The following is a 57671-nucleotide window of genomic DNA, read 5'->3' as shown; positions in this document are numbered from 1 at the left end:
TTTTGTGTGTGCTTGCTCTGATCATCGTGCAATTGATCGTGCACGATGCCAAGACAGTGATACCACCAGAGGTTGTGGTCCAGCAGCCTGTGCCAAAAACACCAGCAGCGCGATTTGATGCTGCCAGCCGCGAGTTGAGTCGTGCCGGTAATAACGCGGGCAAGCTGCAAAAAGCGCTGTATGAACTGGTGCAACTATCAGAAAGCGGTTATGCCAAAGCCTCCTATCAATTGGGCTGGTACTATCGCGAAGGCACACAGCCAGGGCCAGACGAAGCGAAGGCACTTAATTGGTATATCAAGGCAGCGGAACAGGGGCATCTGGAAGCGGCTGTCATGGTGGCTGATTATTTTTTTGAAGGGCGTGGCGTCAACAAGGACCTGGACGCAGCCGTACGCTGGTACAGCAAGGCTGCGGCATCGGGGCAAAGCCTGGCGCAGATCAAGCTGGCACATTTGTACGCAGATGGCAAGGGGGTGAAAAAAGACAAACAGCGCGCACTGGAACTGATTTCGGCGGCAGCAGAAAAAGGCCAGCCCCTGGCACAAAGCGAACTGGGCATGATACGCATGAATGGCTTGTACGGGACACAGGTTAGCGCTGAAAAGGCTGCCTACTGGTTCATGTTGAGCGCGAGGCAAAATAATGCAGTTGGCCAGCGCATGTTTGGGCTCATCCATGAAAAAGGATTAGGCGGTTACAACAAAGACCTCAATGCTGCCGCAGACTGGTATGGCAGGGCTGCCAGACAGGGCGACGCCGAAGCCCGCAAGAAATTGAAAAGCCTGTGCCAGTCGGGTACCTATCCGGATTGCAGCGATACTTAAATTTGCCCCTGTTTAATTTGCCGCTGGTGATCAAATCTCTGTCGCAGCGATACGGAATAAAACAAGCGCAACCAGTACAACCAGCATAGACCAGTAATTGGCTATACCGACACAATATTTTCATGCGTAATTTACCTCAATTCTTTGTTGAAAATCAGTTAAACGCAGATGCTGAGGAGCGCGATGTCAAACGCGCCTATGCTCGCAAACTGAAGCAAATAGACCAGGAAAATGACCTCCAGGGTTTCCAGGATTTGCGTGATGCCTATGAAGAGGCGCTTACCTGGTTGAAATACCGGGAGCAGTTTCAGTGGCAGTTGCCGCCAAAGGTGATGCCGCAGGAGGAGCATGAGGATGGTATTGCAATCGCAGGCACTGAAACTGAAGCGCCGGTGACAGATGAGATTTCGCTACAGAATGAAGTTAGTCAAGATGACCTTGATGCTGCCCTGCCTTTGCAAACTCAGGCGACCGCTTCTGCAGCGACGCAGCAAGAGCCAGAAAACGTTCAAACAGCAGACGTTGCTATCAATTCGGCGCAGGTTGCCAAGGAAATCTTCAATGAAATGCTGGCAGCAATGCGCCTGCATAGTGACGACGGTGACGATGATTTTGCCGGGAAAAATCTGACAGCATTGCTCGATGACACGCGTCTTTTTCATATGGAAACACGTTTGCTCTTTGAAGGCATGCTGGCAGAATACCTGCTGCAAGGCTGGCAGCCAGGGAATGGTGAATTGTTTGATGTAGCTGTGCAAAATTTTGGCTGGGAAAAGGACCGTTTGCGTCTGCTTCAGCTGGGCAGGCCTGGTCGCGTCATTGATCGCGCTCTGAGTGACGCCGCTGAGTTTTATCGCAAAGATAAAAAAGCACGCGAAAAACTTTGGGTTGTGATCAAAAAAATCAGAAAAGAAAAATCTCCTGGCCAGCGCTATCTGAAAGCGAATCTGGGCTTGCTGCGGCACATGCAGGATACTTATCTGTCCTGGTTGCTATTGGTCACAAGCAAGGAGAATCTTGCGCAGTGGTCAGCAGATGCAGAAGAAATCCAATCCAGCAATCCCATTGGTGATCAGCGGGTAATGCCACACAAAGAAGATAACAATGCCCATCCTGCCTATTGGATAGTCATTGCCTTTGTTGTGCTGGTGGGTATGTTTTCCAACAAGGACAGGTCAACACCAAGCTATGATCCCGGAAAATTCACCTCTGCAGACGGGACTTCGTTTGTTCTGGAGAGACCTGATCGCAGTTTGACACCGCAACAGAGAGTCATTAAGGCAGAGAGATTGCTGTCCATGAACTGGAATCAAAAGGCAAATTTCAAACAGGCAGTCCGTACTCTCGAAAGTGCGGCGGGGGACGATAGCAGTGAGGCCGCCTACCGCCTGGGCTGGCTGTTCCGTGACGGTAAATTCGCACCCGCAGACGAGCAAAGGCAATATGCCTGGTTCCTGAGGGCGGCTGAACTCGGTCATACCCAAGCCAGCATTATTGTTGGTGATCTCTTGATGGACGGCTTGGGCGGCAAGCCCAACTACAAAGAAGCTTTTCAACATTACAAGAAGGCAGCGGACCAGGGGGATGCACAGGGCCAGTTCAAGCTGGCCTATATGATAGACCGTGGCTATGGAATCAAGCCGGACAAAGCAGTTGCTGCGCGTCTCGTCAACGCTTCGGCCGACAAAGGTTTTGCTCACTCCGAGTCGCTGATGGGACAGTTTCACCTGCGCGGAGAATATGGATTCCCACGGGATGAAGTTAAATCAGCCAACTGGTTTTCATTAAGCGCCAAGCACGGCGACCGTGTGGGAGAACGCTATTTTGGCCTGGTCCATGAACAGGGTTTGGGGACTTATAAAATCAATCTGGCTGAAGCTGCGAAGTGGTATGGCAAGGCACGTGACCATGGCGACAAGGATGCAGTGAAAAGTTTGCAGCGCCTTTGCAAGAAGCAGGAATTTTCAGAATGCAAGCCAACGCCCGCAAGCGTCAGTACGATTTCTGTCGTGACTAAGGCAAAGTGACTATCCATGAGTAAGTTGCCAGATTTCTTTGTTCAATATGATTTGCCAGCAGATGCGGATGAGCGCGCCATCAAGCGCGTCTATGCGCGCCAACTGAAACTGATAGACCAGGAAACCGATCTTGAAGGTTTTCAGGCATTGCGTGACACATTTGAAGAAGCAATTGCCTGGTTGCAGTATCGTCAGCAAACCGGGATGCCAGAAACAAGTGCAGAATCAGACGAAGGAGCACATCGAGATAGCAGCATGGAAGCGCCGCAAAACACAGGCGCGTATGCAACACATTCGCAGCATCACACTTTATCCGCTTCTGCCAAAACGCCAGAACTGGCCGATCCGGAAACCACTGCTGAAGATATCATCGTCGCCATGATCAATGACATGCGTGGGCATTACAGTATTCCGTCCTACGCTGGTGAATGCTTCTTGCAGACGATGGAGGATACACGTCTGATCCATATGGAAACCGGCCTGATCTTTGAGAGAATGCTGGCGCACTACTTGTTGCAAGGCTGGCAGCCGGGCAATGGCGAGTTACTTGATGTTGTCGCTGACTATTATGGATGGAAGAAAGATGTCAGGCGCTTGCATAATTGGGGCGAAGGTGGATACGTCTTGAGCCGGGCGCTCACAGAGCAGGCAGAATTCAATAAGAAGAGCGAGGCAATTCGCGAAGGGCAGTGGGCTTTACTATTGAAAGCAAGGTATGAAAATGAACCTGCACAGTATTACCTATCGGTACATTTTCCCATGATGCTACGCATGCTGGAAATGTATCCGACCTGGGTGCTCATGGTGTCAAGCAGGAATAATATTGAGGCATGGCATGCAAGATATGCGGACATGCAACAAGGGGAGGCTGTTGAACCAGCACAGGCCATCCAAACTGCTATAGCCGATCAGGAGAACACGAGCTACAAGACCAGGTTTTTGGTCGGCATACTGATCTGTTTTGCCCTCTTTATTTGGATGGCTGGATTGATGGATAGGGGGCCTGAAACATCGAGAGTTTACACTCCTGTCCCATTGCACGAGCAAACTACCTATCTCAATAATAGTTACTTGAGTATAGTTGAGCGCAAACAGCAAGACTTACTGTTAAGCGGTAAAGAGCTCAAGGAAATAGGCGACCAATATTTTAGCGGACATGGGGGCAAAGTTCGCAATGTGATTGAAGCCGTATATTTTTGGGAAATGGCATCTGAAAAAGGCAATGTTGAGGCAACATATCAGCTGGCCTGGATTTACGACTTGGGCAATGGCGTTGCCAAGGACATGAAACAAGCCCACCAATGGTATGAAAAAGCTGCAAAGCAGGGCGAGCGCAGGTCGCAAGTGATGATGGGAAATTTTTACCTGAGTACGGTCAATCAGGATGTGAACAAAGCAGTATATTTTTATGAGCTGGCAGCTGCGCAAGGCGACATGATTGCCAAGCGCGCATTGGCCGCAATTTATGATGAGGGCATGGCAGGCCAGGCTGTGGATCTCGACAAGGCCAGTATATGGTATGCCCAGGCCGCCATGCATGACGATTTGCAATCAAAAGCAAGATTGAAGTCAATTTGCAGGAAAAAGAAATACTCAGGCTGTACAGGCTAATTGTGTTGCCGATTTATGCTCACGGTCACTTTTTCTGCAACTTAACCAGGCCCACCGCCATTGCCGCGCAAATCAGCAAGCCACCAGCCAGCCTGATCACGTTCTCAGGATTGCCGCCCAGCCAGGCCTGGTAATACAGCGGCAGAGTGAAGATTTGTATGATCATGGGGATGACGATGAACATATTGAAGATGCCCATGTAGACCCCTGTGCGCTCTGCCGGTATGCTGCCTGCCAGCATGATATAGGGGGTGCCCATGATACTGGCCCAGGCCAGGCCCACGCCCAGCATAGGAATGAATAACAGGGCTGGTGTATGTATGGCCGGTATGCTTATCATACACAAGCCCGCCAGAGTCAGGCAGCTAGCATGGCTGATCTTGGGGCCAAAACGGCGGGTAAATGGCACCAGCGCAAAGGCGGCAATGAAGGCGATGAAATTGTAGAAAGCGCCTATCTGCCCATTCAATAATCCCGCTTCGCGGAAACCGGCAGAACTGGGGTCACTGGTGCCAAATATGCTGCGTCCCAGCGACAGCATGATGTACTGCCAGTAGCAAAACATGGCATACCACTGGAACAGTTTAACCAGTGCCAGTTGGCGCATGGTCGGCGGCATTTCTTTTATTGCGAGACCTATTTCAGCCAGGGTGGCACGCCAGCCTGTTGCTTGTTGCCTGATCTGTGCCAACTGTTCAGCCGTCAAAGGGATTTCGGGTGTTGTCTTCAAAGTCCACAAGATCGAGGCGATGGAAAATACTGCGCCTATGATGAAAGCCGCAATGACAATATAGGGGATGTGATGGCTGTTCACGCTATTGCTGTTCATGCCCGCTACTACCAGGATCGATGGCGTCAGATAGGCGAGAGTTTGTCCCAGGCCAGTAAAGGCGCTTTGTGTGAGGAACCCGACAGAATGCTGGTTGGCATCGAGCTTGTCGCTGACAAAGGCACGGTATGGCTCCATCGTCACGTTATTGGCAGCATCAAGTATCCACAATAAACCAGCCGCCATCCACAGTGTGGAACTGAAGGGCATGATCAATAAACCCAGGCTGCACAGGACGGCACCAATCAGGAAGTATGGCGTGCGCCGCCCCCAGCGGCTGATGGTGCGGTCACTCATGGCACCAATCAGCGGTTGTACCAGCAAACCTGTCACCGGCCCGGCCAGCCACAGATAAGGCAGGCTGGTTTCGTCAGCGCCCAGATAGGCGTAGATGGGGCTCATGCTGCTTTGCTGCAAACCAAAACTGAACTGTATGCCAAAAAAACCAAAGTTCATGTTGATAATTTGCCAGAATGACAGACGGGGCTTGCCTGTCAGTGACTGTGCGCTGCTTGCGGCTGGATTCATGGCTTCGCTCCGCTGCTTTCAATGGCTGGCAGGGTTTCAGCATCCCAGCGTTGTTGCCATTGGTCATAAAAGCCAGCATCGCTGGCTACTGCACCCCGTACGCCGCAGATTGCTGCTGCGAATTGATGGGCACGTTGCAGGCTGATGTGTAATGGCCAGCCGCGCTGCATGCCAAGTAAAAAGATGGCGGAGAAGGCATCGCCACCTCCGACGGTATCCACGACTTCAACTTTGATAGGCTCCGATGCACTACTGAGTAAGGCCCCAGCCTCATCCAGATAAGCATAACCGCGTTCACCCAGCGTGGTGATTATGGCTTGCAACTTGAATAGCTTGATCAATGCTGTTGCATGTGCCTGAATATCTGCATCATCCAGTGCGGCTTCGCTTTCTGCCTTTGGCTTGTCCAGGTAAATTTCTGCCAGTATCTGCAATTCTTCTTCATTGACCTTGAGTATGTCGGCAAACTGTAATGATTGCTCTATCGTCGTCAGGCTGTATTGCATGGCGCGCAAATTGAGATCCAGGTATTTGAGCGCCTGTGTTTGTTTCAGCAGGCTATACAAGGCGTCACGTGATACAGGATTTCTTTGTGCCAGTGTGCCAAAGTAAAAGATGCCCTGGCCATGTACAGGGCTGGTTTGTTGCATGACAGCGATAGCAAGCTGGCTATCAATATAGTCATATGCCTGATCAGGCAAGATGTCGAACTTATGCCTGGCCTTGTCTGTAATATCGTCCTGAGTCACCTTGACCCGTCCGGTGGGGTAGTGCCGGTCAGTCTGCAAGCCAACAGCCGACAGCTTGAAACGCTGCATGTCAGCACGTATCAATTCTGCAGTGGCATCATTGCCCACGCGTGAAATCATCAGGGGAGCACAATCAAAATAACCCAGGCTGCGTGCCGCATTAAAAGGCGCACCACCAACGACAGGCTGATCAGGGAAGTCATCGATCAGGGTTTCGCCAAAGATGATGATGGGTTTGCTTTGCAATGACATGGGTTTTTTCCAGTAACGAGCTTGAATTACGAATGGCGAGTATTTGTGCAATATCCAGTTTTTCTCCTTCCTCTTGAAGGGGAGGGAGCTAGTGCTTAAACTATATTTCCATATTTTCTTACCAGCCACAATTGCGAATATGCTTGCAATGTTACGGTGACATCAACATCAAGTTTGCTCAACTGATCTACCCAGCCTTGCCCAGAAATATCATAGTCCACCAGCAGTTCCGCGATATTCAGGCTGATGCTATTCTCCGAGAAATTCCCCAAAAATAGCAATGCTTCATCCGGGTTGCCACGTATAAAAGCCAGCACGGCAGAATCTTTTGCATTGAGCAAATGCCTTGCTGCCTGCGCTGCCAGTTGTGGCAATTGCCGGCGTTGCTGCAACATATAAACAAGCGCATTGAATACAGCACCTGCATCATGCGAACGGGAATGACGTTGCCCATATAATTCTTCATCCCAGACTGGCCTGTGCAGCCACCGGCTATCTGCTGCCTGTGCTGGCACTTGCTGGTAAGCCTCGTCATTCGTCTGTGCCAGTTCATCGCCCATATAAATCAGCGGCATGCCACCGAAACAAAAACTTAATCCATACAAGAGTAGCAGACGTTGCCTGGCCAGATGTTTTTCTGCTGTTGTTTGTGCGCTGGAAAAGCCAGTCAGTGCCGCCGCCATACCGACTGTGCCGTGCACTGCCGCCGGATCATTTGCCTGGAAGCTGGCACCCCGCGCATAACTGCCATCGCCAGCATAAAAGCGGGATACCCTGGCCAGCCTTTGCTGCACGTCTTCTGCTTCCATGCTGGCTTCTGGTCGCAGCACATTCCAGCCTATATCATCATGGCAGCGTACATAAGTCAGCCAGCTACTTTGCTCTGGCAGCATTGGCGTGCCCGCAAATACGTGACGCAACAGGCGGGTGTCTTGTTCTGTCAGGGCCACCCAGGAGGCTGCCATCAGGCTGCTGTGATAGGCGAGGTGACATTCCTGTTTTAAATTTATCTCATCCTTGCTGCCAAGATAGGCTGGCAGTTCTGCCGTTTCAACGATGGCTTCTGCCTTCAGTAAAACACCAGGGGCAGCAATTTCTACCAGACTGCGCAAGGCTTGCAGGATCTGGTGGGCTTCAGGCTGGTTCATGCATTTTGTGCCTGTCCGCTTCCACAAAAAAGCGGTTGAATCCAGCCGGAACGCTTCTACGCCACGGTTCGCAAGGCGCAGCAGTGCTGCTGCCATGTCGGCAAAGACATTCGGATTGCTGTAATTCAGATCCCATTGATAAGGGTAGAAGGTAGTCCACACCCATTCTTGCAGTTCAGGCACAAAGCTGAAATTGCCAGGAGCAACTTGCGGGAAGATCTGACCAAGATGCTTTTCAAAGTTGTCTGGAATTGTGCAATCAGGGTAGTGATAAAAATAATCGCGATAACGTGGATCACCTAGTTTTGCAGCGATGGCCCAGGGGTGATCGTCCGCCACATGGTTGAGGATAAAATCAGAACACAGGCTAATACCTGCAGCACGCAGGGCGGTACTGAGTTCTTCCAGGTCTGCCATGTTGCCGAGACGCGGTTCTATCGCATCAAAATCGGCTACGGCAAAGCCACCGTCATTTTCGCCAGCGCGGGCTTTTAAAAAAGGCAACAGGTGCAGGTAAGTCACACCCAGTTCTTGCAGGTGAGGGATACGTTGTTGTACACCGCGCAGGTCACCTGCAAAGCGGTCTACATAACAGCAGTAGCCGAGCATGTTTTCTTTGGCGAACCAGCTCTTGTCTGTGCTTCTGGCGGTGTCGAGTTCCTGTAATGGCTGGGGGCGTACAGCGATAATTTCGCCTGTGACTTGCAAGAGTTCTGCCAGCCATGTGGCAAATGCTTGCTCGTTGCTGAATTGATCGCCGTACAACGCCTGCAGTGTTTGGTATAAATCGGGAAGGTGCTTTGTCAGCCTGGCATTAATGCTTGCTTGCATGCCCGGCGCGATGTTGGCGAGCAAGGTGTGGGTGAATGGTGCTGTGTTCGATGCGACAGACATGGTGCAGGCAGTGCCTTAGAAAAAACGGGTCAGTAAAAATGGCTCCCCCACATGTTGGGGGTGTAGGGGAGCCTAAAGTGCTACCAGGGACTGGTTCCTACTCGTGGCCTTGCCTAAGCTACTGCGCGGCGCGATTTTGGGCCTGTTGTTTTTGCAAGCTCGTCGTCGTACTTAAGTACGACTGTGCTTCTTAGTTCAAACTAGCGTCGCTCGCTACGCTTATGCAAGGCCACTTTACATATAGCGAAGTTCTAGAAGCTATATTTCAATGACGCTTTAATACTGCGTCCATTGATGGATCTTGCTGCGTGTCCGTCGCCTTCTACTTCGGTGTAGCCTATGTTGTTCGTCAGGTTGTTGACGCTCAGTGAGACCTGCACTTTGTCGTTGATGTTGTAGTTGACGAAGGCGTTCAGGACATGGAAGGCGGGCAGGGTCAAGGTGTTGGCGTCGTCACCGTAAGATTTGCTGGTGCCTATCAGGCTGGCACCGAAGACGGCATCGCCCATGGTGTAAGTTGGAGCAATTTGATAGGTGTAGCTGGCCTGACGGCGTGGGGTCTTGCCGACCACAGACTTGTCGTTTGCTGCAGTGATGCTGGCATTGGTGTAGGTCAGGCCACCAGTGACGCGGAAGGCGTTGTAGCGATAGCTGGTTTCAATTTCCACACCCTTGGCATCATAGTTATTGGCGGTGAATTTCTGTGTGGTTGCTTCAAAATTCGATTCTTCTGTCTTGGCCTGGAACAGGGTCACAAAGCTGCTGAAGCTGCCTGCTTTCCACTTCACACCTGCCTCGGTCTGCTTGACGATATTGGTGCTGATCGGCGTGCTGCCATCGAGCGGGTTGCCAAACATGATGCGGTCGGCATTGAAGGCGATGCCTTCACTGACACGGGCAAAGACGGCGATATCTTTGTTGAGGCGATAATTCGCCCCGAAAGAGTAAGACGTATGGTTTACGCCATAGTTGATAAATTTGGTATTGGCAGCACGATAGCTTTGATTGACTGCCTGATTGAAGGTGCCGCTGGCATCTTGTTTATCATAGCGCAGGCTGCCATCCAGGTTCCAGTCGCCACTTTCCCAGCCAAGGTTGGCATACATGGCATTGGTCTTGTATTGTGCATCGATATTGCGATTGCAGCAGCCGCCCCAGGTATCCGTACCTTGTGCGACCAGCCCCGGCGTACCAGCGACCGTGCCGTTTGAATTCAGCAGAGCTGGCTTGTCACCGCTGGCTTGCATCAGGTATTGATTGAAGTTCCAGGTCACACCCAGGTTTTGCAAAGAAGAATACCAGCCCAGCGTGGTGGTGAATTTACCACCAGATGTCTCAAATGCCTTGGACAGTTTCATGTCATTGACGGTACTGCCCAGGTCATCAATTGAGGTATTGAACACAGTTGCTGTGAATGCCGCACCTGTATATGCCTTGCCTGCGTTGGGGCCGGTGGCGTAAGTCATGTTCGTTGCTGCCGCCCCGGTCACGCCTGCATCAGCCGGGAAGATGGAAATAAAGCGACCAGTGTTATTCGACTTGCGGAATTTTTCATCCAGAGTCCAGCCGCCACCCAGCTTCAGGGATGCTTCTGCACCAAAGGCATTGTTGACGACATGCAGGCCGTCATTCACATTGGTCGCTATCTTGTTATTGTTTTTATCCAGGACTATGTCGCGTGTCCAGTAGGGGGAATAAAAACTGGCGGTGCGCGGGTCTATACCTGGCAATTCAGAAATATTGCCATTTACGGTTTTGACTGGCACTGGCATATTCATCGGTGTTTTGTCATCCAGATGCTTGAAGCTCAGTCGCAGGTAGCCATTGTCCAGTTCATGCGTGATATTGGCGCGCAGTTGGCCGCCTTCTTCAGCTGTCATGCCAGCTGGGCGGGAACTGTCGCCGCTACGATAATAGCCTGCGATGAAAGCGTGTGTCTTGGCAGAGAGTGCAGCGCCATAATCAAAATCAATGCGGGTTTGACTAAAGTCCACACCCTTGGTGATGCCTATGCTGCCGCCTTTTTCCTTGCCTGTCTTGCTGATGAAGTTGATGATGCCACCGGGTGAATTGGTGGCCATTGTCGATGCCGTACCACCGCGTACTACTTCAAGATGCGAAAGGCTGCCGTCGGCGCGCAAATACATGTCTGGTGTGACAAAGGCTATGTCACCAAATTGCAGTAGTGGCAAACCGTCTTCCTGGAATTGCACATAGCGCGCACCACCGGCAGAAACAGGCACGCCACGCACAGTCAGGTTGGCATTGCCTTCACCACCGGATGATTCTGCCCGTACGCCTGGAATAGAGCGCAAAATTTCTGCAGCGTTGGTCGGGGCTGATTGGGAAATCTGGTCAGCATCAATGGTACTGATGGATACACTGGCCTTCATCTTGGAGGTACCTGTGGGGGTGCCCGTCACGATGACTGAATTCAAGTTCAGGGAATTCTTATCCTTGTCCGATACTGCAGTATTGTCTTGCGCCCATGCACCATTCATGTGCAGTAAGGCCAGGGAAATGACGCTGGCCATGCGCGTCATTTTGATGTGTGATGATTTCATTGCTGTCTCCGCTGTCATCATTTTATAAAGCTGCACAGAACAAGTCTGCGCACGCATGTCTAGTACCTTGTTGCCTTAGCTCAGGCACCATGCTCATAGCGGTGATGCTGTGCCAGTCACAAAAGACCTCCAACAATTTTCGCCGCGCTCTTTGGACGTTCAGGCTGGTTCAATTCGAAATCAGCCGTCGTACTCTATGGCGCTTTTTTGCGATCCCTGGTTTGCCAAGGCAAACGCTGTTGAAGATCTTTTGTAGTGCAGGTGAAGAGAATTATCGGGTAAAAAGAATTTAATTGCAATCGATTGCAAAGATGCAGTGCAATAAAATGGTGCAACATTTCTCCCTGGTAAATTTCATAATGTGCAGTTAAGGGCTGGAGATGGGGTAGGGCAAAGGATTGCGTACTATGAGGTCTTGCCAGATATCTGTCGCCCTTATTTCAAATAAGGCAGGGTGAAAATACTTATCGATCTATGTGCTTTGTGGACAACAGGTGAATTGGGAAAAGCTGTATATGTTGCGATGCACAATGAAATTCATGGGAAATTCTTGAGGATTTCTGTGCGAACACTTCGACTTCTATAATTTGTTGCAATCGTTTGCAATGCGGGTCCATTTGCTAAATGGACGATGTATGCCGTATTCCGCGGTATGTTTCAAAGCACCACGGAATAGCGGAACCTCAAAAGAAAATTTTGAAGACAAGAAACTTGGTCAGTGAAGGAGCTATCCGGCACCAGTTGCACTACCCGACGGAAACACTACTTGCCCTGACCATCAATTCGGTAGGCAACAACTGTGCTTTGCTATTGCCATCTTCTATCAGGGTCAACAGGGCATCAACCAACGCCAGGCCTGCCTGCGCCATTGGCTGGCGTACCGTAGTCAGTGGCGGGTGGAAGTAGCGTGCCAGTTCTATGTCGTCATAACCAACTACGGCGACATCATCCGGTACGCGGTAATTATTTTCGCGCAGGCTGTTGATGCTGGTCATGGCCAGCAAATCGCTACAGGCAAACAGGGCATCGAAGCTGGTTTTGCGGCTGCACAATTCAGCCACCGCCAGCTTGCCACCTTCTTCTATGAATGAAGCGGGCACCACCAGTTTCTCGTCAAGGGTAATACTGTGCTGCGCCAGTGCCTTGCAATAACCCTCATAGCGTTGCGCTACTTCAGGCAGTTGCGTATCCCCAAAAAAGGCGATGCGCTTGCGCCCGCTTTGAAGCAGGTGCTCTGTGGCTTTTTGTCCGCCAGTGACATTGTCACTACCCACGGTCACATACAATTGCTGCGGTAATTGCGCACCCCAGACCACGATGGGCACATGGCGCGCCGCCAACTGGTTCAACTGATCATGATGACGCCACTGGCCTATCAGGATCACGCCCAGCACCCGGCCGGTATCAAAAATCTGCGCTGCATTATCGAGATGTTCTGCATCGATACGTGACAACAGCATGTCAAAACCACGGTCAGTCAATGCATCGGCAAGGCTACCTAATATTCCCAGAAAGAAAGGGTCGGACAAATGCTGGCGGGTTTCAGAGTCAAAAGGCACGACCACGGCAATCGTGCGCGTTTGCTTCAGGCGCAGATTGCGGGCATCCATATTGATGGAATATTTGAGCGAGCGCGCCAGCTCAGCAATGCGCTGACGAGTCTCGTCATTAACAAGGGTACTGCCACTCAGGGCACGCGACACCGTCGAGGTGGAGACCCCAGCCAGCCGTGCAATATCCGCCATTTGTAAACGGCGCTGTTCTTTGCTGGCGGACTTGTGTACGTCAATTGTGGTGTCCGTCTTGGCTTTCATCTGTTTTTTCTTGGCTTGAATGTGGTACGGCTGAAGTATTTTACATTCATTATAAAACCGAAATCAGCCAGAGCGGAAACTATGCGGTCAAGCAGCTGTTAACGTTCAGCCCTGATCCCCTGTTGCTCACGCCATTCCTTCAACAGCGCCTGGCGCGCCCGTGGATAGGTTTGCTCAGCCACCTGCAAGTGCTGTATGCGGTCAGTGCGAAAATGCCGGAAGTCATTGCGCAATTCACACCAGGCCACGATGACGCGCAGGCTATCAAAGAAAGCCAGTGCGCAGGGCCAGATGGTGCGCTGGCTGGCCTGGCCGGTTTCATCCTGATAGTCGAGCACGAGTTTGTGCTGCTTGCGTATGGCCAGGCGTATCTGGCGTAGCTGTTCATCATTGCCTGCGTTCTTGCTGCTGGGGCCGATCAGGAGGCCGCTGGTTTCCAGCTCCTGTCTGGATTCTGATGGCAAGACCGAGGCGATTTTTGCCAATGCATCACGGGCGGCGAGTGCCAGTTTATGGTCAGCCTGCTGTGCTACCCATTTTGACCCAAGGGCAATCGCAGCAATTTCTTCTTCGCTAAACATCAGCGGTGGCAATGTGAAGCCGGGTTGCAAGACATAGCCTATGCCTGCTTCACCAGCGATTTTTGCGCCCTGGCTTTGCAATGTGGCGATATCGCGGTACAGGCTGCGCAGGCTGATACCCAGTTCTTGTGACAAGGTCGCACCACTGACGGGATAGCGGTGGCGGCGCAGGATTTGCATCAGTTGCAACAGGCGCTCAGTGCGTGACATGCGGATAGTCTGTCGTTGTTCGGGGCATGGTGATTAATCGGTCAGCAGTAATTTGCACAATTTTACCCTGTCGCACCTTGGTATTGTGCCTTGTGGAGTTTGCGCTACATGGCAGCAACCTCGTCAGCATAGTCTTACATCACTTTCATCCTGGTCCGATGTTGTTCCACGAGGCTGGCGACTACTATACAGATCATGGAAGCAAGATAACGTGCTGAAGTTGCGAAGTAAGTAAAAACCAGTCATGGGGATTTGACAATGCCACATGCCACCTGGAGTGCAAAGAGAGCGCCAGTTCAAACATATCAAGGATGGGTTGATTAAAAGTGGCCGTGAGCCAGACTTGGCTACAGAAATTGCTGCACGTACCGTTAACAAAGAGAGAGCGCAGCACGGTGAAAGCAAGGAGGCGAGCAAAACCTCTTTGCAGGATATGCCTGCAGGTAGGCGTGGCGGACTTCATTCGCATAGCGGACCAATGGGACGCACTTATGCACAGTTGTACCAGGAAGCTCGCAAGAAAAATGTCAAGGGCCGCTCAAGCATGAACAAGGCTGAACTGGAACTGGCAGTGGATTACGGCAAGCGTAACAAGTAGAACTCATTTCATAAATAGGATGAGTGCGAACAAGACGATTTGGGATGCAGTGCAAGACGTGACGCGCAGCTAAGGCGTCCGCCTTTGCAAGCGGCACAACGCTGCAATGCGCCCAAATCGTCAGTTCCCGAAGGGTTTGCCTCATAACGCGTGCTGGACTGTGTTGGACTCGTTGTCAATAGGCAAAGCTATTGACTGCCTCGTCCGCCTTGCCAGCCCACGTTATGAGGCAAACGCATCTCACCCTATTTATGAAATGAGTTCTAGTAAAGCAAGAGTTTAAAAAAACAAGACAAAAACACATATGACATTTTTTGCATAGGCAAGATCATGATCATCATCGCCATCAATAAAGCGCCTGCGCACCAATGGCTCATGGTTGCATTACGGACCGCGAAGGCAGCGGCAGAAGCGAATGAAGTTGAATGGGAATACGCCCATATCCGGATAGAGTTGCCACAAGGGCGTTCGTATTCCAAGTTGCCAGGACATATGAGTCTGGTCGAAAATTAATCGGGTTTGCCAGAAGGAGAAGATCATGCGTACACCACAAGTCATCTTGTATGGGGTATTGGCGTTGGTCTTGCTGACTTCAGTTTTCATGAAGAGATGATCATGAGCGCCCACGATTTAGCTCTGTTCATTTTCAGCCTCTTTATGTGTGCACAATATGCTTGTGCGCAGGATGTTAAAGCTCCTGCCAGTATGGAGAATGCGGTGCAACAGACAAGTCTATTCAGGACACTACCGGCCGATGCGCGCCTGGCGGACGACAAGACAGCACTGGTTCGTGCAGCAAACCCGGCTGATTTGAATGGCCCGCCAGTGCCATCTGTTTCTGATGCGCAGTTGACAGGCAGGGCAGGCATTACCCAGTCAGCAAATGGACAAGACTTGTATACTCGTGTTACGAAAGAGTATTACAGTCAATCGACTACTCTCGCTGCCAAGAAGGAGAACCCAGACACCTTGTCCCGTTTTGGTCTGCGTTATTCTCCCACAGGTAATGACCGCATCTGGCTGGAATACCGTTTTAGCGAAAAAGGCGCAATACGCTTGCGCGGCGCTGCTCATCGAGGCGTGAGAGTGATGGCAGTTTTTGAGTATTGAATAGCATTGAAGTGACGGCTCCTGCCCGGATTTATCAATCAATTAATCAAGCAACTTGGCAGGCAATTTTTATTTCCTTCATCAGGGTGTACAGGCTGCAAAAACCTTTCTCATTCGCCATTGCCAGACCTGTACACTCGTCCTCGGTCATTCAAAGGTCTTTTCACTTTTGTGCGGGCGCTGTTAATCATGTAATTCAGCCTTGTTTTCCATCATTCTTGCTGCCAGGACAAAGCAAGGAATTGCCAGTAGCCAGGGCGTCATCCCCACCATGACGGCTTTTGTGATGGGTGCGCTGTCACTCGCGGCCCTGAATACGTCAGCCAATCCACCCACCGTCAAATTGCCAAGTGAAGTGCCAAACAAAGTCATGCACAAGATCATGAATGCAGTCATGGTAGAGCGTAGTTGTGCTGGTACCAGATCTTGCAAGCAGGCGAATATGGGACCATAGCCTATGGTGATCATCATGCTGCCGATGAACATGCAGATATAGAATGCCATGCCTGTTGTATCAAGCAAGCGATAAATATAGCCCACGGGAACTCCAAGCAGATAAATCAGCGCCAGAAACCAAAGGCGTCCACCAATGCGACGGGCCTGCAGCAGATCAGCGAGATAACCACCCAGCAACGAGCCCAGCACACCACCTGAGATAAACATGATTCCTGCCAGTTGCTGGGCAGATTTTTGATTCATGTGCCGTTCTTGCACCAGCCATAATTGGTCAAGCACGAACGTACCCTGAGCAAAGATGACCAGTACGCCACCAAGTATGAGCAGGCACAATGCGCGCGAGGCACGCAAGGTCTGCAGGATTTCTTTGTAAATAGCAGTGATAGGGCGCTTGCTGGCGGCCTGCTTTGCTTGCTGTTCTTCACGCGGCTCACGCAAGAAAAGCAGAAAGCCAGTCAATACCACGCCGATTGCCCCTAGAGTGAAAAAGCAATTACGCCAGCCTATTGCTGCCCCAAGCGTGCCAGCAATAATGAAAGCCATGCCTATGCCTATTGGCGCACCCAGATAGTAAAAGCCTGCGGCAAAAGCGCGGTGGTGCGGCTTGAATCTATCCCCTAACAAGCCCAATGCCGCAGGCGTCAAGGTTGCTTCACCCACGCCCGTAAACATGCGTAGCAAGCTCAGTTGCATGAAATTATTGGCAAAGCCGGTGGCAGCAGTCAGCGCGCTCCAGCTAAAGATGCCGATGGCAATCAGGCGTGGTCGGTGGATACGGTCTGCCAGTGCGCCCATGAACAAACCCATCATCGTATAAAACGTAGTGAAGACAAAACCAGTCAATAGGGTAAATTCAAGGTTGCTCAACTGCAGGTCATGGATCATGTCGACGGCGAAGCCCTGCATGAGAAAACGGTCTGCAAAGTTCAGAATATTGAGCAAAGTCAGAAATACCAGCAGCATAATCGTCCGACCACGATTTCCATAGACGCTGCTAATGGACGATGTACCGGGAGTGTCGTCCTTTTCAAGTGCAATTTGAGAATTCATGATGGCTGTGGCTTGCTTCTATGAAATTGATTCGATAATTTATTGGTTGTTTAACCAATAATTGGAATATAGATGACGTCACACTGAAGTGCAAGAGATATTTGGTCGTATAACCAAAATAAAATGCGAGCACAACAAATGAATGGAATGCAAGAGACATATGACGGAGTGGTGCGGTGGACCAGGTCTTATCTGATCACCATCAGCAGGTTCGTCAAATAGGAGCAGTTTGCTTACTGGGGGCGTGAGAAGACAGCTTCACACCAGTGCTTGCGTACCCTGACATTTTCAATGCTTGCAAGACTTGCGCCTAAGGCTGCAATTCCTCAATTAATTCAATGATCTCTTTGCCATAACTTTCCAGCTTTTTGTCACCAACACCCGATATGGCGCGCAAAGCGGGCAGGCTGGCGGGTTGCTGGCGTGCGATTTCGCGCAGGGTGGCGTCAGGGAAGATGACGTAGGCTGGCACATTGTGGGTGCGCGCAGTCTCTACGCGCCACCAGCGCAGCTTGTCGAAGACGCTTTGCGCCTTGCTGTCGAGGTCAGATTCAGCAAAGTCTTTGGCCGACTGGCGCTTGTGTTTGACGGCTTTTTCGGCTTTTTTGTACTGCCGCAGCTGTACCTTGATCTCACCACGCAGCACGGCACGTGATGCTTCAGTCAGTTTCAGCGAGCTATAATTTTCATAATCGACCGCTACCAGGCCCAGGGCAATCAACTGACGCAACAGGGCGCGCCATTCAGCTTCGCTCTTATCTGAACCTATGCCGTAAGTCGAGAGTTTTTCATGCCGCCATTGCTGTACACGTTCAGTATCTATGCCGCGCAAGATGTCAATGACATGGCCCGCCGCAAAACGCTGGTCGACACGATAGACAGTAGACAGGATTTTTTGCGCAGCCACACTGCCATCAAAGGAAATCGGCGGGCTCATGCAGGTATCGCAATTGCCGCAAGGCTCGGCCTGCTGGCCAAAATAATCAAGGATGTGGACGCGGCGGCAATTCAAGGTTTCGCATAGCGTAAGCATGGCGTCTAGCTTGACGCTCTGCACTCGCTTGTAAGTCTCATTCGCTTCTGACTCATCGATCATGCGGCGTTGTTGCACCACATCTTGCAAGCCATAGGCCATCCAGGCATTGGCGCTGGCACCATCACGACCGGCACGGCCAGTCTCCTGGTAATAGCCTTCTATGCTTTTTGGTAAATCCAGGTGAGCGACAAAGCGCACATCGGGTTTGTCTATACCCATGCCAAAGGCAATGGTAGCGCACATGACAATGCCGTCTTCACGCAGGAAACGCGCCTGATTGCGGCTGCGGTCTTGCAAGTCCATACCCGCATGATAGGGCAGAGAAGTGATGCCGTTTTCATTCAGGAATTCAGCAGTTTCTTCTACTTTTTTACGTGACAGGCAATACACGATACCAGCGTCACCGCTGTGCTGGGCAGTGATGAAGTCCAGCAATTGCTTGCGGCCATTGGCTTTTTCGACGATCTGGTAGCGGATGTTGGGGCGGTCAAAAGACGACACGAACTGCATCGCGTTTTCCAGCTGCAACCTGTGTATGATCTCATCGCGGGTTTGCTGGTCGGCGGTGGCTGTCAGGGCAATCCGCGGCACGTTCGGGAAACGTTCGTGCAGGGCCGACAGCTTGATGTATTCAGGCCGGAAATCATGACCCCATTGCGAGACGCAGTGAGCCTCATCAATTGCAAACAGAGCGATGTTGACGACTTGCAGCAGTTCCAGGCAGCGCTGGGTCAGCAGGCGTTCAGGGGCGATATACACAAGGTCTATATCACCTTCGCGCATTTTCTTTTCCACCGCCAGGATTTCATCAAAGCTCTGGGTGGAATTCAAAAAGGAGGCACGTACACCAACTTCGGCCAGTGCATCAACCTGGTCTTGCATGAGGGCAATCAGCGGCGATACGACAATGCCTACGCCATTGCGCAACAGGGCAGGTATTTGATAACACAGCGACTTACCGCCACCTGTCGGCATCAGCACCAGGGCATCGCCGCCATTGACTACATGTTCAACGATTTGCCCTTGCTGGGAACGGAAAGCCGGATAGCCGAAGATGGTCTGCAATAAATGCAGGGCCTGGTCCACGGTGTTGCCGCTGGCATTGCTGTGGGTGCTTGCTGTCACTGCTGTTATCACCCTTATTCTGCCCAGGTAATCGCGCCAGTGTAGGCGGTAATCAGGATCATGATGCCAAAGGCAATACGGTACCAGGCAAACACATTGAAATTATGCGAGCTGATATAACGCAATAACCAGCGCACGCAAAAGAAGGCGGAGATAAAGGCCGCAACTGTACCCAGGCTGAACATGGGCAAATCTGCCATCGACAATTCATCGCGCGCCTTGTACAGCGAATACACGGTGGCACCCAGCAGGGTAGGTATCGCCAGAAAGAACGAGAATTCAGTGGCAGCCTTGCGTGACAGGCCAAACAGCATGCCGCCTATGATCGTGGCGCCAGAACGGCTGGTGCCGGGGATCAGGGCAAAAGATTGGGCCAGACCTATCTTCAAGGCATCCATCAGGTTCATGTCATCGACTGACTGTATGCGTGCGTGGCTGCCGTCATGGGTATCTGTGCCAGCGTGCTTGCGCTCAACAAACAGGATGATGATGCCGCCTATGATAAAGGCCAGGGCCACAGGTACCGGGGCGAACAATACTGCCTTGATGCTTTTGGAAAACACCAGACCCAAAGCGGCAGCGGGTAAAAAGGCGACGATGAGATTCAGGGCAAACTTGCGCGCCTTGGGGTCATTGGTAAGGCCGGCCAGCACGCTGGCAATCTTGGCGCGGTATTCCCAGCACACTGCAAAAATTGCACCCGCCTGTATGACGATCTCAAAGGCTTTCATTTTCTCGCCAGTGAAATTCAGCAAACTGCCTGTCAGTATCAGGTGGCCGGTAGAGGAAATTGGCAGGAACTCCGTCAAACCTTCGACGATACCCATGATGATGATTTTGACAGCCAGTAGTAAATCCATAAAACGCAAGAATAATGAAGTTTTAGTCGGGACGAAGCTTAGCATGTCGCCTGCCAGGCCTGCTCAGAAATTTGCTGCAACGGGCTTAGGGACGCGACTTGCCAGATGGCAGTTATCTGCACTTAAGGTGCTGTATTTTAATACTTTTAAGAATTTCATTGTGGGCAAACTTGTCAATCGCGATACTTCAGGCTCTTAATACATCGTGTAACTGAACCATCCATGCCCAAACTGCCCAAACGATATAGCGCGTATTGCAAGCATGGCCTGGTCCTTGGTCTGGTTGTTGGTTTGTCCATGAACCTGGTCGCCTGCAGTGGCACCATGCCGGTGCAGCCATCGCAGGCTAAGCTCGCTGAGAGCGAAGTGGCTTTGACTGAGTACCGCAGCAATCAGGTTGAAGTCACGGTGGTGCGGCAGCAATATGTCTGGCGCTTGCCGGATGCGAACCAGCATCTCGCGCAGTTTACACATCATATACAGGTCGATGGCAGTGTCCCCTCGCGTTTGCAAGACTTTGTCATCAGCTATCGCAAGCCGCAACATTTGTCGCGCAGTGCCTCGGCAGACAATGCCCTGATGACAGCCAGCATGGTGGATGAAGTGCAGATCAGCAGGAATGGGCAGTTTCTGGTCCGTGAATCCATCGCGCCAGCCTTTACCGGCCAGCAAAGCTATCGTCGCCTGGAAGCTGCCAGACTCAAGGTCGGTGATGACAGCTATGTGCTGACAGTGGCGAATGGATTTCTGCATCGTCCCATGTGGCTGGCCATATTTGCGGCTGATGGCAGCCCGGTTTATCGCATCGGATTGCCGCATGGGCACTGGCAGTTTACTGAGCATGCCGACGGTATCTCCATGGTGGATACCTCGGGATCAGGCAGGCGCTTGTTGATCAGGCCAGCGCTGCAATGAAAGGCAGGCTGCGGCATTGTGCAGTGCTTGCCTGTCTGAGTATGAATTTGAGTGGCTGCCTGGCACCTTTACCCATAGTCGGTGGTGGCATTGCAGGCGCAGGGCGGGACAGCGACGCAGTCAGAGAAGAAGCCTGGAATTACCCTGAATTTAAGGAGAAACATGTGCAAACAGAAATCACCCAAGTAGCATTAACGAAGGCTCGCACCGACCGCAATAATTATTTTGCCGACTTTGCCGACCATGTCCACGTGCGCCGCAATACCCCCACCAGAATGGGTTCCTTCGAGTTCAATTTCGTGCGCTCAGGCATCGACAATGGCGTGCTGATCCAGGTCTATCATGATGGCCTGCGCATTATGCTGGAACGCATACCTTCAGCCTTTTACATGGGCGAGCTGCAAGCCAGCGAAGTGCAGATAGGTGGGCGTGACTACCTCTTGCTGGCTGCCAACTCCCGCACCAGTACCCAGCGCATGTGGTTTGGCATCTTCCGTCCAGACGGCAGCAAGCTGTATGCTGCCAGCCTGGAGCAATCTGTCGTGCGCGTCATTCAAAATGCCGATGGAATCTCTTTGTTCTTTCTGAGCGGCGATTCGATGCGCATCAAGATTTAGAGCGCATCTCCTGCTTGTGGGCGAGTATGTAAGCTCATCGTAACATTTGTAAGAAATTGGGCGTGTTGCCATACCTTTTAGACTAAAAGGCATGGCAACACGCCCTGGTCACATGCTTTGGTATGGGCTGGTTTTTTGTCGAATTGAGTTTATGCTGCGGGTGTTGATGAAATGGAATGACCACCACCTATGCAAACTACCCCACCTCTGCTGTTTTCCATCCCGCTGGATGTATCCAGATCAAACATTGCCCTGATAGTGCTTCATCAGGGTCAGGCTGTGTCTGCCTACCCCGATATCGTCAATATTGCCGGCTTTCTCTCTGATGGACAGGGCGGTTGGATCAGTGTGGCGCGCCATCAAAATGGCAAATGGGGGTATATCAATGCGCAGTGCCAATGGGTAGTTGCGGCAGAACTGGACGAGGCAAGGGCTTTTTCCGAGGATGGTCTGGCCAGGTTTTGCCAACTGGGGAAATGGGGTTATCTGAACTTGCGCGGTGAAGTTGTCATCGTGCCGCAATATGAGGAAGTTTCTGCATTCAGTCATGGCTTGGCTTCTGCCAAATTGGGCAAGCATCGCTGGGCAGTGATTAATACCAGCGGTGAACTGGTTTCAGATAAGACTTTTTTCCATGTTTCAAATTTCAGTGCTTGCGGTCTGGCATCCGCCATCGATATCAAAGACAGGAAGTTGATAGGCTATATCCGACGCGATACTTCATGGGCCATTGAACCGCGTTTTCGCGTAAACCTGGATTTTAGCGATACTGGCGTGGCCCCTGCCACCGAAGACGACCGTCTGTATGGTTTGATTAATACGCAAGGTGAATGGATATTGAAACCTGTCTATTCACGCATCAATGAATTTAATGCAGACGGTCTGGCCTACTTTTCCCGCAAAGATTCATGGGATGACGGCAACGGCTACCTGAATGACAAAGGTGAAGTCGTTGTAGATGGTGGGCGTCATCTGGCCAAGTACATGGCAAGCGGTGTCGTTGCCAATGATTATGACGGCAGCACTTACTTGCGCAAGAATGGTCAAGCCCTGGAAACGCCACCGCTGAGATGGGGCGATCACTTTAACCAGTTTGAATATGCGGTAGTAAGGGCAAGAGCGGGCTGGGGCATCTTGTCTGCAGACGGCAGTTTTGCCAGCGTGCCAGCGCACATACTGGAACCCCTGACGAATAGTAATGGCTGGGTGCTTAGTCCCTTGGTCGATACCCCACTTTCACCCTTCCTCACTGACGATGGAGAGATTGCTTACATTGCTAAAGATGGCAAGATCGCCTACCGTATCAGCTATGGCAAACCAGGACAGGCAGCCGTTAGCCTGCTTGATGCAGGTGGAGAAATCTTATGGGAATTGCATGCTGATAAGCTGCAAGGCCCGGTTTATCCACCAGGATTGTTCTTTACCCAAACGATAGAAGGTACGCTCGATGCGTTGAACTCGCTGGATTCTATTATCCCCTTTGCAGAAGAGATGCTGGCAGAAACCGAAGAGTTGCTGCAAGAATACATCAACATCTCAGTTGTCGAAGATGATGACAATGAAGAGGACGGGGATGAAGATGAAGATGAGGACGATGATGAATATGACGACGATGAAGATGATAGTGAGCAGAGGCAAGAAGAACGCCGGCTCACCACACGCCATCGTTTGTTACGTGTGTACATAAATGAGCACCACAATGGTGTCTATGATTTTATGTGGGAAGACCAGCTCGCCAGGATCGCGGAGGCAGAGCTGCAAATAGAAAAAGCATTGATAGAAAAATTTGGCCCTGTCGATTGCGATCCTGAATTTGCCAATCGCGATTACCGCAATAGCAGTATCACGCGCGCCTGGGCAGTGCCGCTCAAAAAACCTTTCGATGAGCAAGTGTCAGGTAATATTTTGTTGCCAGAGGCCCGCCAACTCTGGCTGGGCATGTATGCAGATTCAGACTCTGGTGATGGTGATGCCTGGAGTAACGTCTATCTGGTTTGCGCTCCCAGTATGGATGCACTGGAAGCAGCCAGGAGCATACGCGCTGCATCATATCAAGAGCCCGATGTGGATGGGGTGACATCTGAAGACGGCGATCAGGCGGAAGCACACAATGAAGACGATGATCAGGATGAAGTTGATGATGAAGATAATCAGCTAGCAGAGCCGCGCACTTATCAGCAATGGCTGGATGCGGTGCTGGAAAGCAAGTATGAGCTGGAGGCTGTGCCCTCAGAGATACTCGACGATGCCATGGTCGATGCCGCCATCGACGCCGATGTAGAGGCGCTGGACTATCTGCCGGCTCAATGGTGTACACCAGAAAGAATGGCAGCTATCGTGCGCAAGAGCGCCAGCGATGCCGCCAGTATCCCGGTGCGCTGCATGACGACAGAGGCGCTGGCGCTGGCCCGCTCTTTGTACGCAGATGACGCAGACTGGCATTGGCGTGATGACAGGAATTCCAGCAAGCCCAGCGAATGGGACAAGAATAGTTTGTATGATGTCTGGGGTTGTTTGTTGGATGAAGAAGATTGCCTGAAGGCGGTGAAAGCTGGCGTGGCCCTGAACAATGTGCCAGATGCCCTGTGGACAGAGCGGGTAGAACGGGCCGCGCTGGAGGCAGATATCTACAATATCAGCTATATCGCCAAACACAAGATCACGCCTGAACTGGCCAGACGTGCCGTCCATCATTCTTATGGCAAGCTGATAGAGTCAATCCCGCGAGAGTTGCTGATGCCTGCCCTGTGCATGGCTTCCGTCAAGTGCAATGGCATGTCGCTGGAATTTGTGCCAGAAGAGATGCGCACAGTTGAAGTCTGCATTGCAGCCTTGCAGGAAGACCGTAGAGTGTTTTTTGCCGTACCAACGGCACTTGAGCTGGAAGTTCTCAGCAAACTGATAGAAATAAAGACGGCAGAGCTGCAAAAAAAGAATGAAGATGAGCTTGCGGGCGAAGCTGTAGATGCTGTGCCTGCCACAGAATGGCATGCCTACCGGGCATGGTCCAAATTGTGGGCGAAAGACTATCAGGGAGCAATCGAAGATGCCAGACTTGCACTGCAAGTTACCCCTTATCCACAGCATGCCCACTATGTCATGGCCGACGCCTTGCGCGCCCAGGGGCGTATGGAAGAAGCTGCGCTGGAAGCTGCCACAGTATTGTCATTGCAAAATCCCTATGAAGCCGAGTTCAACGAAAACACGGACACATCCTGGTTACAGGACATCAGCAAAACACAGTTCGATCAAATGGATGCTGCTGCTCTGCTGCAAGCTATCGGGTCACATCCGCTGACCTTGGCAGATGTGCCAAGGGCACGCATCGACGAGACGCTGGTTGCCACAGCTCTGGCGGCTGACCCTGATGCGATTGCCTTCGTACCCAAGCGCTGGATGAATCCCTCGCGTTACGTCATGGCACTTGAGCAAAATGTCAAGCAGTTGCATCATGTGCCTGCATCCATGTTAAGCGAGGCTGCCTGTATCTCGCATGTCAGCACACACGGCAGGCTGGCCGAAGTTCCTCTGCCATGGCGCACTGCCACGGTCTGCGCACATGCATTGATGCGTGCCAGTTATGTGACCGACCATGTGCCTGATGCCGTGAAAGACGAGACGCAGCAGCTACTTGCGAAATTAAAGCTGGAGGCAGGAGTTGATGAAGAGCTGGAGGCCAATGAAGTGAGTGAGCCCAGCAAAACTTCAGAGCTGATGACCAACGCACTTTTGCAAACCCTGGCAGGGCCGCCTGAAGATGAAACGCGCTTGCAGCGCATCAAACGCAAGGGCTTGTTCTTCACCTGGTTCGCTGGTGTCGCCCTCAGTGCCAAATCGGATGAGGCACCAACTCAGCGGGGCTTGGCCGGCTGGCTGGAGCAACGCGCTTTTCTGGCGATGATGTTAAATGGTATCTTCGGCTTGATCGCCCTGATTTGCCACGGCTTTGTCAGTTATGCCGCCTGGCAGGCGAATGGTATCTGGTATGGAATACCGACCATCGTCCTGTTGGGATATGCCGAAGTGTATTGGCTGTGGCGCTTTTTGTTCGATACACCAGCCAGCTTCGCGCTGGCGGCGACTGCCACAATGGTGCTGGTTCATTATTTTGGCTTTCGCCTGATTTATCTCAAGGCTGCCAAAGCAATCGCTGCAAAACATAAGGACGAGGAGGAAGGTAATTGAAGCCTGATCGCCAACTCTGCTAATGATCAAGGACAGGAAAATTACCAGTGGGATCGAAGCCGGAAATCCAGAATTTATACAATTAAGGATTTCCGGCCTGGGATTAAAACTCTTCCCAATCCTGTTCAGCTGCAATGGTTTTTCTCTGCGGAATCTGACGTGGCTGCACCCTGGCTGGTTTGCTGGTCGTCCTGGTAAGTACCGGCGGGCGTCGATTGCTGACCGGGCGAGTCGCCGACACTACCGGCTTCTGAGCCTGCTCCATGATATTGAATTGCGCAACCAGTTCAGACAACTTACCAGATTGCTCGCGCATGCTTTCTGCTGCCGCTGCAGCTTGTTCCACCAGCGCGGCATTTTGTTGTGTCATCTCATCCATCTGCGTGACAGCCAGATTGACTTGTTCGATACCGGCGCTTTGTTCCTGGCTGGCAGCAGTGATTTCACTCATGATGTCAGCCACATGCTGGACGCTGGAGACAATATCCGTCATGGTCTGGCCAGCAGTATCGACCAGCTTGCTACCATGGTCTACCTTGCCTACCGAGTCATCGATGAGGTGTTTGATTTCCTTGGCAGCAGAGGCACTGCGTTGCGCCAGGTTGCGCACTTCGGTGGCTACTACCGCAAAGCCCCGGCCCTGTTCCCCTGCCCGGGCAGCTTCAACAGCGGCATTCAAGGCCAGGATATTGGTCTGAAATGCGATGCCATCAATGACCGAGATAATATCAACAATCTTGCGTGAGCTTTCCTTGATCGAACCCATGGTTTCTACCACTTGTCCAACCACTTCACCACCCTTGACCGCAACGCCGGATGCAGAAATCACCAGTTGATTCGCATGGCGCGCATTGTCGGCATTCTGTTTAACCGTGGATGTCAGCTCTTCCATCGACGATGCGGTTTCCTGCAAAGAGCTGGCTTGTGATTCTGTGCGTGATGACAGGTCCGCATTGCCAGAGGCAATTTCAGCTGCTGCTACATTGATGGTTTCAGTGCCATGACGCACATCACCAATGACGCTGCTCAGCCCAGTGTTGATGCCATTGATGGCATGCATCATCTTGCCGATTTCATCATTGCGCAAGACATCAATAGTCTCACTCAAGTCACCCTGCGCCATTTTTTCGGCAACAGCAGTCGCCCTGGAGAGTGGCCGGGTAATCGATATGGTCATCAACCAGGCGCAAATTGCTGAAAGCAGGGCAGCAAGCAAGGACAGGGTGATCAACAACAGGCGGCTGGAATGATAGGTTTGCTGGATTCCGGCCGAAGTCTCATCAATTTGCTTGCGCTGCAAGCGCAGCATTTCTTCTATCTTTTTGACATACAGCACTGATGCGGGAATGAACTCCTTATCCAGTGCGGTGTTGGCTTCATCTACCTGGCCGTTCTTTTTAAGATCAACGACTTTATTGCGGGCGCTGATATAAACCTGGCGCTGTTCGCCAATTTCCTTGAAAAGAGCGACTTCTTCCGGACTCTTCATATGCTCCGCAATCTCTTTTTGCAAAATGCCGGAGGTTCTGGTTGACTCTTCCTGGTCTGCTGCAAAAAAACTCGCGAGTGAAGGATCGGTGCTTTTGGCAATGGCAGTCGTGCGGCGCACGCCGGTATGGATATTGCGATACCAGTCGCTGACCATACGTTCAGTGGCGAGCGGGTCTTTCAATAAATCGTCAGCGGCAGCGGCGACAGTATTGAGTTTAAAAATAGCAATGAGGGTGGTAATAAAAAATAACGCAAGTATGAGTGCAAAGCCCAAGCCTAAGCGTTTACCCACCGAAAGGTGTTTAAGTAGAGAGAACATAGATTTTCTTTTTGTTGTCGTAAGACAAATTGAAAATGCAGGCCCGGAGCTTTTTGGAGAACCTGCATGGTGAAGAATGGAAATGAAATTCCCGTGCGGCAATTATACTTGGAAGTCATTACCTAATTGTATGAAGTTTGTATGAATATTATTCATGATTGGTTATGTCAGGCCCGCTTATATTGTTGATAAGTAAGACATGAAATTGTGAATTTGCTCATGAACTGCTGAGGCAAGTCGGCGCGGTCGCTACTTCAAGCTGTGTCAAATAAAACATGGCCTTCTCCTTACTCTCCCCGCACATGTCAAACGATGCCTGCAAGCCAGCGCAAACTGCGGGTCGTTCAGGGTGATTGAAAATTTTACAAGCTAAATTCTCATCAAGCTGTATGCAGGGTACACCTGCGGGTTTGCCATTCGGCATGCCCGGAATGGGGCTGCTGATGGACGGCGCGATGCAACAGGCGGCGCAGTGGGGGCGGCAGGAAAAATAGGTACTCATGTGCGCATTTTAATGGATGTGGGCAGTTTTCTGTCAGCAGAAAGCTACTCCATGAAATTTGCCGACAGGTTGCAGTAAAATGTGATTACCTGCAACCTGTTTGCTATTCAACTATGTCAAATCTCAGCCACTGACATTCATACGCTGCGTATGTGTCCACTGATGATCATAGTCAGACACGGCAGAGCCGTAGGTCCTGTAGGTTTTTCCTTCGCCTGGCCATGGGTTCATGATGTAGACGTAGTTGGTGCCGTTATACACTTCATAACCAGTGCCTACCATGATATGCCCGCCGCCATTGCTCCAGCCATAGCGAATCACAAATGGGCGGTTGGCATTGATGTCGCTGACCACGGTGTTCCATGAAGAAGCATAACTATAGGCCGTGTTTGGCACGCCCCAATTTGCCAGGATTTTTTGTACACTGCCGTTGCTGCCATACATGGCATTGGGCTGGTTGGCATTGCTGTTCCAGTTAAAGTTGGTATTGCCGCAAGCGTAGTTCAGGCCGTACGCCCAATTCACGATCTGGCACTGGCTGGGTGTCTTGTTATAAAAATTCAGCACGGCCTTCGCGCTGCCGGCCCAGCACCACTGGCTGTGTTCTTGCGTTACCAGCGGCACATTCAAAGCGCGCCATTGGGCAAAGGCACTTGGGAAGCTCAGCATGATGCCTAGAGCAAGGATCAGTTTTAACAGATTTTTTTGCATGATATCTCCGTAACTATTGGTGGTATGCGATGTTGGCTTTAGGTTCAGCGGAAGTTCTCGATATTGCGTTTGACACTGACGCGCAATGGGTCAAGGATGTCGCTTTGCTCCAGTAAACCAGTGTTGGTAGACGATGTCCCGGTTTTTTCGCTACGCTGTTGCAACAGCAGGCTTTGACGTGCTGCATGCAAGGGGGCAAAGCGGGCGCGGGCGTCGATGGGCGAAACTACCTCCAGAAAATCCGACATGGCCTGATAGACGCGAATGAAGCGCAGATTGGAACGGGTGCTATTGCCATGCATGGCGATCGCTGCATCCACATCCTTCGCCAGCACGGCACCGCCATAAGAAGTGATGCCCCAGCGGCCATTGTTTTGCCTCAGTGTTGCCAGGCCTATCGGGTTATTGTTCAAGCTGATAACAAAGCGCCATTCGCCAGTGGCCCTGGCGATGCTGCGTAAATCACCGCGACCATTCATGACATCTTGCGGCGGCACGCTATAGACCTGAAAGCCATAGTCTATCCTGGCATCCTTGAGGTCATGCACATCATTCACATCCAGCGGGAATTCTGAGGGCAAAGTACCGCCCCGTCGCTGTATATTGAATTGTACAAACTCAGCAAAATCGCGTTGCGCAGCGGCGTTGACCAGGCGTGCCTGATCGGTCGTGCCTGCCATGTCGGTGGCCTGGTTTTGTGCCATTAGTGCCGGGCTGGCCAATGCGCAACTGATGCTGAATATCAAAGCGGCCAGAGTGGATTTTTTGAATCTGGAAACAGAGTGCAAATGCATGATGGTTTGCTCCTGGTTTGGATTGAGACAATAGCCCACCTGTCCAAGCGGGCTGGGCGGCTTGAAACATGGCATGGTTCACATGCCGGACATCATTACCCGCACACGCGGGAATAAGGAATCAGCTTGAAGCGCTGTACAAATGAGCTATAGGCGCTGGGCTGTATGACGCAATAGCGTCAATGAAGGAAGTGTAGGCGTGGCTGTCGTACGCCTTCATCTTTCAAATGATGGGGATGAATTGCGCAGTTGTTTTTGTCGCCAAGGGTTGCAGATTTTTGCCGCGCGCATGCGTCAGCCGTCGCGGTGGCAATGTCACCGTTAACTATCTTGGATTTCATGGTATATGGACTCCAGACGTCAAAGGGATATCTGCGCGCAAAATACGCAACGGATACCCCCTCTGTCCTGGACCTGAGAGATTTCGCCTGCAACCACGGGTAGCGGTGCAATGCTTGCTCCTTCGGTGTGCCGGGCGACGTAGTCCGGCAGCTCTTCAGAGTTTGAAAGTAATAACGGTCCGTTTGCCTGAGAGTTTCCGGGGTGGTTGCTCCTTCGGCGCTGCCCTTGCTTTAATGGACAGTCTCTCCCGATATCACCTGGCTTGCGCCATTGTGCTCAACCACTTGTGCAGGTTGTAGAAATGAGCATAGTGCAAAGATTAATCATTTGCAAATTATTTTTGAAGAGAAATGACTATTTTATTTCCGTAAATGCATAGGGTGTCCACATGCTTTTGTATGCTTGGACTTTGCCAGAATCACAGATATGATGCTGCACAATATGGAAAATTTACTCCCCATGTCCTCGCACACTTTGCAATCTTCCTCTGGAGCCCTGATGTCAATGTCCAGAAAATTCAGCCTTGCCATGGTATTGGTATCCACCTTCATCGCTGTCGAGGTATATGCGCAAACGCAGCCTGTACAGCAAGTGGTTGCCAAAGAAAAAGTAAAGGAAAGCGCCTGGTTGTCCGATCCTGAGCTGACCAGGTTTGTGCAAAAGATGGTGGAAAGCCGCTACATGCCTTACAAGGTATTGGGGCAAAAAAATAGCAAGGACATGCTGACTTACAAGGCGTATTTCCGCCCATTCCCGGCGGACATGGAGCGGTTTTATTCCTACTGGGGCATGACAGCAGCCTGGTATAACGCTCGCAAAACCAGCATGGCGCAAGAGGGCTATGAAGAAATCTGGCATCAGTCTTATCGCGATGCTGGCAATACTGAATTGCATCAGGCCGTGTGGCAAAAAACATCGACAGAAAATCCTGAGATGCCCAAGCTGGGTAGCAATTATGCCGATGAAGAGCATGAGCAAAACATCCTGGTGGCCATGTTGTGGCGCGGTGAATTCAAGAAACTGGATGTGGCGCTGGAGAGTGGCTTTGCACAAAACCATGCAGGCAGGCTGAAATCCAACACCCTGCACACACGCTTTGCTACCTTGTCGCGTCTCGACAAAGATTTCAAGAAGCAGTTTGATAGCTGGGTGAAATCCAGCCAGCTTGGCTATGCCCATCTGGCGCGCGGCATGTTTTTGCAAGAGCAGGCTTGGGAAGCCCGTGGTGGCAAACTGGCGGCAGAAACCAACAAGGCACAATTTGCCGAGTTCCATAAATTGTCTGCCCAGGCCAGAGTGGACTTGAACAAGGCAAATGAAAAAATCAGGGCTTGTGCCATGTGTGCAGGTGAACTGATCGGCAATAACAAGGCACTCAGCATCCGAGGCGATGATGTCAGTTTGCTCAAAACCGCATTACGACTAGACCCCAGCCTGTACACACCAGCCTATGCCTACCTGAGCAAACTGCTGCCGCAATGGGGCGGTTCATTCGCCGATATGGAGTCCTTCATAGAAAATATGAACAAAGTCACTGGTGACCAGGTGCTGGTTGAACAGTTGAAATCACGTTTATGCTATTACCGTGGTAGTGCTATCTTCAAGGAAGACCCGGAAGGCGCACGTGTCTGGTTTGAAAAAGGCTTGAACAGTCAGCCCTATCAATTGCTCGTCAATGAACTGGCCCTGATGTACGCTAAAAAGAATAGCCACAAGCAAGCCATCGCCTTGCTGGAAAAAAGCATGGCCAACGGCAATGAGTGGAATCTTTATACCCTGGAAGCCCTGGCCCAGTCATACTTTGCCCTGGGCATGCAAGCCAAGGGTGACAAACTGATCGCCAAGCGGGATGAGGCTGTCAGGCGATTCAAAAATGGTGAATAGGGGAGCTTGCGCTTCTGATATCTGCTCAGCGCCAGTGATCAGTTAGAATCTGTGTGCCTCCTAAAAGAATATTTTTTCTCGTGCAATTACAACAGCGTTTCCTGCGTCTCACTATTTTTTCCTTGGCTTTGCTTTGCCTGCTGGCTGCATGCACCCGTAATGAATCGGTGCAAACGCTGGAGCAACGTGACCTCATGCGTCTGGTGTTCAAGGGCTGGGACGTAAGCGCAGACAAGGCCATCGTCAAAACACCGCAGCTAAAAGCGGAATTACCAGTTTCTGTCAAACCGGTAGCCGCACTGGCGCTGCGCATGCATGCCCTGCATGTGCAAAAAATCGATGCAGATACAGCAGTCTTGTTGGTCAAGGGCGAGCCGCTGGAATCTGGTTTGCCTAATCTGATCGCGGCTTACTGGTTCAAGCGCCGTGGCGAAGCCTGGTCGCTGGTCAAGCGTCAGGACGTCGTTGAATGGCTGGCAGCCAATGGTCGTATCAGCAAGGCCAGCATGGTGGAACTATTCCCCGGTGATTTTGCCCTTGCCCTGGAGCACAGTCATGTAGAAAAAAATGAAGTCAATGTCTGGCTGCGCCTGTTGCGTGTTCAGGCGGATAGTATCCATCCCCTGTTTGACAAAGATCTGGAACTGGTCAGGCACTATGAAAGTGGACCGGAATGTGAAAGCATGATGCATCCAGGTAAAGGCAAACATCCACGTTTGCGCTTGCACGAAAACGAACAGGAGCCACCAAACTGCTATGATTATCTGGCCAGTTGGGAGTTGGCTCCCGGCACCACGGCACCGGGGCAATTACTGGTCGAATTTGCTGGTAAAACCTACGGCTACCGTGTCGTCAGCCACATGACGGATGGCAATGGAGAACGCACGACCAGTTACGAGTTTGTCGTGACTGCCCAAAAAGGTAAAAAGAAACTGCTCTTTGATGCCGATAAGCAAAAATATGTGCTTGTCAATGACAAACCAGTGAAGGCCAAATAAGCAGACCTAGTTCAAGGTTTGCCAGCGGCCACCCAGTTGATCAACTCATCCAACGCTGCCTTGGCCTTGACAGCCTCTTCATGATTGATCATGGCCACCACCACCCATTGCTGCTCATTGATATCTCTGACATAACCGGCAATGGCCACCACATCTTTCAGTGTGCCAGTCTTGATGCGCGCCCGCAGTTCTGCCGGCCCTCCCTTCAGACGGCGTCGCATGGTGCCATCCATGGCGGCAACCGGCAGGCTGCTGGCAAATTCTGCATACCAGTTACTGCGCTCACCTGCTTGTAATAAACCGGCCATTTGCAGCGGGCTGATGCGCTCCATACGCGACAGGCCAGAACCGTTTTCCAGCACCAGCCCGGCATCGTTGATGCCCTGTCTGAACATCCATTGCCGGATGCGCGCATCTGCTGCCTGCAAGTTGCTCATGCCTTGTTTGTTGGCTGACTCCGTACCCAGGGTCAGGTAGAGCATGCGTGCCATGACATTGTCAGATTGCTTGTTGATGGGGCGCAGGATGTCTGCCAAGGGCTCGGACACCCGCTCAGTCAATACCGTGGCTGACGCCGGTGTTTTGCCATCACGTACCTCACCCTGCCAGGTGCCACCCATCTCTTGCCACAGGGCGCGTATCAAATGCGCCAGGTACTGGTTGCGGTCCAGGATATTGATGTTATTGGTGATCTTGCAGCGCTTGGGGAAACCGCCATTCAGAGTGATTTCCAGCCCGCCGCGCGTGGTCTGTCGCTCTGTTTTTTTACCGGTTGGTGCATTCGGATTGTTTGTCTCAGGATCATCGGCCACACTGCGCATGGTTTCAATCACAGGCGGCAGCCATTCCGTCTCCCAGGCTGAGCAGGGCAGTTCATTGAAATGCAGGTGATTGGTGATTTTGACTTTATCCAGCGGCGTGTTCAGGCGCGCCTCGATTTTATCCCCTGTCGATTCCAGGGAAATGCTGCTCAGGTTGCTGTTCACCAGTAGTGCATCCGGTATCACATTGTAATAAGCGTCCGGATATTCATCGAATTGCGGCGCGCCTATGTCAGGTCGCTCAGGCTGGAAATAACTGCGATCAAGTATGAGATCGCCACGCAGGCGACGCAAACCCTGGTTACGCAAAATGCGCAACATGCTGCCCAGTTTTTCTATCGTCAGGTTAGGGTCGCCACCACCCCGTAAGTACAGAGTGCCAGTCAGGCTGTCATTGATTTTCTTCGCTGCCTTATCAGCCAGTATCTGCGTCTTCCAGCGAAAGTTGGGCCCCAACTCTTCCAGTCCAACCAGGGTCGTCACCAGCTTCATGGCAGAGGCCGGGTTCATGGGTCTGTCAGCAGCTTGCGTCAGGACTGCCGCGCCACCAGTGGCGGGTATGACGATGGCGCTCAGCGCCTGGACCGGTACATTGGCCTTGTTGAACGCGGCCTCGACTGCTGGAGGCAGGCTGGTTTGGGCGAAAACAAATGCAGGGAGCAGGGGTATAACAAAAAACAGGCTGACAGGAGTGAGGCGCATAGTTTGGGGCAGCGATATGAAGCTGTAATTGCAGACGGGAAAATAATAATCTGCATTGTAGAGCAGGCAAGTAGTGGAAACAGGAAAGCGTTCTTTTTACGCAATGAAAATTTGTTTGTACTGTATATCTTCTGCTTATTTCCTTTTTATCTTCAGGCTTTGACCTACACTGCAAATGGCAAAAACTGCTTGCTAAAGTTAATTGAAACCCAAGAAAGCGGGTTTGCGGCCTTAAATATTGTTCGATTAGCATCGGATTAATGCTCTTCCGTAGCAGCAAACACGACATAAGCCCTTGATTTCCTTTATAATTTCGCCCTTTCCCTGTCACCGGCCATCATCATGAGCTTGCTTGCCAACCAGACCGAACTGTTATCACCTGCCAAAACTGTAGAGATAGGCCGCGAAGCGATCTTGCATGGTGCTGATGCCGTCTATATCGGTGGTCCTTCATTTGGTGCGCGTCACAATGCCAGTAATGAAATCAGCGAGATTGCTGGTCTGGTGGAATTTGCCCACCGCTATCATGCGCGCATCTTCGTGACCATGAATACCATCCTGCATGATTCAGAACTGGAACCGGCGCGCAAGCAGATTCGTCAGTTGTACGACGCAGGTGTCGATGCCCTGATCGTGCAAGACATGGGTATTTTGGAACTGGATATCCCGCCTATCCAACTGCATGCCAGCACACAGTGCGATATCCGTGGTGCGGAAAAAGCCAAGTTCCTTGGCGACGTCGGCTTCTCGCAATTGGTACTGGCGCGTGAACTGACTATCAAACAGATACAGGCCATCAAGGCACAAGTGGCCACCCCACTCGAATATTTCGTTCACGGCGCATTATGCGTGGCTTTTTCTGGCCAATGCTATATCTCGCATGCCGACAATGGCCGCAGCGCCAACCGTGGCGATTGCTCGCAAGCCTGCCGCCTGCCTTATACGTTGAGCGATGGCGAGGGCAGGGTAGTCGCTTATGAAAAGCATCTGCTGTCGATGAAAGACAATGACCAGAGCCGCAATCTTGAAGCCCTGCTCGATGCTGGAGTACAGTCATTGAAGATAGAAGGTCGCTACAAGGATATGGGTTATGTCAAGAACATCACTGCCCATTACCGTTTGCTGCTTGATGAAATCCTTGAACGCAGGCCAGAATTCAGCCGCGCTTCCAGCGGCCATAGCCAGGTGTCATTCAGCCCCAATGTGGACAAGAACTTCCACCGTGGCCACACCGATTATTTTGCCAATGGCCGCCTCGAAGACATAGGCGCATTCGATTCCCCCAAATATGTAGGTTTGCATCTGGGTTATGTCACGCGTTTGGCTGCGAACTTTTTTGAGATAGAAGCCAATGAACCCATGTCCAATGGTGACGGCCTCAACTACATGGTCAAACGCGAAGTCGCAGGCGTACAGGCCAACACAGTAGAACGCGTAGGCGCATCAGAGAACGGTGAAATCTGGCGCGTCTTCCCGAATGAAAAAATGGCCGAGCTGACAGGTCTGAAAGTCGGCACCCTGATCAACCGCAACCGCGACCACCGCTGGGAACATGCGCTGACCAAAAAATCTGCAGAACGCCGCATTCCTGTCTATATGACTTTGACAGAACTGGCAGATGGCTTGCTGCTGAAAATCTCTGATGAAGATGGCGTGACTTCTGAAGTCAGCACACAGTTAGCACTGGAACCGGCACAGAACCGCGACAAGGCAGAAGCAGGCCTGCGCGATAATCTCGCCAAGCTGGGCAACACCATGTTTGAAGCTGCCCAGGTCAACCTCGATTTGCAGCAGCCCTGGTTCGTCCCATCTTCCGTCATCAACGCCCTGCGCCGTGACGCTGTGGCTGCACATGAAGCAGCGCGCCTGGCCGCATGGCAGCGCCCGGAGCGCACACCTGCAGTCGAGCCGCCAGTCGCGTATCCAGAAACAACCCTGAGCTACCTCGCCAATGTGTACAACCACAAGGCCCGCAGCTTCTATGAAAAACACGCCGTACAACTGATTGCCGCCGCCTACGAGTCGCATGAAGAACCGGGCGAAGTTTCGCTAATGATCACCAAGCATTGCCTGCGTTTCTCCTTCAACCTCTGCCCCAAACAGGCCAAAGGCGTGCAAGGCGTACAAGGCCAGGTCAAGGCCGAACCCATGACCCTGGTCACAGGCGAAGAAAAATACACGCTCAAGTTTGACTGCAAGCCCTGCGAAATGCACATCATCGGTGCAATGAAAAAACACATCTTGCAGGCGGCACCGCCGTCATCGGTGCAATACAGTACGGTGACTTTTCATAAGAACAGGCCGCAGACGGCGTAATGTAGAAGTAGATGAAACTTGCAGGCTCAAAAAGTAGGAATGCTTTTTGAGTCTTTCTTGTATTCGGGTGTAGAGTTTGTGTGATTGCTGTGAATAGCGTATTGCATCAATGTGACAATCTGAAATATGTTCTTTTGTCGTCACTTTGTTGACACTTAAGCAGGAGATTCTGTGCTTAGTAAACTCAAATTGAAAAGCTTGGTTTGTGCATGTATGACAGTCAGCATACTCCAGCCAGCATTTTCTGCAGAGACTTGTCCGCGTCGGGAAGCCTCTTCCCTGCTCTCGGTAGAGGTTTTTGACGGTACGCCCGAAGAACTTGCCATTCTAAAACCAGAGGAGACCGGAAGGCGTTCAGGCTACTGGGCATTGGCTTACATCTACGATCAAAATCGGCCTGTTACAGTGCTATGCAAGTACGCTGATGGATACATTGAGCGGGTTGATCTCGCTCAAAGGGTCAGCAAATGCAACTACCAAATCAATAAAAAAAATCAGGTAAGTTTTCAATGCAAGTAAATCCAGACATGACGGGAGACTTTTCATAAGGTCAGGTCAAAGACTGTGTGATATTTTAGTGGATGGAAATTGAAGATATGGCATGACGAATCGATCAAGGCGCAATAGAGGCCGTGGCAAGACATCAGGGCGCTTTATGCCTGTGTCAGTTTTGTCGGTAACAACCGCGTGGTATTCAATATCAATGGCAATCATCATCGCTTGATTGTTGCGCTAGATGACCAGTTAGGTGTTCTCTACATCAAATTCATAGGCGCACAGCAGAATTCTTGCCGCCGTAGGAGCAGCTTCAGCCGCGAATGCCCTACACAAGTGGGAAAGATCTATATGGCGAGCTGTTCGCAGCTAAAGCCACTCCCACGAAATTAAAAAGCGCTGATTAATTCCCTTTAGGCTTTTGCGGAAAATATTTGTAACTATTATCAAATCCGTACAAATTATCCTTGTACATTCCTATCATCTTCTTCACCAGATGTTTTTGCACTGACGCAGGCAGTGAGAAAAAATTCTCTGTTGCAGTTGTCAGGCGTTCACCATCCAGATCACCTGTAATCGCACTTATCACGACTTTCTCGCCCTTGTAAAACAGGATGATCTTGATGCGTCCGGCAAAAGTATCATAGTTGACTTTGCTATCATCGTCGGCGTTATAAAAGCGATAGACCAGGATGGGGTCGATGTTGCCATCCTTGTCTATGTCGGTGATCTCGGTCAGCTTGCTCCAGAATTCCAGGCCTGCTTCATTGTTCCCGGCCTTGTCACGTATGCTAAGCACTTTGGTGAGGGATTTATCATTCTGGACTTGGAAAAGATGGGCCTCTATTGCACTGGATAATTTATCCGCTGCAAACACCTTGTCCTGCTTTTCAGTCAGGTAAAGAACATAGTTGCCACCGTGATCGCTGTAGCAAAAATGCTTGGTCAGGGGCAATTGCATTCCCAAATTTTTCAAGTTGTCTGCGCTTGGCGGTAACGCGTCTGTACAGGTATTTTTTCCATCTTTGCCTTGGCCGAAAGCCAGCACAGACAAGAAGAGCAGGGTAGTGGGGATCAAGTATTTCATGTCAGGAAGTGGCTATTCATGCGGGCTTGCAGGATACCAAAGAAAGTAGTATTCAACCCAAGCTGACTTTGCTGTGTTTACTAACGGACAAAGTACATCTGGTGCGATGCATTGTAATGCTTGCCGCAAGGCCAGCAGAATAAATGGCTGGCTCTCTGGCGCTGCATACATGGGATCAGCGACTTCCTTGCTTGAGCATGATACAGATCCTGATGGTTTCCCGTGTTCTTTAAGCGTCTCTGCTGTTACAGTCCATCAGTCATCCGCATCTCCATCAAAATCAGGTGGAAGATAGGCTTCTGCTGTGCGAACCAGTTCGCGCCAAGGGGTGTCTTTGCGCAGGCGGTTGAACCAGCCACGGATGCCATTGTTGATTAGTAGCTTGCGATAGAGCAGCAATGTGGTATCCAGATAGTATTTATGGACTTCTTCTTCGTCTATGGATTGTGCATAATTGGCCCAGGCATGCGCAAGAAACGGTGAAAGGGCAACGCCTTGCCCCGTTCCATACATGTAAGACAGGAATACACTGGTGATCAGTTGCTCGGTGTTATCGTCGCTTTCCAGCAATGACGGTATTAGTTCTGCATGTACCCAGGCTGCTTCTTCAGGACTGCCACTATTGACAATGATCTGCATTAGCAATAATTTTGCGCCGTCGATGTCGGCTGCCAATGCCTTTTCCAGTAATTGTTTCGTATAAAGATATTCAGGTTTTTTTTGTCTGGTAAAGGCAGGTGGCACCAAGTAATTTCTGGCAAGCAGATAAGCTGCCTTGGAATGGGGGATCGCCGCTGCAGCGGCACTGCGCTGCCATTGTTCCGCCATTTTTTCATCCACCTGGATTTCCGGGCCATCTTCATACTCGCCGCGATAGACATTTGCCAGAAAACACTGTGCAAGCGCCACGCCGCGATGCGCCAACTCATGAGCCAGCCACCAACTGGCTTGCTCATGACCGCCGTTCCACAGCAATTCCAGTACTTCGGTTACGCTGTCATGTTTGCTCTCGATAGCGGCGATTAATGTCAGTAAACGCTCAAATTGGCCTGGAAACGGTTCCTGCGGCATGCCCCATTTTCCTTCGTGGCGTGCGGCACAGGCCAGTAGCAGGAACCAGGACGACTCTTCAAAGTACTCGGCCACTTGCAATACATGCGCCAGTACTCCGTCCGGATCGGGTATGCCTTCCACAATCAGGTCTTGGGCCAGATACTCAAAATTGCTGAGTTTGACGGGTTTGTGCCAGCCACATTGCGCTTGCAATTTGCAAGCCTCTGCCGCCATGGCATATGCTTCATCCAGTTCGCCGTAGTAGCTGCAAAACTTGGCATAGGCAAACAGTGTGTCTATACGGGTATGGTCCAGTAGGGGGCGTGCCAGCAATCGCTGGTAAGCCTGGCGATGCAGGGACTTATCTGTTCCCGGGTTATTATCATCGTGATCTTCGGCATGATCGGGCAAGTCTTCCAGATAATCGAATTCCTTCACCCACCACAGGTCACCACGTTGCCCTTCCGTCAGGGCCGCGCATTGGGGCCCGTTGATGAAGGCTTTCATGTGCCGGTGGCTGCCATACCAGCGTGGTGTCAGGTAGTAGGTGGCTGTGGTCAGTGCGTCAAGGCAATTTGGACAAAAGCGTAGAATTTGCGCCAGCCAGTATGAATATCCGGCTTCATCAGGATCACGAGTTTGCAACAAGGCAGGTAACTGCGTGGGGGGCGTCAGCAAACTGCCGCCATATGTTGCAAATCGTTGATGCCCGGCGGGCGAGATGTCGTCGCTGTTGTCAGTGACTTCACCAGCTTGATGGCGGAACAGATTGTCCATCCAGGCAGGTTCACCCAGATAGGCAAACAGGCGCATCATTAAGGAAAGAGCACGCACTGGTTGCGCGTCCAGAGTGAGCGCATGCAACAAAGTGATCGCGGCATTGTCTCGTGCCAATGCTGCAGCTTCCCAGCGATCTGGTTCAACATCCATGGCCAGCCCGGTAGTACGAATGTCTGCTGCTACCAGTTCCCAAAATTCACCTAAGAAATAGTGTGCGTAATAACTGTGCGGGTATGCTGCCGTCCATGCATGCAGCAAAGCTAGCTGCTTTTTGGTTTCGGGAAATGTATAGGCATCGAACAAGACATGGAAATGTACAAAGGCTTGCACTTCCTCGTGGTTATCCCCGCCATTGTTCTTGCTCCTGGTGTCAATATCGGCAAAGAAATGTTCAAGATACTCAAAGTCACTTCGCAGCAACGCTGCCCTGAGCAGGGCCTGCGTATTGCAGGAGTGACGGATGTTTTGTTCAAGAAGAGGGGATAATGGCACGGGTAATCTGGTTCTATGTAAGTGAGATTCTGGCGAATTATATCGGTCATCTGCATCGCTGAGCTTGGCTGGCATGTCGTCGATACTTAAGTATGGGATGAGTGCCACTCGCCTTGCAGATCATGAAAATGTCAGAATATCAGCTCGGTTTTTTCGAGACAGGTGACTTCGCGCCCTTAAGCCTCTCATCCAGCATATCAATCAGGCTGCGCACGGCAGGTCTTTTCCATCGAAGGAGATTGAATTGATGTGCCCAGGCGTGCAAGCAGAACGGGGCAAACTTGGGCACGCTGCATGGTGATTGGGCGGCTCAGGTGCATCAGGCAATCTTGGGGTTAGCAAATTTCCAGGGAGCGTAGAACTCTTCTGGCCCATTTGCCAGGCGTGACTCTGCCAGGTGCTGGGGATTGCCATATAGCTTTCTGAATGTCATCAGGAGTGGTGACCAGGCTTCGGTGTCGATGCGATGAGAATCTGGTGCTTGCAATATGCTTTCATCGACATGGGTTTTGACGATGCGCAATTCGACGGCAATGGTGGGTATGGCCATGCGCGGGTCTTTGCTGCCGAAAGACTTGATGTCTTCTACTCTGGCTTCCAGTTGCACAAGGCATTCTTTGGCGCGGGGTGGTTTGACGTCCAGCGATGCTTCCGGTGTCAAGCCGGCGACGGCAAATTTATTGGCCTCATGCTGGTATCCCAGAAATCGCTTGTGTTTGGGAACATCGGCTGCACCTGTTAATAAGGCCAGGCGGTTGACGGCCGGCACGAGGTCGGCAGAGGCCAGGTTGAGTACGCATTCGCGTTCACGCATGAGGTTGATACTGGTTTGTGAGCTGGCATCCAGGCCCAGCATGCAGCTCCAGCCTATCCACCAGGCTGAGGATATGGGCGCTAGATTGCTGCTGTCATCTTCATTCAGGGTGCTGATCAAGACGACGGGCGTGCCCCAATAGTGTATGGCTGGTTCTATGGTCTTATGCATATATGGCTTTCAAAATGGAAGAAATGTTGGAACAAGATGTGTTGTCCTTCAGTTGGCCGGGCAGCAATTGTTAAGTGGTTGGGATTGACAACAGCGCCAATGTATTGCGCTGTGCCTCGCTTGAAACCCTGTTTCTTGCTTTCAAATTTGCTTGCGATTTGTCTTGGTTGCATCGTTTACAATGAAGACAAAATTTGAAAGCAAGAAACGGGATGCGGGCAATGTAGCAATTCTCTATATTGAGAGCATTGCTCAAGGCGGAGAATCAGTATGCTTACATATGCAAATGTCAGGGAAAAAAAGGGACCAGCCATGCCAGTTGATCTTGATGATGTGCGTTGGGACGCAGTTTGTATAAAGAACCGCGACCTGGATGGCGAGTTTGTTTTTGCAGTAAAAACTACGGGCATATATTGCCGGCCTTCTTGTCCCGCCAAAACGGCCAAGCGGCAGAATGTGGAATTTTATGAAACAACAGTGCTGGCTCAGCAAGCGGGCTATCGCGCATGCAAGCGTTGTCACCCGGATGGCGTGAGCCAGGAGCACAGCAGAAACAGCATGATAGAAACTGCCTGTCAGTTGATCAAAAACAGCGAAGCACCTCTGAAGCTTGAAACCCTTGCAAGCAAGATGGCAATGAGTCCTCATCATTTTCACCGCATTTTCAAAGAGCTTACTGGAGTCACTCCCAAACAATATCAGTCTGCCCTGCAAAAAGAAAAAGTCAGGTCTTTGCTGAATCAGTCCGCTTCAATCTCCGGGGCAATTTATGATGCAGGCTACAATTCTGCCAGTCGCTTTTATGAAATGGCCGGGGCAATGCTGGGTATGTCGCCCAAGGCTTACCGGGCGGGTGCTGAGGATTTGCAGATGCAGTATATGGTTTGTGAAAGCGCATTGGGTTTGTTGTTGATAGCCTCGACAGAAAAGGGCATTTGCACAATAGAATTTGGTGATTCAGCCAGTGTGCTGGAGCAGGTATTGCAGCAGCGTTTCCCCAAAGCCAGCATCCGAGCGGCAGAAACGCATTTCAAAGAATGGGTCACCAGCATCCTGGCATATATACAGCAACCACGAGGATTACTGGATTTGCCGCTGGATGTGCAGGGTACGGCTTTCCAGCAAAGAGTATGGAAAGCCTTGCAGGATATCCCTCCGGGGCAGACCGCCAGTTATGCAGAAATTGCCAAGCGTATAGGCTCGCCCAGTTCTGTAAGGGCGGTGGCCAATGCCTGTGCATCCAACCAGTTTGCTGTGGCGATACCCTGTCACAGAGTCATACGTTCTGATGGTGATGTAACTGGCTATCGCTGGGGGATGGAACGCAAGAAAGCCTTACTGAAGCGGGAATCTGAAACATGACAGGTGATTTGTCCAAACGTATTGCCTCGCTGGAATGGGACAGGATACTGGCTGAACTGGACGCGCGGGGTTTTGCCACGACGGGCAGTTTGCTGACGATGGATGAATGCGACAATCTGCAGGCACTATATGCAGCACAGGATTTGTATCGCAGTAAAATCATCATGGCCAGACATGGCTTTGGCCAGGGCGAGTATCAGTACTTCAAGTATCCTTTACCTCCTGTGATACAGGAAATGCGCGAGTATTTTTACCCCCATCTTGCCGGGCTGGCCAACCGCTGGAATAAACTCATGGGCTTGTCACAAGAATTTCCCCAGCAACTCGATGACATGCTGCGATGCTGCCATGATGCTGGGCAGACCAGACCGACACCATTGATCCTGAAATACCAGGCTGACGACTATAATTGCCTGCATCAGGATTTATACGGTGAGCATGTTTTCCCTTTGCAGGCTGCGGTCTTGCTGTCCGCACCAGGGCAGGACTTTGGCGGTGGAGAATTTGTCCTGGTGGAACAGCGGCCACGCATGCAAAGCAAGGCTGAGGTTGTCCATCTGGACAAAGGAGAGGGTGTCATCTTTGCCGTCAGTATGCGGCCAGCAAAAGGTAGCAGGGGGTTTTACCGTGTCAATTTGCGCCACGGCGTCAGCCGCATCAGGCAAGGTCAGCGTTTTACTGCAGGCATCATCTTTCATGATGCTGCATGAGTTGATGCTTCTGACGTGCAGCATGGGCTATCAAACATAAGCATGAATATCAAATTCATCAATCTGATCTGTATTCATGAACATCTTGGCATATTCCAGATAAGTGCCAGACTTTAAAAACAGGGAAAACAACTCGGCATCTATATGATGGTCTTTTTTCATGAAGCTCATGATCTTGATGGCTTCTGACAAGGTTTTGCCTTTTTTGTAGGGGCGGTCGGCTGCGGTCAAGGCTTCGAAGATGTCGGCTATCGCCATCATGCGGGCGGGGATGCTCATGTCGGCGGCGGCCAGTCGTTTGGGGTAGCCTGTGCCATCCATTTTTTCATGATGACCACCGGCGATTTCCGGAACTCTGGCAAGGTGGCGCGGGAAGGGCAGTTTTTCCAGCATCATGATGGTTTGTATCATGTGTTCATTGATTTTATAGCGTTCTTCTTCTGACAGGGTGCCTCGTGCGACGGTCAGGTTATACACCTCACCACGGTTGTACAGGTGCTCTGGCACTTTGACTTTGAAGCCCCAGGGGTTGTCAGGTGTGATGGTGTCGCGGGTTGAGCGAGTGAAGATGTGTTCTGGCTTGTCGCTCAGCAGTTGTTCCTGCACTGGCAAGCACGGTTCTGTTGTGCGGTTCTTGCGTTCTTTTTCATCATGTGAAATGCCGATGCGGTCAGACAGGGTCCTGAGCCAGTGGCGTCCGGCGATGTCTTGAATGCGGGCGACTTTGTCGGGGGCCATGAACTCACCGCCTTCATTGCATTCGGCAAGGAAGGCGAAATCGCAGTCTAGCTTTGCCAGATTGGCGTCGAGCTGGGTTTTCAGTTCCGTCGCATTGCCACCATTGGCAATGGCTTGCCAATAGTCAATCTGCGCATCGCGTTTCAAGACTTCAAAGCGCATGCGTATTTCATGGATGCGGTCATACAGGGTTTCGAGTTTTGTGGCTTTGTCGACGATGTATTCTGGCGTGGTGACTTTGCCGCAGTCATGCAGCCAGGCGGCGATGTGCAGTTCTTCCCATTCTGCTTCGCTCAGCTGAAAGCCGGCAAACGGGCCCTCTGTTTCCTTGCAGGCGGCCTGGGCCAATAACTTGGTTAGTACTGGCACTCGCTGGCAGTGGCCGCCGGTGTAAGGACTCTTGGCATCGATGGCGCTGGCGATGAGTTGTATGAAGGCTTCCAGCAAGGCTTTTTGTTCTTGTATCAGGCGCTGGTTTTCTATGGCGACTGCTGCAGCACCAGACACGGCCTCGGCCATGGCTTGCCTGCCGGGGTCTATGCTTGCATCATCGATGACCAGGGCGATTGCACCGACCAGGGTATTGTTTCTATCCTTTAAAGGGATGGCGATCAGGGTAGTGGCGTGGTCTGTGGCGGGCAGGGCACTGAAGTGGCTTGCCAGTTCGTCTGCCTGCAAATGGCAAATGCTGCTACGCGACTTACAAGCCTTGATGACCGGGTGGTTTTCGTCTGTCATGCTGATGCCGTGAGCACTGGTTTCCAGCACTTGATGGTCGACATAGGCTTGCACTACTTGCATGGCCTGCTCTTGAGGCTGATAGAGATAAAGTATGCCTGACTTGGCCTCGGTGATTTCCGACATTTCTTTGAGTACCCGAGCGAGCAATTTGTCATAATTGGTTTCTGATGCAAGGCTACTGGCTATGTCGAGGAAGGAACGGATGGTTGCTTTCATGCCGCGCATGGAATTACTGAGGTCGGCGATTTCCTTGATGCGTGACTCGATCTTGATGGGGCTCTTGAAATCGAAGCGGGCAATCTTGCTGGCCTCGTCATTTAATTGTTTGAGAGGCTTGGATGCCAGACGTGAGAAATAAATGGTCAGACCCAGACCCAACACCAGCAGCACGACAAACAAGGCAATGCTTTGTCTGCGCATCTTGATGATGCCAGCCAGCAGTTCATCATGGGGGCTGGCAATCAGGATGCGCAAGTCGTGTCCGCCAGGGATTTGTATGCTTGCCTGATAAGTAGCCCAGGTTTTGCCTATCATTTCCAGTGCCTGGCTACTCTGTGTATTCGCGCTTGCCATTTCGTTGATTTTATTAAGTACAGGTGCGTCCTGCTCTGCCAGAGTGGGCAAGCTCTGCACGCCGTCCAGACGGGTAATGATTTGCGGTTTGTAGGCAGATTGTTTGCCATTTTGCCAGGCTAGTAATTGGCCCTTGCGGTCTATCAGGGCCATCCTGGTCGAAGGGGTGACACTGCTGTTTCTGATAGTTTCATGTATCGTGGGTAACTCTATGTCTATGCCCACAACTGCATCGGCATCAACGATCTTTTGCGCATAGGTGACGCCTATTTGCCCGGTAGTGAAAAAATAATATGGCTCTGATACATTTGCCTGTGCAGGATTCTTCATGGCAGTTTCATACCAGCCACGTGAGCGAGGATCAAAGTTACGAGCTGGAATAGACTGGCGCTCGATTTCATTGAGTTTGTCATCCAGATAGACGACATGTTCTTGTAGCTTGTCCGTCTCCACACTGGTGCTTTGTACTATCCATGCAGTATTTAAGGGCGCTTTGAAAATACCTTTGCTGCCATTCGACTTGGCGTATTGCCGCAAAAGAAAAAATTCTCCATTGGAAAAACCGACATAGGCGGAGGTAGCAGATTTGACACTGACGATGGCCTTGGCCAGATAATTGACATGGTTCAGGCGCTCATTCAGATTTTTACCTGAAACAGGTTGCGATTGCGCCAGGATTTCGGTTTGGTTCCTGACTGGCTCGTAAATATCTTTGACATTACTGGCAACTTCATTCCCGATGAGTGCGTAGCTGCTGTCGGCCTGAGAGAGAATGATTGTACTCATGCGCGTAAACAATACGGTGCCCATGGCAATCGCGAAGATGAGTATCAGGCCGGTGAAAAAATACGAGATGTAAATATGAAAGTGAACATTTTTCTTATTGCGCATGAATTACCCGCCCCGAGTTTATCTGCTGCAAGATGAGAGTGTTTTTGCAATGCCATTAATGCAACGCCATGGTAGAGCTTTCTTTGTAAATGCGCAATTGAAAACGCCAGGTGTGCGTTTTGTGACACTTGCGGGCGAGACCAAGTGTCACTGGGCCGCTCATGGAATATTAAAGGCGCTTTGCCAGGGCCGTGGTCTTCTCTATCCACTTCTGCCTTTGTGCCGGCTGTGAATTGAGGACTGGCCCCAGGCTCAGGATGCCAACTGGTTTGACGCCACAAAATTCAAGGACGGTACGCTTCAATTGATGTATGCCTGGGGCGCGGTAGTACAGTCTGAAAAACCAGGGTGGGGTATCCATGGTAATCAGCAAGTGGGCCGAGCGGCCTTTCAACAATCCTTCGGGAAAGCTCTTGCCAGGATGGTATTTGAAGGCAAAGCCGGGTAGCAAGACTCGGTCCAGAAATCCTTTCAGTAGTGCAGGCACGCCACCCCACCAGATGGGGAAGACAAAGCACAGGTGTTCAGCCCATAGCAAGGACTCTTGAGCCATTTGCAGATCGGTTTCCAGAGTCTGTATGACTTTATAGCCCTGATGCAAAATGGGATCAAACACGAGCCGATCCAGCCGTAGTATTTGTACATCATGCCCCTCAGTGCGGGCTGCCTGCACGTAGATATCGGCGAGGTCAGAACCAAAGCTATTGCCGCTGGGATGACTGGCAATGACTAGAACACGTTTTTTTTGCATACTGTACCCACATTGTTTGATCAAGAGGATAAGTGTGCACCTTGTCCCTATGGGTAGAGTCAAGCCATATCAATCAGGAGGCTGATTAACAGGAAAATTGGGACAGTCGGCTTGTTGCGCGACAAGTTGCGCTTGCAGGCAATCGTGGATTTCTGTCTGCATTTGTAGCAGGCTATCGTCAAGCGCATGAAGCTTTTTAATTTCCGCTTTCACGGTAGCGCGTTTCTTGTCCAAGTGTCGAGCTATCATGGCCCAGTCTGGTTCACCCTGATCTGTGCGAAGCAAGGGTTCCAGTTCTGAAAGGCGAAAACCCAGGCTTTGGGCTTGCCGTATCAATTGTACTTGCAAGACATTGTTATCTGTATAAACCCGGTACTTTCCCAGGCGTTGAATCTGGCCCAGCAAGCCCAGGCTTTCATACAGGCGTATGGCTTTTGCTGTGGCATTTGCCTTGCGCGCCAGTTCTCCTATGTACATTGATACTCCTGTTTCATACTATGTAATTCAAAAGCTGATTGGCAAGTCTATATGAAACCTGGTGGCCTTTCCTGGTAATGATTCAAAACCAATCTCGCCGCCCATTCTTTCCACCAGTTCGCGCGTGATAGCCAGGCCCAGCCCGGTGCCGCCATTCTGGCGGGTATCGGAAGAATCTGCCTGGGCAAATTTCTGAAATATTCTGTCGCGGAATTCATGCGGGATGCCGACGCCATGGTCGATGACACTGATGCGTACTTTTTGTCCCTTTTGTTCTGCTTCTATTTGGACCACATCATTTTCAGGTGAGTACTTGATCGCATTTGACAGCAAGTTCGACAAAATTTGCATGAAGCGCTGCGAGTCTACTGTGATGCTCAATGCGGGAACAGGTTTGGATAATTGTAGAGAAACGCCGCGCGCAGTGCCAAAGGTCTGGTTGGCTTCAATCGCCTGACAGAGCAGTTCACTGAGTTGGCTGGTCTCAGGGCGAAACACCATTTTCCCGGCTGTGAGTTTTTCCATGTCCAGCAAATCATTGATGAGGAAAGTCAGGCGCTGGCAATTTTTGTTGGCGACATCAATCATCTGCTTCATACGATCTGAGTAACTGCCAAATACACCACCGGATATCAAGCCCAGTGCCCCAGAAATGGATGTTAGAGGAGTGCGCAATTCATGGCTGACCGTGGAAATGAATTCATTCTTTATTCTTTCTGTGCGCTTGCGCTCAGTGATGTCACGCATGAGCGCAATGAACAAGGGCTGGCCTTGACGACTTAGGGTAGAGACGGACAAATCCAGCGGAAACTTGCTGCCATCCTTGCGGCGTGCTTCGACTTCAAGGCTGCTGCCTATGAGGCTTTGTATTCCGGATACGTCCTGTTGCCCTGCATCGTCCTGGTCAGTTTCGACAGGCGAGGGGATCAGCAGGCGTATGTTCTCGCCGATTAATTCATCGGTACCATAATCAAAAATATGGACAGCGGCATTATTCGCACTGAGGATCTGATAATGCTCATCAAAGGTGAGAATGCCATCGAGTACATTGTCCAGTATGGCACTGGTATGGAGTGCCTGGTCACGCAAATTTTCTTGTGCGGATCTTCTGTCACTGATGTCCTGGAAAGTGCCATACACACGGGTGCAGACATTTTCCTCAAACTGCGGGAAACCAATAACATGCACCCAGCGTTCGTTGCCAGTTGTGCTGAGAATGCAGAATTCGGTATCAAAGGAAGCACCTTCACGCACAGCCATGGTGAACAGCTCACGAATTTTTTGCTGGCTTTCTGCGCCTTTGTAAAAGGCAAGCGCGCTATCGACAGTGCAGGCATAGTCATCATCCACTTCGTGAATTTGCCTGGTCACTTTACTCCAGTGCAGTTTGCGTGACTTGACTTCAAAATCCCAGGTGCCTATGCGAGCCGCCGCGTTGGATTTTTCCAGCAATTCATAAGCATGTTCGAGTTCTGCCTCCGCTTCTTTTTGTTTGGTGATATCAGCATGGCTGCCTGACATGATGAGTGGCTCACCGTTTGGCCCCCAACTGACGACACAGCCGCGATCATGTATCCATATCCAGCGGCCGTCTTTGTGGCGCATGCGGCTCTTCAGATCGAAGTATTCGATTTCTCCCCTGAAATGCTGGTCTATCATGCTGCTGGTGGTTTTCAGATCGTCTGGATGGCAGAGTTGGAGCCAGGTATCGACCGTGGTCGGTTCCAGTTCTGCCAGGGTATAGCCCAGCATCTCTGCCCAGCGTTCGTTGTAGATGGTTTCACCAGTGAGGATATTGCATTCCCAGGTGCCAATATTGGTGCCCTTGATGACATTGGCTAATTGCCGCTCGGTTTCCCGTCTTTGCTTTTGCACACGGGTAGCACTGATCAACTGACCGAGAGTGCTGAACAAGGGTTTTAAGAAATCCGTTACCTGGTGATCATAGCCATCTGGTTTGTTGGCGATGCCGACCAGGGCGATCAGCTCGTGATCGTATTGCACGGGTATGCAAAGAAAGCTTTGCAATGCGACAAAATTGGCAGGAAAAACCTGATCCAGTGCATCTGCCGAGGGGGCATTGTCTATCACCGGCAGTGCCGCCTTGAGTGCGCTGCCATATCTGGATTTTAATTGCAGACAGGCGGCATCGCGGGCCAGTGCTTCAAGACTGAGGTTGAGGATGTCGTTGTTTTCTGCATGCCAGGCCAGCATCATGCTTTTCAGGGCGGGATTGCTGGTAGTCTTGTTTTTGACTTCACATATAAATCCATAATCACTAGTCGTCAATTTCAAGATTGCGGCCAGCAGGGAAACAAAGCCTTTTTCCTGATCGGTTTCGCGTATGAACAAAGTTTGGGCCATGGCAATGGCATCACTGAGGGCGCGCTGTGTTTGCAACTGCCGGTCCAGTTCCTGTCTTTTCATGACGCCACTGATCCAGTCTGCCAGCAGACGTACAAATTCTATTTCCACCTCGGAAAAAGGAAATAGTCTGGGTTTGGTATGCCAGATACTCAGGGCCGCATCTCCGATGTTACTGATATGCAGGCGCAAGCCTATGAAACTTTGCACTTCGCTGACAGAATGCAGGTATTCGCTCTCCGCCACATGAGCGACATGGATGAGCCCCTGGTTTGCGGCCACTGGCAAGCGAAAGTGCTTACCCTCATCGGACACAGGCGCAGCAGGACGTGTCATGCAGCCAGACTGATACATTAAGGTTTCCTTGCCATTTTGTTGCACGCGGCTGATTTGGGCACAAGTCATGCCCAGGTAGTCGCAGGCCATGGTCAGGGTTTGTTGCAAGGCGGCGTCCGGGTCCTGGTAGGACAAGGAGGTGATGGCAGTCAAGGCCAGCAAGGCATGATGTTGTCTTTGTTGCTCTTCGCGGAAAAATTCACGTTCTACGCAATCGGCAAGATCGCGCAGGGCATGCAAATCCTGTTCGCTAAGGGTCCTGGCTACACTATCTATGATGCACAGCGTGCCAAGGCGCTGTCCATTGCGAGCATGTAATGGGGCACCAGCATAAAAGCGTATATGAGGTGCATCATAGACCAGAGGGTTGTCGGCAAAACGCGGGTCTTGACTGGCGTCTGCGACGTACAAGACATCTGGGCTGAGTATGGCATGACCGCAGAATGAAATATCCCTGGGCGTTTCGCTTGCATCCAGCCCCTGTCTGGACTTGAACCATTGACGGTCTGCATCAATCAGGGAGATCAGTGCAATCTCTGAATGAAACAGGTGGCGTGCCAACCGGGTCAGCCGGTCAAAGCGTTCTTCTGCCGGTGTATCAAGGATGGCGCAGGCCTGCAGGGTTTGCAGGCGCAAAGCTTCATCATCAGGAAACGCAGGTGCTTGCATAGGCACTAGTCTGTCGGCAGGCTGGACAGCCATTTTTGCAATCCATCACCATACAAGGGCTTGCTGGCAAAATAGCCTTGCATGGAATCACAACCTAGCAGGCGCAGACTCTCCCGTTCGGCTGCAGTTTCTATGCCTTCAGCAATCACGCTCAAGCCCAGCCCATGGCCCATTTCTATGATGGCTTTGACGAGTCCCTGGGTGGCTGGCAGTTTGTCGATGTCGGTAACAAAGCTGCGGTCTATCTTGAGCTCACTGACGGGTAGTCGTTGCAGGTAAGAGAGGGAGGAATAACCAGTGCCAAAATCATCAATCGATAGATCCAGACCGATGGCACGCAGGCGGTTCAGCAGTTCTATGGTGGTGCCAGGGTCTTCCATGATGCCGCTTTCGGTAATCTCCAGTTTGAGCATGTTGGGGGACAGCTCATATTGACGCAGCAGCGCAGTAATTTGGTCTGGAAAACTGGCATCGCGCAAATCATGAGTGCTGACATTGACGGCAATAGTCTGGTCCGGATAATTGTTTTGCCAGTTTTTGAGCGTGACGATAGCCTGTTCCAGCATCCACATGGTCAACATGCCGATATAGCCGGTACGTTCGGCAAAAGGGACAAACTCTGCCGGCGAAATGAAACCACGCACAGGATGCTGCCAGCGCACCAGTGCTTCAAAACCATAGGCTTTTCCGGTCGCCAGGGAGAGCTTGGGTTGCAGCCACATTTGCAATTCTGATTTCCTGACGGCAGAGCGCAAGTCAGACAGCAGGCTGAGATGGGTCAGGCGTGAAGCTTCTTGCGCATCGGTATACCAGGCGGACGCATTCGTGCTGCGTTTGGCTGCGTACAAGGCAACTTCAGCATTTCTGATCAGCGTCATCAAAGGCAGGGGCGTCGCTGCCGTGATGGCAAATCCATATACCATGCTGACATCGACAGAGTGACTGCCACACTTGACAGGGGCTGCCATTGCAGCGTCAATGCGGTGGTGCAATTCTTCGATGCTGACTTTGGAGCTGTTTTCACAAAGCACAGCAAATGCGCCACCTGCCAACCTGGCCAGCCAGGGTTTTGCTGCATGACCGGTGTGGTTATCGATGACTTTCCTGAGACGCAGGGCTATGTCCGATATCACCGAGTCACCTGTATCAAAACCCAGGGTTTCATTGATGACTTTCAGGCGCGCCAGGTCCATCAGGATAAAACCCTGATGTGGCAAGCCCTTGCCTTCATGCGTTTTTAGCAACAGTGTGCGATTGGGCAAACCAGTCAGGCTGTCATAATAAGCCAGTCGCTCCACTGTTTGCTCGCGTATACCTATGGCCTCAGCCATGGTGTTGAGGGCTTCACCTACTCTTGCCACTTCTTCGGTTTTTGAAGGGCTGAAGCGGGTTTGATAATCACCCCTGGCAATTTGCAGGGCACTCGCTTCCAGGCGTGCCAGTGGTTTTACCACGCTACGGGTAGTCAACCAGGCCAGTATGGCAGCCATGATTACACCCAATACGGATAATACGGCTACCAGCATGCCGGTTTGTTCCAGTTCGCGCTGTGCTTCTGCCTGGTGGGCCACGATCAACTCTTGCTCACGTTTGAGGAAAGTCTTGGACTGGTCCAGTAAAGCATCCAATGCTGGTTTTACCTGTTTGATGAAACTGGCTTTGGCAGCGTCCTGGCCTTCTTCTTCGAGTTGGTTGACGGTATCCAGATAGTATTTATTGTAGATACTGCGTTTTTCCTTGAGGATTTTCAGGCTCTTTAGTTGCTCATCATCACTGAGTGAGGCCTCCAGGGCCGTGATAAGCCGATCAATCTGGCGGTTTTTTTCATCGACGATGGTGTATTCAGGTACCCGTTGCTCGTATGGAACAGTCAGGAATTGCAGCAATGCTCTCCCGACGTTTTCTGTGGATACGCTGAGTTCTTGTACATAAAGAAGGCTTTGCACTTCTTTGCGAGCAAATTTCTCACTCAATGCAGTCATTTTGCGAATTTGTGAAATTGGCAACAGCAACACGATGCTAAACAAGACCAGCAGCAAGCCATAGCTGAGCGCCAGCCGCACACCGATGCGGCGTAAGCGCAGGAAATGGGTCAGGCGATCGAGACTGTCGGGCATATTCGGGTGAGAAAAGTCTGCAAAAGTATCTGAGGTTCAGTCATGACTAAAAAGTCTATGTACTGGCAGGTCAATAAACTGTACGCCCTTATGTTAATGCACTATTAACAGCAAGAGCAATACCAATCTAAAGAAGAAGGCGAAACAAAAAAAACGCCCGGCGAACCGGGCGTGTAAAGTTTTGCAGTGGCATACCACTTATGCTGAAGCAGTATGGCTGCAAAGGCGCAAAGAGAGAATTGAGAAAAAGACGGTTAGAACTTGTAGTTGTATTCAGCCCCCAGACGGATACTGCGTGGTGCAGTCAAACTCAGGACTTGCCCGTAGGTATTGAGCAAGACATTGCGGTTGTTCCAGCGTTCTTCTACCTTTTGTACAGTTTGTGCATTGAAGACATTGAAGATATCCATCTTCAAAATCAGACCTTTGACTTGTTGAGGTTTATAGGTCAGATTCAGATCCAGGCGCCTGTCCCATTCGAGATTGCCGGCTGAACCGCGGGGAGATGGCACATTGTCCTTGGGCGTCGCACCAAAGCAGTAAAAGTGTGCTGAGTTGTAGTTGATACCAAAATTGACTGCGCGCGGGTCCGGGTTGGGTAGCGTACCTTTGCAATTGGTGGGGCGACCAGCCGCGATTAGCAAGTTCCCACCTATCGTCAGTTCTGGTGTCAGATCATAATAACCAAAGGCTTTGATCTGATGAGTACGATCATTTGGCAATCTACCATTGGCGTGGTACATCAATTCCTTGTAATCCCAGGTTTGCGTCGTTGCCACATCTGCCTGGCCTGTTGCTGTATCTGACAGGGTCTGGCCTTCCGTATTGCCTTCGCTACGTGCCCAGGTGTAATTGAGTTTGCCATACCAGCCATTGCGGTAAGGGTGTTCGGCAAACAGATCCAGTGCCTTGTAGATACGTTTAACTTTAGGTATGCCAATTTCTGCGGCGCTCAAGTGTACTTGTGAGTAACCCTTACCACCTTTGAAATCAATCAGGAAATCATTGTCTTCGCCCGGATTGAAGGCTGCACCAGAGAAATTCCATGTGTCACCAATAGGTACATGATTACGGTTTGCCCAGTCTTCAAACACGCGCGGGTCGCTGAGGTCATCTATCGTGGAGCGCAAGCTACGGTAAGTCACTTTGGCACCGAAGTTCAGATTTTGCGAATAGGCTTTTTCAAAACCCAGCGTCAGTTCATCCTGAAACATGGGTTTGAGATTGGTTGCAGCAATCGTCTTGGGATCTTTGGCCTGGCCAAATTCACTATTACCTGACAAGGCTCCAGTGACAGGAACCAGGCCAGTAGGCAAGCCATTTGAGTCTGTATTGGTATACGTGAAATACTGATTGGTATTGAGCGAACCGTTAGACTGGCGCAGAGCGACCACAGATGGCATTTGTACGGCGTAACGGCCGGCACTGCCAAACACTTTGAATGTAGAATCGCCATTGACATCCCAGGCTGCACTAAATCGTGGCGCAAGCTGGTTTTTCATTTCGACAAATTTGACCCTGTCCTGATTCAAATTGGCAAATTGCTCATTGCGCAAACCAAAGGTCAGCAACACATCCTTGTTGATCTGGTACTTGTCTTCAATGTACTGGGCAGATTGCTCGGTGTAGGCATTGGACACGGTAGAGTACAAGCCTTTTTGGACGTAGTAACCTTGCGCTGCCAGTCCTCCATATTGGGCCAGTGCAGGGACAACACCGCCAGTGACATCTATCGGCGCGTTTGGTGTGGTCGTGCGCAAATAGGTCCAGGTGCCGCCCCCCGCACTATAGACACCTGCATTGACGGAGTCGGCCGAATTATTGTCCACGCCAGCACGGATCAGGTGCTTGCCCAGTTTGTATTCCAGATCAAGCCGCATAGATTTGATACTATCTGTTGAACCGTCAAAATTCAGGTTGCCACTATAAGCTTGTGAGGAGTTGTAGTTTAAGCCTGGAGCACGGTTATTGGCATCTGCCGACACAGCGAACAGATTGGAATTGTATCCTGTTGGTTGGTAGACATGCTTGGCCTTGCTTTGCCCATACATGGCTGTTAAGGTCAAATTATCAGTGATGTTGCCAACATAGCGCAGGCTCAGGACATCGGCACCGTTGTCGCCTGTATTCGCATCTGGATCAAGTTCTATATGTTCAGAAGACTTGACGACATTACCGCGTGCACGGGTGGCATAGTCATAAGAATAATAGTTGTTATCATGCTTGGTCTTGTCACCGATGGCGGTTAATTCCAGGCGATGATCATCGTTGATGTTCCAGTCCAGTTTGCCATAAAAGCGATTGATCTCATTCTTTTGTTCTCTCCAGCCATTTTCATTGAGGGTCAGTGAAGTCCTGCCCAGGTTGACCTGGCCATTGTCAGAACGCGTACCTTCAGCGGCGATGAACATGAACAACTTGTCTTTGATAATGGGGCCACCGAGATAGGCACCGATTTGTGTTTCATTGAAGACATTGTCTTCGCGACGCAGGCGCAAAGTACCATCAGTGGCCTTGGTATTGCTGGCACCTATGTTCGGATAGTAATAATCAAGTCGCTTCGATCGCAAGGAGTTCGGGGTAGTATTGAGCGAGACACCAGTCTCCCAATTATTGGTGCCGCTTCTGGTGGTGATGTTGACGATGCCGCCTACCGAGCGGCCAAATTCTGCGCCAAAGCCACCCACCAATACCTGTGCCTGTGAAATTGCGCCAAAGGGCAATTCTGAGGCACCCAGTTGCGTCAAGGGATTGGTGACCACCATACCATTGATGTAGTAGGCATTTTCCGACGCACCACCACCAGCGAATGCAGCACCGCCTGCATAGGTGGGGTCGCTGCGGGTGGTGTTGGGTGCCAGTTGTATGATGGAGTTGATGTTCCTGGCGATAGGCAGTTTATCCAGTTCCTTGGCTGTAAAAGTCGCGCCATTGCTGGCATTGCTGACATCAATGCGTTTGCGCGTGGTCGCTACAGTGACGGTTTGTATGCCAGATGTATCGGCATTAAATGCGGCTTCCACACCTTGACCGGCGAGCACCTCGACTTCCAGTGTCGACAATGTCACATTGTCCTTCATCAGACTGACGCGGTAATTGCCTATGGGGAGTGCGGTGGCTTGAAATTTGCCTGTGACATCTATCGTCGCGCTGCGAGTCAGATTGGTTTCAGTATTCTTCAACACGACTGTTGTGGCCGACCCAGCGTTGACCTTGCCATATACAGTGCCAGCAGCATTCGATTGAGCGTGCACAGGCGGGGCATAGGCCATTGCCAGTACGCCTGCGCCAAAAGCCAGTGTCAGCGCGTGAGCGACCAGTTTCTTTTTAAATACATGATTTCGTTTTTGCATGTAAATTCCTAATGGTTTTCATTGAAAGCGAAAGGGGCTGTCCCGATGGTGCTTGCTGCCTTCCCGTGGTCTTTAACTACACTGAGTTGGGGAAGTGCCCAAGCGCATGCCTGAACCTGGAGCATCAAAAATTCAAGTGGCAAGTCGGTATGAAAGAGACTTTGCCATGAATAAAATGCGCCAACTATCGACTAGGGATGAATAGGAATTGCCAGGTGATGGGGAAAATTTGTGCTTGATGAAACGGGATGGGGCAGGGATGAAGCAGGGGGATTCGTTGTTTTTTGCGCGCTTCGTTTTTTAGCTCGGCGTAAATAACTTCTTCAGATTTTTCAGATAACTTTCACTGACTCTGACTTCATCACCGTTGCTCAGATGAACATGATGGCTGCCATCAGCATGTACTTTTAAATTGACAATTGCTTCACAACGCACAATAGCGGTTCTGTGCAGACGTATGAATTGATGTGCTGGCAGGCGTGTTTCCATGGCGGTAATGGTGGCTCGGTGCAAGACGACCCGATTGCGCAGGTGGATTTCTACATAATTGGCAGCGGTGCCGAGCCAGATTACTTCATCAAGATTGACGCGCTCGGTGTTACCAATGGACTTGATGATGAGTTGTTGTAATTCCGGGCTGGGCTTGCCAGCTTCAAACGCAGCCCTGTCCTGCAGATAATCCTGTACTGCTGATGAGTTCAAGGCTTTTTGTTTCAGATGCAATAGCTGCAAGGCCCTTTGCAACATGAGATTGAATCTTTCATCATCAAAAGGCTTAAGCAGGTAATCGAGTGCAAATACATCGAAAGCGCTGACAGCATGCTGGTCGTAGGCCGTAAT

At 51.1% G+C, this 57671-nt stretch carries 39 protein-coding genes, 1 pseudogene and 1 riboswitch (2 of these 41 cut by a window edge); of the genes and pseudogenes, 16 read left to right on the top strand and 24 right to left on the bottom strand.

Annotated elements, in window-relative coordinates; translation table 11 throughout:
• From H8L47_RS17375 to H8L47_RS17365, 3 genes are all read left to right on the top strand, one after another.
• Positions 1–827: the 3' portion of a tetratricopeptide repeat protein gene (locus H8L47_RS17375; protein ID WP_186954853.1), read on the top strand. The gene continues 1141 nt to the left of window position 1, outside the view; 827 of the gene's 1968 nt are visible here — the last part of the coding sequence; its start codon lies beyond the left edge, outside the window; it ends in the stop codon at positions 825–827.
• Between the two features lie 122 nt (positions 828–949).
• A complete protein-coding gene (locus H8L47_RS17370) occupies positions 950–2854 on the top strand; it encodes a tetratricopeptide repeat protein (protein WP_186954852.1) in 1905 nt (634 codons plus the stop codon).
• A 6-nt stretch (positions 2855–2860) separates the two neighbouring features.
• Complete coding sequence (locus tag H8L47_RS17365; RefSeq protein WP_186954851.1) at positions 2861–4456, top strand: tetratricopeptide repeat protein; 1596 nt, start codon at positions 2861–2863, stop codon at positions 4454–4456.
• A 25-nt stretch (positions 4457–4481) separates the two neighbouring features.
• On the opposite strand, the gene H8L47_RS17360 is transcribed toward H8L47_RS17365, so the two are convergent.
• The 6 genes from H8L47_RS17360 to H8L47_RS17335 all read right to left on the bottom strand — a co-directional run bounded on the left by H8L47_RS17360 (position 4482) and on the right by H8L47_RS17335 (position 14025).
• Positions 4482–5813, bottom strand: coding sequence for an MFS transporter (locus tag H8L47_RS17360; protein WP_186954850.1), 1332 nt, complete (start codon positions 5811–5813; stop codon positions 4482–4484).
• Complete coding sequence (locus H8L47_RS17355) at positions 5810–6814, bottom strand: PfkB family carbohydrate kinase (RefSeq protein WP_186954849.1); 1005 nt, start codon at positions 6812–6814, stop codon at positions 5810–5812. The genes H8L47_RS17360 and H8L47_RS17355 overlap by 4 nt, the downstream gene beginning before the upstream one ends.
• Before the next feature lie 95 nt (positions 6815–6909).
• A complete protein-coding gene (locus H8L47_RS17350) occupies positions 6910–8856 on the bottom strand; it encodes an amylosucrase (protein WP_230413798.1) in 1947 nt (648 codons plus the stop codon).
• A gap of 251 nt (positions 8857–9107) precedes the next feature.
• The gene (locus H8L47_RS17345) at positions 9108–11420 is read right to left on the bottom strand and encodes a TonB-dependent receptor (protein ID WP_186954848.1); all 2313 of its coding nucleotides are present in this window, start codon (positions 11418–11420) and stop codon (positions 9108–9110) included.
• Between the two features lie 746 nt (positions 11421–12166).
• Entirely contained in the window at positions 12167–13234 is a 1068-nt protein-coding gene (locus tag H8L47_RS17340) for a LacI family DNA-binding transcriptional regulator (RefSeq protein ID WP_230413797.1), read from the bottom strand.
• Positions 13235–13332: 98 nt separating this feature from the next.
• Positions 13333–14025 (bottom strand): helix-turn-helix transcriptional regulator, encoded by a 693-nt coding sequence (locus H8L47_RS17335; protein WP_186954847.1) that lies wholly within the window; start codon positions 14023–14025, stop codon positions 13333–13335.
• A 258-nt stretch (positions 14026–14283) separates the two neighbouring features.
• Here H8L47_RS17335 and H8L47_RS17330 point away from each other — a divergent pair.
• The 3 genes and pseudogenes from H8L47_RS17330 to H8L47_RS17320 all read left to right on the top strand — a co-directional run bounded on the left by H8L47_RS17330 (position 14284) and on the right by H8L47_RS17320 (position 15733).
• Positions 14284–14623: pseudogene (locus H8L47_RS17330) on the top strand (plasmid stabilization protein).
• Between the two features lie 330 nt (positions 14624–14953).
• Positions 14954–15136: a hypothetical protein gene (locus H8L47_RS17325; protein WP_186954845.1), complete on the top strand. Its 183-nt coding sequence runs from the start codon at positions 14954–14956 to the stop codon at positions 15134–15136.
• 204 nt (positions 15137–15340) lie between these two features.
• Complete coding sequence (locus H8L47_RS17320) at positions 15341–15733, top strand: hypothetical protein (RefSeq protein WP_186954844.1); 393 nt, start codon at positions 15341–15343, stop codon at positions 15731–15733.
• Positions 15734–15916: 183 nt separating this feature from the next.
• Here H8L47_RS17320 and H8L47_RS17315 read toward each other — a convergent pair whose 3' ends face one another.
• From H8L47_RS17315 to H8L47_RS17305, 3 genes are all read right to left on the bottom strand, one after another.
• Entirely contained in the window at positions 15917–17239 is a 1323-nt protein-coding gene (locus tag H8L47_RS17315; protein WP_186954843.1) for an MFS transporter, read from the bottom strand.
• A 310-nt stretch (positions 17240–17549) separates the two neighbouring features.
• Positions 17550–19400, bottom strand: a complete 1851-nt coding sequence (gene recQ, locus H8L47_RS17310) for a DNA helicase RecQ (RefSeq protein ID WP_186954842.1) — start codon at positions 19398–19400, stop codon at positions 17550–17552.
• A 14-nt stretch (positions 19401–19414) separates the two neighbouring features.
• Positions 19415–20260 carry an undecaprenyl-diphosphate phosphatase gene (locus tag H8L47_RS17305; protein WP_186954896.1) on the bottom strand — a complete coding sequence of 282 codons (846 nt, stop codon included), beginning with the start codon at positions 20258–20260 and terminating at the stop codon, positions 19415–19417.
• 222 nt (positions 20261–20482) lie between these two features.
• On the opposite strand from H8L47_RS17305, the gene H8L47_RS17300 reads away from it, so the two are divergent.
• The 3 genes from H8L47_RS17300 to H8L47_RS17290 all read left to right on the top strand — a co-directional run bounded on the left by H8L47_RS17300 (position 20483) and on the right by H8L47_RS17290 (position 25977).
• Entirely contained in the window at positions 20483–21175 is a 693-nt protein-coding gene (locus H8L47_RS17300; protein ID WP_186954841.1) for a hypothetical protein, read from the top strand.
• Positions 21172–21792, top strand: coding sequence for a hypothetical protein (locus H8L47_RS17295; protein ID WP_186954840.1), 621 nt, complete (start codon positions 21172–21174; stop codon positions 21790–21792). Before H8L47_RS17300 ends, H8L47_RS17295 begins: the two co-directional genes overlap by 4 nt.
• A gap of 189 nt (positions 21793–21981) precedes the next feature.
• Entirely contained in the window at positions 21982–25977 is a 3996-nt protein-coding gene (locus tag H8L47_RS17290) for a WG repeat-containing protein (RefSeq protein WP_186954839.1), read from the top strand.
• 103 nt (positions 25978–26080) lie between these two features.
• On the opposite strand, the gene H8L47_RS17285 is transcribed toward H8L47_RS17290, so the two are convergent.
• The 4 genes from H8L47_RS17285 to H8L47_RS17270 all read right to left on the bottom strand — a co-directional run bounded on the left by H8L47_RS17285 (position 26081) and on the right by H8L47_RS17270 (position 29794).
• Positions 26081–27787: a methyl-accepting chemotaxis protein gene (locus tag H8L47_RS17285; protein WP_186954838.1), complete on the bottom strand. Its 1707-nt coding sequence runs from the start codon at positions 27785–27787 to the stop codon at positions 26081–26083.
• Between the two features lie 217 nt (positions 27788–28004).
• Positions 28005–28289 carry a YkgJ family cysteine cluster protein gene (locus H8L47_RS17280; protein ID WP_186954837.1) on the bottom strand — a complete coding sequence of 95 codons (285 nt, stop codon included), beginning with the start codon at positions 28287–28289 and terminating at the stop codon, positions 28005–28007.
• Positions 28290–28412: 123 nt separating this feature from the next.
• Entirely contained in the window at positions 28413–29000 is a 588-nt protein-coding gene (locus tag H8L47_RS17275; protein ID WP_186954836.1) for a C39 family peptidase, read from the bottom strand.
• Positions 29001–29044: 44 nt separating this feature from the next.
• Positions 29045–29794, bottom strand: a complete 750-nt coding sequence (locus tag H8L47_RS17270; protein ID WP_186954835.1) for a hypothetical protein — start codon at positions 29792–29794, stop codon at positions 29045–29047.
• Positions 29795–30300: 506 nt separating this feature from the next.
• Positions 30301–30396: riboswitch (glycine riboswitch) on the bottom strand.
• Positions 30397–30634: 238 nt separating this feature from the next.
• Here H8L47_RS17270 and H8L47_RS17265 point away from each other — a divergent pair.
• Entirely contained in the window at positions 30635–32020 is a 1386-nt protein-coding gene (locus H8L47_RS17265; RefSeq protein ID WP_186954834.1) for a hypothetical protein, read from the top strand.
• A gap of 80 nt (positions 32021–32100) precedes the next feature.
• Entirely contained in the window at positions 32101–33018 is a 918-nt protein-coding gene (locus H8L47_RS17260; RefSeq protein ID WP_186954833.1) for a hypothetical protein, read from the top strand.
• An 11-nt stretch (positions 33019–33029) separates the two neighbouring features.
• Here H8L47_RS17260 and dacB read toward each other — a convergent pair whose 3' ends face one another.
• Positions 33030–34541 carry a D-alanyl-D-alanine carboxypeptidase/D-alanyl-D-alanine endopeptidase gene (dacB, locus tag H8L47_RS17255; protein ID WP_186954832.1) on the bottom strand — a complete coding sequence of 504 codons (1512 nt, stop codon included), beginning with the start codon at positions 34539–34541 and terminating at the stop codon, positions 33030–33032.
• A gap of 342 nt (positions 34542–34883) precedes the next feature.
• On the opposite strand from dacB, the gene H8L47_RS17250 reads away from it, so the two are divergent.
• From H8L47_RS17250 to H8L47_RS17240, 3 genes are all read left to right on the top strand, one after another.
• Entirely contained in the window at positions 34884–36857 is a 1974-nt protein-coding gene (locus H8L47_RS17250; RefSeq protein WP_186954831.1) for a peptidase U32 family protein, read from the top strand.
• Positions 36858–37028: 171 nt separating this feature from the next.
• Complete coding sequence (locus H8L47_RS17245) at positions 37029–37376, top strand: STY0301 family protein (RefSeq protein ID WP_329605461.1); 348 nt, start codon at positions 37029–37031, stop codon at positions 37374–37376.
• A 123-nt stretch (positions 37377–37499) separates the two neighbouring features.
• Positions 37500–37745: a type II toxin-antitoxin system HigB family toxin gene (locus H8L47_RS17240; protein ID WP_186954894.1), complete on the top strand. Its 246-nt coding sequence runs from the start codon at positions 37500–37502 to the stop codon at positions 37743–37745.
• Positions 37746–37755: 10 nt separating this feature from the next.
• Here the strand turns inward: H8L47_RS17240 and H8L47_RS17235 are convergent, their stop codons facing one another.
• From H8L47_RS17235 to H8L47_RS17225, 3 genes are all read right to left on the bottom strand, one after another.
• Positions 37756–38439, bottom strand: coding sequence for a M949_RS01915 family surface polysaccharide biosynthesis protein (locus H8L47_RS17235; RefSeq protein WP_186954830.1), 684 nt, complete (start codon positions 38437–38439; stop codon positions 37756–37758).
• 255 nt (positions 38440–38694) lie between these two features.
• Positions 38695–40872: a DUF4034 domain-containing protein gene (locus tag H8L47_RS17230; RefSeq protein WP_186954829.1), complete on the bottom strand. Its 2178-nt coding sequence runs from the start codon at positions 40870–40872 to the stop codon at positions 38695–38697.
• Positions 40873–41083: 211 nt separating this feature from the next.
• Positions 41084–41749 (bottom strand): flavin reductase family protein, encoded by a 666-nt coding sequence (locus tag H8L47_RS17225; RefSeq protein ID WP_186954828.1) that lies wholly within the window; start codon positions 41747–41749, stop codon positions 41084–41086.
• A 270-nt stretch (positions 41750–42019) separates the two neighbouring features.
• Between H8L47_RS17225 and ada the strand changes: the two genes are divergently transcribed.
• Positions 42020–43111, top strand: a complete 1092-nt coding sequence (ada, locus tag H8L47_RS17220) for a bifunctional DNA-binding transcriptional regulator/O6-methylguanine-DNA methyltransferase Ada (RefSeq protein ID WP_230413796.1) — start codon at positions 42020–42022, stop codon at positions 43109–43111.
• Positions 43108–43821 (top strand): 2OG-Fe(II) oxygenase, encoded by a 714-nt coding sequence (locus tag H8L47_RS17215; protein ID WP_186954827.1) that lies wholly within the window; start codon positions 43108–43110, stop codon positions 43819–43821. The genes ada and H8L47_RS17215 overlap by 4 nt, the downstream gene beginning before the upstream one ends.
• Before the next feature lie 30 nt (positions 43822–43851).
• Here H8L47_RS17215 and H8L47_RS17210 read toward each other — a convergent pair whose 3' ends face one another.
• The 7 genes from H8L47_RS17210 to H8L47_RS17180 all read right to left on the bottom strand — a co-directional run.
• Positions 43852–46764: an HD domain-containing phosphohydrolase gene (locus H8L47_RS17210; protein WP_186954826.1), complete on the bottom strand. Its 2913-nt coding sequence runs from the start codon at positions 46762–46764 to the stop codon at positions 43852–43854.
• Between the two features lie 169 nt (positions 46765–46933).
• Entirely contained in the window at positions 46934–47515 is a 582-nt protein-coding gene (locus H8L47_RS17205; protein ID WP_186954825.1) for an NAD(P)H-dependent oxidoreductase, read from the bottom strand.
• Between the two features lie 69 nt (positions 47516–47584).
• Positions 47585–47992: a MerR family transcriptional regulator gene (locus H8L47_RS17200; protein ID WP_186954824.1), complete on the bottom strand. Its 408-nt coding sequence runs from the start codon at positions 47990–47992 to the stop codon at positions 47585–47587.
• Between the two features lie 27 nt (positions 47993–48019).
• A complete protein-coding gene (locus H8L47_RS29835; RefSeq protein WP_186954823.1) occupies positions 48020–51394 on the bottom strand; it encodes a PAS domain S-box protein in 3375 nt (1124 codons plus the stop codon).
• Complete coding sequence (locus tag H8L47_RS17190; RefSeq protein ID WP_186954822.1) at positions 51367–53478, bottom strand: EAL domain-containing protein; 2112 nt, start codon at positions 53476–53478, stop codon at positions 51367–51369. Before H8L47_RS17190 ends, H8L47_RS29835 begins: the two co-directional genes overlap by 28 nt.
• A gap of 254 nt (positions 53479–53732) precedes the next feature.
• Positions 53733–56831: a TonB-dependent receptor gene (locus H8L47_RS17185; protein ID WP_186954821.1), complete on the bottom strand. Its 3099-nt coding sequence runs from the start codon at positions 56829–56831 to the stop codon at positions 53733–53735.
• A 300-nt stretch (positions 56832–57131) separates the two neighbouring features.
• Positions 57132–57671, bottom strand: the 3' portion of a protein-coding gene (locus H8L47_RS17180) for a LytR/AlgR family response regulator transcription factor (protein WP_186954820.1). Its footprint extends 246 nt past the window's final position; the window shows 540 of its 786 coding nt (coding positions 247–786); its start codon lies beyond the right edge, outside the window; its stop codon occupies positions 57132–57134.

Origin of the sequence: Undibacterium umbellatum, assembly GCF_014284125.1 — a bacterium.
Classification (GTDB): Bacteria; Pseudomonadota; Gammaproteobacteria; order Burkholderiales; family Burkholderiaceae_D; genus Undibacterium; species Undibacterium umbellatum.
This window is presented reverse-complemented; position numbering and strand designations above follow the sequence as displayed.

Bases quoted from the DNA above. Each gene is read 5' to 3' on its own strand.
- H8L47_RS17370 (WP_186954852.1), top strand. From the start codon at position 950: ATGCGTAATTTACCTCAATTCTTTGTTGAAAATCAGTTAAACGCAGAT.
- H8L47_RS17365 (WP_186954851.1), top strand. From the start codon at position 2,861: ATGAGTAAGTTGCCAGATTTCTTTGTTCAATATGATTTGCCAGCAGAT.
- H8L47_RS17360 (WP_186954850.1), bottom strand. From the start codon at position 5,813: ATGAATCCAGCCGCAAGCAGCGCACAGTCACTGACAGGCAAGCCCCGT.
- H8L47_RS17355 (WP_186954849.1), bottom strand. From the start codon at position 6,814: ATGTCATTGCAAAGCAAACCCATCATCATCTTTGGCGAAACCCTGATC.
- H8L47_RS17350 (WP_230413798.1), bottom strand. From the start codon at position 8,856: ATGTCTGTCGCATCGAACACAGCACCATTCACCCACACCTTGCTCGCC.
- H8L47_RS17345 (WP_186954848.1), bottom strand. From the start codon at position 11,420: ATGAAATCATCACACATCAAAATGACGCGCATGGCCAGCGTCATTTCC.
- H8L47_RS17340 (WP_230413797.1), bottom strand. From the start codon at position 13,234: ATGAAAGCCAAGACGGACACCACAATTGACGTACACAAGTCCGCCAGC.
- H8L47_RS17335 (WP_186954847.1), bottom strand. From the start codon at position 14,025: ATGTCACGCACTGAGCGCCTGTTGCAACTGATGCAAATCCTGCGCCGC.
- H8L47_RS17325 (WP_186954845.1), top strand. From the start codon at position 14,954: ATGATCATCATCGCCATCAATAAAGCGCCTGCGCACCAATGGCTCATG.
- H8L47_RS17315 (WP_186954843.1), bottom strand. From the start codon at position 17,239: ATGAATTCTCAAATTGCACTTGAAAAGGACGACACTCCCGGTACATCG.
- H8L47_RS17305 (WP_186954896.1), bottom strand. From the start codon at position 20,260: ATGGATTTACTACTGGCTGTCAAAATCATCATCATGGGTATCGTCGAA.
- H8L47_RS17300 (WP_186954841.1), top strand. From the start codon at position 20,483: ATGCCCAAACTGCCCAAACGATATAGCGCGTATTGCAAGCATGGCCTG.
- H8L47_RS17295 (WP_186954840.1), top strand. From the start codon at position 21,172: ATGAAAGGCAGGCTGCGGCATTGTGCAGTGCTTGCCTGTCTGAGTATG.
- H8L47_RS17290 (WP_186954839.1), top strand. From the start codon at position 21,982: ATGCAAACTACCCCACCTCTGCTGTTTTCCATCCCGCTGGATGTATCC.
- H8L47_RS17285 (WP_186954838.1), bottom strand. From the start codon at position 27,787: ATGTTCTCTCTACTTAAACACCTTTCGGTGGGTAAACGCTTAGGCTTG.
- H8L47_RS17280 (WP_186954837.1), bottom strand. From the start codon at position 28,289: ATGAGTACCTATTTTTCCTGCCGCCCCCACTGCGCCGCCTGTTGCATC.
- H8L47_RS17275 (WP_186954836.1), bottom strand. From the start codon at position 29,000: ATGCAAAAAAATCTGTTAAAACTGATCCTTGCTCTAGGCATCATGCTG.
- H8L47_RS17270 (WP_186954835.1), bottom strand. From the start codon at position 29,794: ATGCATTTGCACTCTGTTTCCAGATTCAAAAAATCCACTCTGGCCGCT.
- H8L47_RS17265 (WP_186954834.1), top strand. From the start codon at position 30,635: ATGTCAATGTCCAGAAAATTCAGCCTTGCCATGGTATTGGTATCCACC.
- dacB (WP_186954832.1), bottom strand. From the start codon at position 34,541: ATGCGCCTCACTCCTGTCAGCCTGTTTTTTGTTATACCCCTGCTCCCT.
- H8L47_RS17250 (WP_186954831.1), top strand. From the start codon at position 34,884: ATGAGCTTGCTTGCCAACCAGACCGAACTGTTATCACCTGCCAAAACT.
- H8L47_RS17235 (WP_186954830.1), bottom strand. From the start codon at position 38,439: ATGAAATACTTGATCCCCACTACCCTGCTCTTCTTGTCTGTGCTGGCT.
- H8L47_RS17225 (WP_186954828.1), bottom strand. From the start codon at position 41,749: ATGCATAAGACCATAGAACCAGCCATACACTATTGGGGCACGCCCGTC.
- ada (WP_230413796.1), top strand. From the start codon at position 42,020: ATGCTTACATATGCAAATGTCAGGGAAAAAAAGGGACCAGCCATGCCA.
- H8L47_RS17215 (WP_186954827.1), top strand. From the start codon at position 43,108: ATGACAGGTGATTTGTCCAAACGTATTGCCTCGCTGGAATGGGACAGG.
- H8L47_RS17210 (WP_186954826.1), bottom strand. From the start codon at position 46,764: ATGCGCAATAAGAAAAATGTTCACTTTCATATTTACATCTCGTATTTT.
- H8L47_RS17205 (WP_186954825.1), bottom strand. From the start codon at position 47,515: ATGCAAAAAAAACGTGTTCTAGTCATTGCCAGTCATCCCAGCGGCAAT.
- H8L47_RS17200 (WP_186954824.1), bottom strand. From the start codon at position 47,992: ATGTACATAGGAGAACTGGCGCGCAAGGCAAATGCCACAGCAAAAGCC.
- H8L47_RS29835 (WP_186954823.1), bottom strand. From the start codon at position 51,394: ATGGCTGTCCAGCCTGCCGACAGACTAGTGCCTATGCAAGCACCTGCG.
- H8L47_RS17190 (WP_186954822.1), bottom strand. From the start codon at position 53,478: ATGCCCGACAGTCTCGATCGCCTGACCCATTTCCTGCGCTTACGCCGC.
- H8L47_RS17185 (WP_186954821.1), bottom strand. From the start codon at position 56,831: ATGCAAAAACGAAATCATGTATTTAAAAAGAAACTGGTCGCTCACGCG.